52 protein-coding genes, 1 pseudogene and 1 riboswitch (1 of these 54 only partly in view) are annotated in these 55,227 nt (G+C 64.0%); of the genes and pseudogenes, 15 read left to right on the top strand and 38 right to left on the bottom strand.

The genetic code is table 11. The features are described from left to right. On the bottom strand, positions 1-681 hold the 5' portion of the coding sequence (gene tkt / locus ACIQ3Q_RS01830; protein WP_396267256.1) for a transketolase. The gene continues 1,365 nt to the left of window position 1, outside the view; 681 of the gene's 2,046 nt are visible here — the first part of the coding sequence; its start codon is at positions 679-681; the stop codon falls past the left edge of the window. Between the two features lie 109 nt (positions 682-790). Here tkt and speD point away from each other — a divergent pair, with 109 nt between their 5' ends. Beyond that, complete coding sequence (gene speD, locus ACIQ3Q_RS01825) at positions 791-1,189, top strand: adenosylmethionine decarboxylase (protein ID WP_396267255.1); 399 nt, start codon at positions 791-793, stop codon at positions 1,187-1,189. A gap of 60 nt (positions 1,190-1,249) precedes the next feature. Continuing rightward, complete coding sequence (locus ACIQ3Q_RS01820) at positions 1,250-1,834, top strand: hemerythrin domain-containing protein (RefSeq protein ID WP_396267254.1); 585 nt, start codon at positions 1,250-1,252, stop codon at positions 1,832-1,834. Position 1,835: 1 nt separating this feature from the next. Here ACIQ3Q_RS01820 and ACIQ3Q_RS01815 read toward each other — a convergent pair whose 3' ends face one another. Together ACIQ3Q_RS01815 and ACIQ3Q_RS01810 are read right to left on the bottom strand one after the other, a co-directional pair. Next, positions 1,836-2,501: a response regulator gene (locus ACIQ3Q_RS01815; protein ID WP_396267253.1), complete on the bottom strand. Its 666-nt coding sequence runs from the start codon at positions 2,499-2,501 to the stop codon at positions 1,836-1,838. Continuing rightward, positions 2,476-5,523 (bottom strand): histidine kinase, encoded by a 3,048-nt coding sequence (locus ACIQ3Q_RS01810; RefSeq protein ID WP_396267252.1) that lies wholly within the window; start codon positions 5,521-5,523, stop codon positions 2,476-2,478. Before ACIQ3Q_RS01810 ends, ACIQ3Q_RS01815 begins: the two co-directional genes overlap by 26 nt. 261 nt (positions 5,524-5,784) lie before the next feature. Here ACIQ3Q_RS01810 and ACIQ3Q_RS01805 point away from each other — a divergent pair, with 261 nt between their 5' ends. Further along, positions 5,785-6,489 (top strand): PEP-CTERM sorting domain-containing protein, encoded by a 705-nt coding sequence (locus tag ACIQ3Q_RS01805; RefSeq protein ID WP_396267251.1) that lies wholly within the window; start codon positions 5,785-5,787, stop codon positions 6,487-6,489. 261 nt (positions 6,490-6,750) lie between these two features. Here ACIQ3Q_RS01805 and ACIQ3Q_RS01800 read toward each other — a convergent pair whose 3' ends face one another. The 12 genes from ACIQ3Q_RS01800 to ACIQ3Q_RS01745 all read right to left on the bottom strand — a co-directional run bounded on the left by ACIQ3Q_RS01800 (position 6,751) and on the right by ACIQ3Q_RS01745 (position 20,310). After that, entirely contained in the window at positions 6,751-8,094 is a 1,344-nt protein-coding gene (locus tag ACIQ3Q_RS01800) for a trypsin-like serine peptidase (RefSeq protein WP_396267250.1), read from the bottom strand. Between the two features lie 140 nt (positions 8,095-8,234). Continuing rightward, positions 8,235-8,654 carry a VOC family protein gene (locus ACIQ3Q_RS01795; protein WP_396267249.1) on the bottom strand — a complete coding sequence of 140 codons (420 nt, stop codon included), beginning with the start codon at positions 8,652-8,654 and terminating at the stop codon, positions 8,235-8,237. 121 nt (positions 8,655-8,775) lie between these two features. Continuing rightward, positions 8,776-9,201 carry a hypothetical protein gene (locus ACIQ3Q_RS01790; protein ID WP_396267248.1) on the bottom strand — a complete coding sequence of 142 codons (426 nt, stop codon included), beginning with the start codon at positions 9,199-9,201 and terminating at the stop codon, positions 8,776-8,778. Positions 9,202-9,218: 17 nt separating this feature from the next. Beyond that, positions 9,219-9,872, bottom strand: coding sequence for a DJ-1/PfpI family protein (locus ACIQ3Q_RS01785; protein WP_396267247.1), 654 nt, complete (start codon positions 9,870-9,872; stop codon positions 9,219-9,221). Positions 9,873-10,040: 168 nt separating this feature from the next. Beyond that, complete coding sequence (locus ACIQ3Q_RS01780) at positions 10,041-13,199, bottom strand: SUMF1/EgtB/PvdO family nonheme iron enzyme (protein WP_396267246.1); 3,159 nt, start codon at positions 13,197-13,199, stop codon at positions 10,041-10,043. Positions 13,200-13,252: 53 nt separating this feature from the next. Then, entirely contained in the window at positions 13,253-13,579 is a 327-nt protein-coding gene (locus ACIQ3Q_RS01775) for a hypothetical protein (RefSeq protein ID WP_396267245.1), read from the bottom strand. Between the two features lie 76 nt (positions 13,580-13,655). Beyond that, positions 13,656-13,991, bottom strand: a complete 336-nt coding sequence (locus ACIQ3Q_RS01770) for an SMR family transporter (RefSeq protein ID WP_396267244.1) — start codon at positions 13,989-13,991, stop codon at positions 13,656-13,658. 10 nt (positions 13,992-14,001) lie between these two features. Further along, positions 14,002-15,645, bottom strand: a complete 1,644-nt coding sequence (locus tag ACIQ3Q_RS01765; RefSeq protein ID WP_396267243.1) for an NAD(P)-binding protein — start codon at positions 15,643-15,645, stop codon at positions 14,002-14,004. Then, complete coding sequence (locus ACIQ3Q_RS01760) at positions 15,645-17,219, bottom strand: polyamine aminopropyltransferase (RefSeq protein ID WP_396267242.1); 1,575 nt, start codon at positions 17,217-17,219, stop codon at positions 15,645-15,647. The genes ACIQ3Q_RS01765 and ACIQ3Q_RS01760 overlap by 1 nt, the downstream gene beginning before the upstream one ends. An 86-nt stretch (positions 17,220-17,305) precedes the next feature. Further along, positions 17,306-17,527: a DUF350 domain-containing protein gene (locus ACIQ3Q_RS01755; protein ID WP_396267241.1), complete on the bottom strand. Its 222-nt coding sequence runs from the start codon at positions 17,525-17,527 to the stop codon at positions 17,306-17,308. A gap of 31 nt (positions 17,528-17,558) precedes the next feature. Continuing rightward, positions 17,559-19,238, bottom strand: a complete 1,680-nt coding sequence (locus ACIQ3Q_RS01750; RefSeq protein WP_396267240.1) for a DUF4178 domain-containing protein — start codon at positions 19,236-19,238, stop codon at positions 17,559-17,561. A 16-nt stretch (positions 19,239-19,254) separates the two neighbouring features. Next, complete coding sequence (locus ACIQ3Q_RS01745; RefSeq protein WP_396267239.1) at positions 19,255-20,310, bottom strand: SPFH domain-containing protein; 1,056 nt, start codon at positions 20,308-20,310, stop codon at positions 19,255-19,257. A gap of 172 nt (positions 20,311-20,482) precedes the next feature. Between ACIQ3Q_RS01745 and murU the strand changes: the two genes are divergently transcribed. Both murU and ACIQ3Q_RS01735 read left to right on the top strand, forming a co-directional pair. Beyond that, on the top strand, positions 20,483-21,235 hold the full coding sequence (gene murU, locus ACIQ3Q_RS01740) for an N-acetylmuramate alpha-1-phosphate uridylyltransferase MurU (RefSeq protein WP_396267237.1): 753 nt from the start codon (positions 20,483-20,485) through the stop codon (positions 21,233-21,235). Then, entirely contained in the window at positions 21,228-22,478 is a 1,251-nt protein-coding gene (locus ACIQ3Q_RS01735; protein ID WP_396267236.1) for an FAD-dependent monooxygenase, read from the top strand. Before murU ends, ACIQ3Q_RS01735 begins: the two co-directional genes overlap by 8 nt. A gap of 8 nt (positions 22,479-22,486) precedes the next feature. Here ACIQ3Q_RS01735 and ACIQ3Q_RS01730 read toward each other — a convergent pair whose 3' ends face one another. The 7 genes from ACIQ3Q_RS01730 to ACIQ3Q_RS01700 form a co-directional block, all read right to left on the bottom strand. Beyond that, a complete protein-coding gene (locus ACIQ3Q_RS01730) occupies positions 22,487-24,265 on the bottom strand; it encodes a DUF4105 domain-containing protein (RefSeq protein WP_396267235.1) in 1,779 nt (592 codons plus the stop codon). A gap of 245 nt (positions 24,266-24,510) precedes the next feature. Next, entirely contained in the window at positions 24,511-25,014 is a 504-nt protein-coding gene (locus tag ACIQ3Q_RS01725) for a DUF3015 family protein (protein WP_396267234.1), read from the bottom strand. A 119-nt stretch (positions 25,015-25,133) separates the two neighbouring features. Continuing rightward, positions 25,134-26,339 carry an ROK family transcriptional regulator gene (locus ACIQ3Q_RS01720; protein ID WP_396267341.1) on the bottom strand — a complete coding sequence of 402 codons (1,206 nt, stop codon included), beginning with the start codon at positions 26,337-26,339 and terminating at the stop codon, positions 25,134-25,136. 37 nt (positions 26,340-26,376) lie between these two features. Continuing rightward, positions 26,377-26,838, bottom strand: coding sequence for an RbsD/FucU family protein (locus ACIQ3Q_RS01715; RefSeq protein ID WP_396267233.1), 462 nt, complete (start codon positions 26,836-26,838; stop codon positions 26,377-26,379). 18 nt (positions 26,839-26,856) lie between these two features. Beyond that, positions 26,857-27,642, bottom strand: coding sequence for an ATP-binding cassette domain-containing protein (locus ACIQ3Q_RS01710; protein WP_396267232.1), 786 nt, complete (start codon positions 27,640-27,642; stop codon positions 26,857-26,859). Between the two features lie 163 nt (positions 27,643-27,805). Next, positions 27,806-28,762, bottom strand: coding sequence for an ABC transporter permease (locus ACIQ3Q_RS01705; RefSeq protein ID WP_396267231.1), 957 nt, complete (start codon positions 28,760-28,762; stop codon positions 27,806-27,808). Positions 28,763-28,888: 126 nt separating this feature from the next. After that, positions 28,889-29,878 (bottom strand): sugar ABC transporter substrate-binding protein, encoded by a 990-nt coding sequence (locus ACIQ3Q_RS01700; RefSeq protein WP_396267230.1) that lies wholly within the window; start codon positions 29,876-29,878, stop codon positions 28,889-28,891. Between the two features lie 277 nt (positions 29,879-30,155). On the opposite strand from ACIQ3Q_RS01700, the gene ACIQ3Q_RS01695 reads away from it, so the two are divergent. Further along, complete coding sequence (locus tag ACIQ3Q_RS01695; protein WP_396267229.1) at positions 30,156-31,082, top strand: carbohydrate kinase; 927 nt, start codon at positions 30,156-30,158, stop codon at positions 31,080-31,082. Positions 31,083-31,119: 37 nt separating this feature from the next. On the opposite strand, the gene ACIQ3Q_RS01690 is transcribed toward ACIQ3Q_RS01695, so the two are convergent. Next, the gene (locus tag ACIQ3Q_RS01690) at positions 31,120-32,313 is read right to left on the bottom strand and encodes an aromatic amino acid transaminase (protein WP_396267228.1); all 1,194 of its coding nucleotides are present in this window, start codon (positions 32,311-32,313) and stop codon (positions 31,120-31,122) included. A 49-nt stretch (positions 32,314-32,362) separates the two neighbouring features. Then, positions 32,363-33,517 (bottom strand): DUF2332 family protein, encoded by a 1,155-nt coding sequence (locus ACIQ3Q_RS01685; protein ID WP_396267227.1) that lies wholly within the window; start codon positions 33,515-33,517, stop codon positions 32,363-32,365. A gap of 26 nt (positions 33,518-33,543) precedes the next feature. On the opposite strand from ACIQ3Q_RS01685, the gene ACIQ3Q_RS01680 reads away from it, so the two are divergent. Next, positions 33,544-34,263: a Crp/Fnr family transcriptional regulator gene (locus ACIQ3Q_RS01680; protein ID WP_396267226.1), complete on the top strand. Its 720-nt coding sequence runs from the start codon at positions 33,544-33,546 to the stop codon at positions 34,261-34,263. Between the two features lie 72 nt (positions 34,264-34,335). Here ACIQ3Q_RS01680 and ACIQ3Q_RS01675 read toward each other — a convergent pair whose 3' ends face one another. The 3 genes from ACIQ3Q_RS01675 to ACIQ3Q_RS01665 form a co-directional block, all read right to left on the bottom strand. Then, entirely contained in the window at positions 34,336-34,665 is a 330-nt protein-coding gene (locus tag ACIQ3Q_RS01675) for a hypothetical protein (protein ID WP_396267225.1), read from the bottom strand. 99 nt (positions 34,666-34,764) lie between these two features. Further along, positions 34,765-36,186, bottom strand: a complete 1,422-nt coding sequence (locus ACIQ3Q_RS01670; RefSeq protein ID WP_396267223.1) for an FAD-binding oxidoreductase — start codon at positions 36,184-36,186, stop codon at positions 34,765-34,767. Positions 36,187-36,276: 90 nt separating this feature from the next. Continuing rightward, positions 36,277-36,681, bottom strand: a complete 405-nt coding sequence (locus ACIQ3Q_RS01665; protein WP_396267222.1) for a hypothetical protein — start codon at positions 36,679-36,681, stop codon at positions 36,277-36,279. Between the two features lie 264 nt (positions 36,682-36,945). On the opposite strand from ACIQ3Q_RS01665, the gene ACIQ3Q_RS01660 reads away from it, so the two are divergent. Continuing rightward, entirely contained in the window at positions 36,946-37,134 is a 189-nt protein-coding gene (locus ACIQ3Q_RS01660; protein ID WP_396267221.1) for a helix-turn-helix domain-containing protein, read from the top strand. Here ACIQ3Q_RS01660 and ACIQ3Q_RS01655 read toward each other — a convergent pair. Then, complete coding sequence (locus ACIQ3Q_RS01655; protein ID WP_396267220.1) at positions 37,117-37,797, bottom strand: hypothetical protein; 681 nt, start codon at positions 37,795-37,797, stop codon at positions 37,117-37,119. The two genes, ACIQ3Q_RS01660 and ACIQ3Q_RS01655, sit on opposite strands and share 18 nt — an antisense overlap. A gap of 55 nt (positions 37,798-37,852) precedes the next feature. Between ACIQ3Q_RS01655 and ACIQ3Q_RS01650 the strand changes: the two genes are divergently transcribed. Then, complete coding sequence (locus ACIQ3Q_RS01650) at positions 37,853-38,230, top strand: VOC family protein (RefSeq protein WP_396267219.1); 378 nt, start codon at positions 37,853-37,855, stop codon at positions 38,228-38,230. 55 nt (positions 38,231-38,285) lie between these two features. Here the strand turns inward: ACIQ3Q_RS01650 and ACIQ3Q_RS01645 are convergent, their stop codons facing one another. From ACIQ3Q_RS01645 to ACIQ3Q_RS01620, 6 genes are all read right to left on the bottom strand, one after another. Next, complete coding sequence (locus ACIQ3Q_RS01645) at positions 38,286-38,495, bottom strand: BrnA antitoxin family protein (RefSeq protein ID WP_396267218.1); 210 nt, start codon at positions 38,493-38,495, stop codon at positions 38,286-38,288. Between the two features lie 9 nt (positions 38,496-38,504). Then, positions 38,505-38,780 carry a BrnT family toxin gene (locus tag ACIQ3Q_RS01640; protein ID WP_396267217.1) on the bottom strand — a complete coding sequence of 92 codons (276 nt, stop codon included), beginning with the start codon at positions 38,778-38,780 and terminating at the stop codon, positions 38,505-38,507. Between the two features lie 102 nt (positions 38,781-38,882). Then, complete coding sequence (locus ACIQ3Q_RS01635; RefSeq protein WP_396267216.1) at positions 38,883-39,323, bottom strand: acyl-CoA thioesterase; 441 nt, start codon at positions 39,321-39,323, stop codon at positions 38,883-38,885. Between the two features lie 57 nt (positions 39,324-39,380). Further along, complete coding sequence (locus tag ACIQ3Q_RS01630) at positions 39,381-39,866, bottom strand: glutathione peroxidase (protein WP_396267215.1); 486 nt, start codon at positions 39,864-39,866, stop codon at positions 39,381-39,383. A 124-nt stretch (positions 39,867-39,990) separates the two neighbouring features. Beyond that, positions 39,991-40,857, bottom strand: a complete 867-nt coding sequence (locus tag ACIQ3Q_RS01625) for a DMT family transporter (RefSeq protein ID WP_396267214.1) — start codon at positions 40,855-40,857, stop codon at positions 39,991-39,993. Between the two features lie 28 nt (positions 40,858-40,885). Then, the gene (locus tag ACIQ3Q_RS01620; RefSeq protein WP_396267213.1) at positions 40,886-41,503 is read right to left on the bottom strand and encodes a DedA family protein; all 618 of its coding nucleotides are present in this window, start codon (positions 41,501-41,503) and stop codon (positions 40,886-40,888) included. A gap of 180 nt (positions 41,504-41,683) precedes the next feature. Here ACIQ3Q_RS01620 and alr point away from each other — a divergent pair, with 180 nt between their 5' ends. The 3 genes from alr (at position 41,684) to ACIQ3Q_RS01605 (ending at position 45,911) form a co-directional block, all read left to right on the top strand. After that, on the top strand, positions 41,684-42,802 hold the full coding sequence (gene alr, locus ACIQ3Q_RS01615) for an alanine racemase (RefSeq protein ID WP_396267212.1): 1,119 nt from the start codon (positions 41,684-41,686) through the stop codon (positions 42,800-42,802). Positions 42,803-44,558: 1,756 nt separating this feature from the next. After that, positions 44,559-44,813 (top strand): GlsB/YeaQ/YmgE family stress response membrane protein, encoded by a 255-nt coding sequence (locus tag ACIQ3Q_RS01610; RefSeq protein ID WP_396267211.1) that lies wholly within the window; start codon positions 44,559-44,561, stop codon positions 44,811-44,813. 45 nt (positions 44,814-44,858) lie between these two features. Beyond that, positions 44,859-45,911, top strand: a complete 1,053-nt coding sequence (locus ACIQ3Q_RS01605) for a homocysteine S-methyltransferase family protein (RefSeq protein WP_396267210.1) — start codon at positions 44,859-44,861, stop codon at positions 45,909-45,911. Positions 45,912-45,941: 30 nt separating this feature from the next. Here the strand turns inward: ACIQ3Q_RS01605 and ACIQ3Q_RS01600 are convergent, their stop codons facing one another. Beyond that, a complete protein-coding gene (locus ACIQ3Q_RS01600; RefSeq protein WP_396267209.1) occupies positions 45,942-46,646 on the bottom strand; it encodes a Crp/Fnr family transcriptional regulator in 705 nt (234 codons plus the stop codon). A gap of 50 nt (positions 46,647-46,696) precedes the next feature. Beyond that, a riboswitch (S-adenosyl-L-homocysteine riboswitch) is annotated at positions 46,697-46,785 on the top strand. A gap of 64 nt (positions 46,786-46,849) precedes the next feature. Between ACIQ3Q_RS01600 and metH the strand changes: the two genes are divergently transcribed. Then, positions 46,850-49,594 (top strand): methionine synthase, encoded by a 2,745-nt coding sequence (metH, locus tag ACIQ3Q_RS01595; protein WP_396267208.1) that lies wholly within the window; start codon positions 46,850-46,852, stop codon positions 49,592-49,594. Here the strand turns inward: metH and ACIQ3Q_RS01590 are convergent. The 3 genes from ACIQ3Q_RS01590 to cysQ form a co-directional block, all read right to left on the bottom strand. After that, complete coding sequence (locus ACIQ3Q_RS01590) at positions 49,501-50,766, bottom strand: capsule biosynthesis protein (protein ID WP_396267207.1); 1,266 nt, start codon at positions 50,764-50,766, stop codon at positions 49,501-49,503. The genes metH and ACIQ3Q_RS01590 overlap by 94 nt on opposite strands. A 172-nt stretch (positions 50,767-50,938) precedes the next feature. Beyond that, entirely contained in the window at positions 50,939-53,020 is a 2,082-nt protein-coding gene (locus tag ACIQ3Q_RS01585) for a capsular polysaccharide biosynthesis protein (RefSeq protein ID WP_396267206.1), read from the bottom strand. A gap of 25 nt (positions 53,021-53,045) precedes the next feature. Then, positions 53,046-53,822: a 3'(2'),5'-bisphosphate nucleotidase CysQ gene (cysQ, locus tag ACIQ3Q_RS01580; protein ID WP_396267205.1), complete on the bottom strand. Its 777-nt coding sequence runs from the start codon at positions 53,820-53,822 to the stop codon at positions 53,046-53,048. A gap of 36 nt (positions 53,823-53,858) precedes the next feature. On the opposite strand from cysQ, the pseudogene ACIQ3Q_RS01575 reads away from it, so the two are divergent. Both ACIQ3Q_RS01575 and ACIQ3Q_RS01570 read left to right on the top strand, forming a co-directional pair. Beyond that, positions 53,859-54,311, top strand: a pseudogene (locus ACIQ3Q_RS01575) (winged helix-turn-helix domain-containing protein); the annotation flags it as partial. Positions 54,312-54,863: 552 nt separating this feature from the next. Further along, positions 54,864-55,227 (top strand): phosphoadenosine phosphosulfate reductase family protein (locus tag ACIQ3Q_RS01570; protein ID WP_396267340.1); only part of this gene is annotated, 364 nt, incomplete at its 3' end.

Here is a 55,227-nt window from a genome sequence, read left to right as displayed (position 1 = left end):
GTCGGCATTGTGGCCGTCGACCGGGCCGATCACGTTCCAGCCATAGGCTTCAAAACGCTGGGGCGTGTTGTCGATGAACCAAGGGGCGACTTGGCCGTCGATGGAGATGCCGTTGTCGTCGTACAGGGCCACCAGCTTGTTCAGCTTCCAGGCACCGGCCAAGGCGCAGGCTTCGTGGCTGATGCCTTCCATCAGGCAGCCGTCGCCCATAAACACATAGGTGTGGTGGTCGACGAGGTGAAAGCCGTCGCGGTTGAACTCCGCCGCCATGAGCTTCTCAGCCAAGGCCATGCCCACGGCATTGGTGATGCCCTGGCCCAGCGGGCCGGTCGTGGTCTCCACGCCCGGGGTCACGTCCACTTCGGGGTGGCCGGGGGTCAGGCTGTGCAGTTGGCGGAAGTTCTTCAGCTCGTCCAGCGACAGGGCATAACCCGTCAGGTTCAGCAGCGCATAGATCAGCATGGAGCCGTGGCCGTTGGACAGCACAAAGCGGTCGCGGTCGGCCCACTGCGGTTGCTGGGGGTTGTGACGCAGGTGGCGCGTCCACAGCGCCTGGGCCATTTCGGCCATGCCCATGGGCGCGCCGGGGTGGCCAGAGTTGGCTTGTTGCACCCCGTCCATGGCCAGGGCGCGAATGGCGTTGGCCATCAAGGGGGGTTGGTTCTGGGCAGAAGTGGACATGCTGCGTCTCTCAGGCGGGCTGATGGGAGGGAAGGGGAAGAGGAGAAGAAAGACGGGATTTTAGGCGAGGAGCGTCAGGGATGACCCGCACCGATATGATCCGCCCCCTATGCAAGGCCTGCACCTCACCGCTGACCTGCGTGGTTGCCCTCTCGGGCTGCCCGCCATGACCGACCCTGCCGCTCTGCGCGCTCTGTGCGTGGCGGCAGTGGCCGAGGCTGATTTACAAGCCGTGGGGGAGCTGTTTCACCGCTTCAACCCCGCCCCCGGCCAGCCTGACAACAACACGGGCGTGACCGGCGTGGTGCTGTTGGCCGAATCCCACCTGGCCATTCACACCTGGCCCGAACTGGCGGCCGTGACCCTGGATGTGTACGTCTGCAACCTCGGCCAAGACAACAGCGCACGCGCTGAAGCCTTGATGGCGCGCTTGCAGCAAGCCTTTGGCGCCAGTGAGGCGGAATGCCACCGCCTGCAGCGCGGCGCCACCCTTTTGCAAACCGTTTGACGCGCATCAAGCCCGATTGTCTCTAGGGCGGGCAGTCTCCGCCTCTCGTTGGAGACATTTATGCGCCCGCTGACCCTGACCATCATTCAAGAAGAACACGCCGCCTTGGCGGCCATGCTGCGCTCGCTGAGCATGCTGCTGCAGCAATCACGGCGCAACGGCACGCCGCCCGATTTCGAGGTGCTGCGCGCCATGCTCTTCTACATTGATGAGTTCCCCGAGCGGCTGCACCACACCAAAGAGACCACCTTGCTCTTTCCCAAGCTGCGCGCCAAGGTCCCCGGCTTGAGCGAGACCCTGAAGCGGCTGGACCAAGAGCACACCAATGGCGAGCGGGCCATTCGCCACCTGGAACACCTGATGATTGCCTATGAGGTGATGGGCGAATCGCGCCGCGAGGCCTTTGAGAATGCTGTCGGCCGCTATGTGGAGTTTTACCTCTCGCACATGGGCCTGGAAGAGCAAACCATCTTGCCCGCCGCCAAGGCCCACCTGAGCCCCGAAGACTGGGCCGAGTTGGACCAGGCCTTTGCCGAGAACCGCGACCCACTGGCTGGGCATGGGTCTCTGGAGATTTACCAGCCTGTGGTGCAGAAGATCTTGCACAAGGCGCCGGCACCCATAGGTTTAGGTGCTTCGACCTGAGTCATGGCGCCACGTCATGCAAGCTGATCCAGCCGCGGCTCAAGGCCATCGTGACAGCATGCGTACGGTCCTGAGCGTCCAGTTTGTTCATGATGTGGCGCATATGGGCTTTGACCGTGTCTTCGGCAATGCCCAGTACATGGCCAATTTCGCGGTTGGAGCCCCCCTTGGCGACCATGCTCAAGACCTTGATCTCTCGGGGGGTCAAAGCCTCCCGGCTCAAGACACTGCAGAGCTGATCTGAAATGCCGGGTGGAAAGAAAGTTTGCCCTGCGCGCACCACGCGCAATGCCTCGTGGAGTTGATGCCGCAACATGCTTTTGAGCAGGTAGCCCGCTGCCCCAACGCGCATGGCCTCGTGCACCAAGCCAGGGCTTTGAAAGGTCGTCAGCATCAACACCAGCATGGTTGGATGCTGCAGCCGCAGATGCCGCAAGACTTCCAAGCCGTTCATGTCGCTGTCCTGCCCAAGTTGGATGTCTACCAAGGCCAGATCAGGCGCTAAAGATTGCGCCAACGCGAGGGCTTGTGGGCCGGTGCTGGCATATCCCACCAAACGCAAATCTGGTTCGAGTTGCAGCAGGCTTTGAATGCCTTCGGCAATGATGGGGTGGTCGTCCACCAAGAGGACGCTGGCGCACTCACTGCCGAGCGCTTCGAATGTCATGCCACACCTCCTGAATGCGAGACCACCAGGGCCTTGACCGTGACTGATCATGCGTCTTGGTAAACACCGGCAGGCTCATCGTGATGCGGGTGCCCTGCCCCGGAAAACTGTCAATTTGCAACTGGGCGCCACACAGCCTAGCGCGCTCGCGGATGCTTCGAAGCCCAAGGCGCCGCCCTATTTCTGGGGCGTCGATTTGGGCGAAAGCAATGCTGATGCCGTTGTCTGAGAGGGTCACACACAACTCGTCTGAGCGAATGACGACATCCAGTCGAATCTCTTCAGCGCAAGCATGGCGAAACGCATTCATCATGGCCTCGCGTGTCATCATCCGCAGATGGTCTAGGCTGCCCTGAGACACCGTCACGGCGTCCAGATCGCCCTTAGAGCTGACTCGAAACTCACCTCCCATTTGCGTGGAAAGGGAGTGCCCTAAAGCCGTGAGATCGGCCAGCATCAAGCCCAGGCTGGGCTCCTGGCGTAAGCCCAAGACGCGGTCACGCCCTTCCTCTAGCAAGGTCTCGGCACGCTCAACGGTTTGCTGCAAACGCGGCCGCTGGGGGTCGTCTGGTGCCAAGCGTTGCACGGCGCTATGAAACACCAGAATGAGCCCTTGCAGGCTCTGCAACAAGGTGTCATGCAAGTCACGGGCGATGCGTTCTCGCTCTTGCATACCTGCACGCAGCCGCAGCAACTCCTGATCGCGTCGACGATGCAACCAGACCCGCTGCAGCCCTAACAGCAGAGCGACCACCGTCCCTATCGAGAGCCCGCGCACCCAACCCAGTTCATGCCAATGCGCAGGCACCTCCACGCTGAGGCTGGACACGTCCGAAGAAGGAACGCCTTCCCCATTGACCAAACGAAGCTTCAACTCATGAAGCCCTGGCCCCAATGGCCCCAGGTTGTGTTCACGGGCCGAGCCCAAGTCGCGCCAACGCCCGTCATCTTCATTGCGGCTCATTTCATAGCGCAACGACGCGGCCTCTCTCAAGGTTTCGGGCCTCAGGCTGATGCGGATGTCTCGGTGCCCGATCGGCAGCACCACATGGCCCTCCTGCGGCACCACACGCGACTCCCCCCAGGCCACTGACGTCACCCACACCTTGATGTCCCGCCGCAGAGGCGCAAGCTGTCTTGGGGCTATGACGTGGACGGCGTCGGAACTGCTCAACCAAAGGTGACCGTCCTTGGCCCGGACGAGCGTTGGCAGCGGCCTGAGTTGAATGGGCTGCCCAGAAAGCCCGTCTTCTGACCCGAACCAGCGCACCTGTAGCGGCCGACCCAGCGGATTGTCAAAGGCGCGTTGCTGCAAGGTGGTGATGCGCACCACACCCGTCGCCGCATGAATCCATAGGGCACCGTCATCGTCCGTCACCACGCCAGAAACACCCGACAGGTCACCCCCCTGTACGGACAGCGGGCGAACTCGACCGCCCTCAAAAGCCGCGACCCCGCGCTCTCCTCCGACCCAGAGTCGGTCGCCTTGCCGCCACAAACTCAGCACCGCGCCGACATTCAATTGGTCCGGCCCAAGAACCCTGGTGAGCCGCTGATCTTCTAAACGCCAGAGCGCCCCCTGCCCATCGCCCAGCCATGCCGTATTGTTCTCTGCCTGGGCCATCACCATGGGATACCAGGGCAGGCCGGCCGCCGTGCGCTTATCGGACAAAGAGGACCACTGGCCCTGGCGAAGCGACCACAGCCCTGACAAGCGAACAGAGGCCAACACGCTGCCATCTTCCAGACACATCAAGGCCTGCACCACAGCATCGCTGGGCCAGGGCGACCTGACGCGCGTCTCGCTGAGCCCCGAACCGTTCCAAGCGACCAAGTGGGATTGCGACCCTGACCACACGCTGTCGGTGCACTTCGAGGAGAGGGCGGTGATGTGGCCGCCATGATTCACCGGTGGTGCCTGCGGCCGCGTGCTGTGACGCAACTGCCCGCTTGCATCTCCTACCCAAACACCCCCTTGGGGATCCTGTGCCAAGGAGGGCCACTTCCAGCCTTCGGCTATGGGCCAAGCCTTGAAATCGGGCTCTCGAAACCGATCCAGCCCACGGTTGCTGCCCACCCACACACTGCCCTCTTGGTCCAGCAGCATCGCGCCAACGTAGCGCCCTCTCAAGGGGCGCACCGACACTTGCGGATGACGGAGCAGGGCAGGCAAATCCAACGCCTTCAATTCCGTCAAGAGTCGCTTTGGTATGTGGGCCACGCCATCGTTGATAGCCAGCCAGAGACCGCCCGATGCGTCGAATGCCATCTCGGCCGGGTCCAAGGGGGCCGGTGGTGGTGGCTTTGCCGTGACGCTTGGCCCCTGCGGAGCGGGCCACACCCCACTTGCACCATTGTTCAGCCACAGCTGTCCGTCGGGTGTCTGGGCAAAGTAGCCGAGCCCAGAGCGCTTAGCCATCGGCTTGAAGGCGACTTCATCTATCGCTCGACGCCAAAGCGCTGTCTCGGTGATGATCCAAAAGGCTCCGTCACGCCCTAATGCCAAGCCAGACGCGGGCTCTTGAGGTAGGTTCCAAGCGGGCGGCGGTGGCCGCCATCGATCGCCATCCAACCAGAAAAGGCCTGCATAGGTGCTCACCCACATGCGGCCCGACTGATCGCGGCCAAACGCCACCACCGTGGCCATGGCGGGCAAACCATGCGGCTCCTCATAGACCAGCACCTGCTGATCTCGGATGTGAACCACTCGACCAAATCGATGACCAACCCAAATGCCGCCATCAGGATCGGCCCAAAGTGCCGAGGCGTTACCAATCAGCCCAGGGGCTGCTGTCGAAGAAGCCCATCTCTTGAACTGAATGCCGTCGTAAACATAAAGTCCCGAGGATGAGCTGATCCAAAGCTGACCGTCTGGGGTTTGTGCCAGGCCACTGATCTCGCCGGGAGCCCCTTCCACAGCGGTCCACATGCGGTGAGATGTCATGGCTGGCCCACTGGGTTGGGCCATCGCGGCCTCCCACCCCGCCAAAGCCAGCCACAGCAGGCCATACAAGTACCGCATCACCTGCCCACCCGCCTGAAAAACAACAACCTCATCGGCACAGCATGACACGTTCTGACCAATGCGGCATCACCCGAAAGTGGATGGCAACGCTGCGCTGTCGACACCCCTCGCAAGACCTGGGGGGCAGCAGCACCCCCCAGAAAACCTCAGTGTTGCCCTCAGGTTAAGTGCACTTTCGGGTGATGCGGCCAATTCCGCCGCTTCCTAGCATCTGGCCTCCACCACCTTCGGCTCGACCGAGACCCTTGGAGACCCAATATGTCACGCACGCTTCTCTTGGCCGCATGTTTGGCCTTGACCGCTCAAGCGCCCGTACAGGCGCAAGTTCCGAATGCCGAAGTTCGGCTCAAATCCACTTTCTCAGACGGCCGAGATGATGGTTGGCTGGATGGGCGCGGCCAGGACCAATACTTTTGGGTGGACCCGAGCTTGGGAAACACCGCGCCAGCGCTACATCTCCTCCAGAACACCGACGAGACTTTTGCTTGGGGCATCGAGATTGAGAACCGCAAGCCCGAGTGGCTGCTGGCGCTGAAGCAAGGTCGACCCGTTCGCATCAGCCTTGACGCCAAAGCTATGGAAGTGTCCTCTTGGCCGGCTCGGTTGCCATTGCCACGAGAGCTGTATGTCGAGTTTCGTGACTACAAGGCCCCGCCACCGGGCGTCCCCTACGTATCGGTTTGGAAGCGCATGGGCGTGCTGGACCAGCGCACACCAGAGTGGAGCCGCATGGCTGCGACGATAGACAACCCTTTGCTGACGAACTTGCCCCCAGGTTGGGGAGGCTATGGTGCAGAGGACAGTCGCGGGCGCCCCTTGCTGCCAGAAGGCCGCACGTTTGCAAACGTACTTGCCAACGCAGATACGGTGGTGTTCACCACCTACAAGCCGGGCGTCGCTTACGGCTGGACCTATTGGGATGTCTTGTTCGACAACATCAGCATCCGCACCCTCCAGCGCTGACCCCTCAGGCCGAGTGCAGCGCGCCGGTCAGCCGGAATGAGGCCACCGCGCGCTGCAGCTCCAACGCTTGGCCCCGCAAGCTCTCGGCGGCGGCGGCACTTTGTTCGACCAGGGCTGCGGCTTGGTGCGTGGCCTGGTACTCGGTGCGACTGGAGGGGTCGTGATCGCCTTGCTATGACCAGCGAACGCAATAACGCATTCTTCAGCTTGATCGAAGCAAATGGACTGTCCGCAACAGCCATTTGCTTCGCCAAGCTCAACTCACGGGCAAACCACCGTCTTAGGCGCCACGCAGCCTTCGGGGTCGATCAGCTCATAGGTGTGGCTGCCTGAAGCCTGACGCGTCAGGCTGGCGCGGGCCACATCACCGTTGATGGGGGCGTCTTGGCTGGCGCCGTCGATGGCCACCACCACCGACTGCCCATCGTGGCTGGTGTCCGTCAGGCGCACACTCACCGTGATCTTGCCCTTGGCGCTGCAACTGGCCTTGACCGAGCGGATGCTGCTGCAGGTGGGCGGCGTTGGTGTGGCGCCGCAGACTTGGGTGAAGGCCGCTTGCAGGTCCGGGTTGGTGTAGAGCGTGCCCTGGTTGCCGCCCGTGTTGGAGGTGGTGCAACCGCCATGGGTGTGGATGGCCACCACATTGCCGCCACTCAGCACCACCGAGCCACTGTTGCCACCCTCGGTATCCGACTTGTACTGCAGAGAATTGGCGGTCGTGTTGACATTCACGATGGGGCCGTTGGACACCTGCTGGGTCTGGTTGGCCGCGCCGCTGTCCACGCCATAGCCAGTGATCACCACGTTCGCACCGACAGCCGGCACGGCGGTGGCGAAGTTCAAGCTAGAGCCTTGCGCCTGCAGGGCGGTCAGGCCGGTGGTCGCATTCGGGCTGGTGGTGAAGACACCCCAGTCCTTGCCCACACCGCTGTTCTTGAACTGCCGGTTGGTGGTGGGAACATATTGGTCTTTAGGCGCGGGGTGAACGATGCTGCCATTGCTGTTGGACGGCGGCACATTGAACTCCACCACATTCACCGAGCCAGCGCTGGACAGGCAGTGACCGGCGGTCACGAAGCAGCCGTTGCTCATCAGGTTGACGGTACAGCCCACGTTCACCAAACGAGCGCGATCCGGCGCGGTGGAGGGCACGCGGTCGTCCGTTGAGCCGCACTGGCTCTCGGTCTGCACAGGCACCTGGCCCACCATCACATGCGACACCGCAAAGCGATTGCCCTTGGTGCCCTTGCCCGCCAGCAGTTCCACCCGCACAGCCTCGCCATTGAAGTAAGCCGAGGTGTTGCGCCACTGGTGCAGGCCACGTGCATCCAGCTCTTGCACCGCGCCATCTTGCAGCGAGGTGATACGCAGCTTGGAGCCGGGCAGCAAGCGTACGTCTTTGAACTGCAAGCGCACCCAGGGCGCACCTGCGGCCTCGACCGTGTGGCTGGCGATCACATCGCCACGGCCCTGAGCCACTTGCTCGGGGCTGGCAAAGGTGTAGGCCCGCATTTCATGGGGCAGCGCAGCCGGGGCCGCCCAAACTGCACCGGTCATCACCAAGGCCGCAGCCGCTGTGGCCAACAAACGAGGAAGAGATCGCATAGGCACTCCAAGAGGTTGTCAGAAAAGAGGCCGCCATTGCACGCCAAGTGCGCTGTAAGGCCTATCCCGCAAACCCTGAAGTTGGCGTTGTGGCCCCTAGCTTGAGGGTCACGCCAGCCGCATCAAATCAAGAGCAGATCTCACCAGCTCCCGACATTGGGCATGCTCACCCAGGGCTCGGCAGGCGCCAGCGCAGGCCCGGCTTGCAGCAGCTCGATGGAGATGTGGTCAGGCGAGCGCACAAAGGCCATGCGGCCGTCGCGCGGCGGGCGCACCACCTGCACGCCGTGGTCCATCAGGCGCTGGCAAGTGGCGTAGATATCGTCCACCGCAAAGGCAATGTGGCCAAAGTTGCGGCCTCCCGTGTATTGCTCCGGGTCCCAGTTGTGGGTCAGCTCTACTTGAGCTTCGGGCTGACCGGGCGCGGCCAAGTACACCAGCGTGAAGCGGCCGGCCTCATGCTCGGTGCGGCGCAGCACCTCCAGGCCCAGGGCATCGCGGTAAAAGCGCAAAGAGGCGTCAAGGTCGCTCACGCGGACCATGGTGTGCAGGTATTTCATGGCAGAGGAGTGATGGAAAAGAGTGAAGGGAAGGGGGACGGAAGACAAGGAGGATTCTGACGCTGCGCACAGCCCTGCGCCCTAAGGCTGGCGATGACCCCTGACAGCGTGGGTCAGCCCCTCAGGCGGGGGCCTTGTTGCGCAGCCGTGCCACCCCTGCCTGGCCGCACCAAGCCATGGGCAAGTAGGCCAGCCCCAGGTCCAGGACGGTGAACCACCATGGCCCGCCCAGCATCCACACATTGGCCAAGCCACCCGCCAAGAAAAAGCCCCCTACGCCCCACGCCGGCCAAGCCTTGCCCGCCGCCACCCAGGCCGCCACGCCCGCGCCCACCAGCGTGCCCAGCGCATGGGCCAAGAAGGGGAAGACAAAGTGCTGCGGCCCAAACAAGGGTAGCGCCGCCGCCAGCCCTTCCATGGTCTGGGTCTGCGTGCCCGGCGGCGGCGCAATGAGCTGACCGCCCAGCAAGATCAAGCTCATGTTGACGGCGCTGCCGGCCATCAGGCCAGCGACCAGGGCGAGCAGGTGGCGAACGAATGGGGGCATGCGGTCTTCCTTCAAGGTCAGATGTTTGTTGACGCGCCGGCGCGCGCATAGGCAGGCATGCCAGAGTGTTGTTCAAACTGTCCGTAACGCCGCGCCTCAGGGTAGTACTCGGCGGCAAACTGCACGCGGCCCGCGACCTCTTCGCCCGCTAGATCGGCGATCACGGCCAACATCACGTCTATGCCTGCAGAGACACCCGCTGAGGTCCACACCGCGCCATCTCGCACCCAGCGCTCTTCAACCACTGAGACATCGCCCAGCGCCCGCAAGCGCTCCAGGGAACCCCAATGCGTGGTGGCGCGTTTGCCAACCAAACAGCCCGCCGCGTGCAGCACGAAGGTGCCTGTGCACACCGACACCACGGCCTGGGCTTGTGCAGCCTGCCGCGCGACGAAATCGACCAAGCTTGGGTTATTGACCTCTTTGCGCGTGCCCTGCCCGCCAGGCAACACCAGCAAGTCCAAAGCGGGGCAATGGTCAAAGTCAGTGTGCGGCAGCACTTGCATGCCCTTGGCGCAAACGATAGGGGCGCTGCTCTGTGCGATCAACAAGCAACGGCTGGGCACCCGCTCACCCGGCTTGGCCACCGCCTTCCACATCGTGGCCATCTCCCAGGGGCCGACGAAGTCCAGTTCTTCAACGTCGGGAAAGAGCAAGATGCCGATGTTCATGGGCGGTGCGCAAAAGGCTAAGCAGCAGAGGGCTTGAAGTATGCCGCCGCCACAACGCGCCCGCGCTGCGCGCGGGGCCTAGAGAAAACACCGGGGTCGGGGCCTGCGCCGACCCCGCCTGCCTCCGGCAGGCCTGAACAGCCGAAGAAAACAACCTTAAACCCCAGGCTACGCCGTCCCGGTGGGCTCCGCCCCTGGGCTGGAAGACCTAAGGGCAAAGCGGAAGCCCTGGATGACACTGCGGGTGCCTTGGTGCCTAGTGCGGCGGAATGTCGCCCGTGCGTACTTGGGATCCTCGCCTCGCGATCCTCCGCGAACCACGCGGGGAGTACCTTCCCTATCGCTCACCGGGTCACGCTCTGCTCGACCCGAGTACTTCCTGGGGGCGTCTGCACACCACTCCCACACATTGCCATGCATGTCGTACAGACCCCAAGGATTGGCCGCGTACTTAGTGACGGGCGTGGTGCCCTTCTGCTGTTGATTCCAATTGGCTTGGGTGTCGTCGGGCTCATCACCCCACCAGTAGGCGGTGGTGGTGCCCGCGCGGCAGGCGTATTCCCACTGGGCTTCGGTCGGCAGACCCGCCAGCCAGCCTGTGGGCAGCGCCTCGCCAAGCTTGACACTAAAGGCCTGAACATCGTCGAAGGAGACATTCCCGACGGGGTGTTTATCGGCATCCTCAGCGGACTTGAACGCGCTGGGGTTCTCTCCCATCAGCGCTTGCCACAGCGCCTGGGTGCAGGGCGTATCGGCGAGCCAAAAACCTTGGCTGAGGGTTACGGGGTGTTGAGGGTGTTGGGGGAGTTCCCCTTTGGATTCATCAAACTTACCCTCCTGTGAGCCCATCAGAAAGGTGCCGGGCTCCATCCAGCGCATGCGTTGGGTGATGCCCCGGATGGTCAAGTCAAGGTAGAGGCCAAACTCACCGTCAGCACCTAGAGCCCAAGTACCACCGGGCAAGTCACCGCGCTCCTGCGCCGCCCACCATGCTCGTCGTCCTAGGAGGGTGCCTACTGGGGGTGGTGGAAGACTTTGCAACCTCACTGCCCCACCTGTGTCACTCGGCCAGTTCAACTCTGTCCACCAGGGGCCGTCCTTCCAAGTTCGGCGAGACCAGCTTGGGCGGCCAAACAAGCCAGGTAAGCCCAGCCGTAACACGTCGTCTTGAGTCAACAGAGGATTCAGCACATCGACCAGCGGATGAGTACGCCCGCCCTCTACCCTAAGCCAATGACCGGGCTGACTTCGAACTTCTGCCACCAAACGCTGCACCAAGCGCTCTGGCAGGTAACGACCCGCCAACGCAGCGCCCTCGCGAGAGACCGCATTGGCAAACGCGGCAGCGTCGCCTGCAGCCAAGGGCTCCCACAAGGCAAATTCATTGTCCAGTCGAGCCCGTTCGGCGAAAGAGGACGGTGACGACACTGGAGCCATGGAGAAAGACGGCGACGCAGGCTCGGTGCCGGCCTGGCCCGCAGGGGGGGAGGTATCGCTGAGAGGCTCTTCTTCGTCCTGCTCCTGTTCGGCCTCTACCGGCGAGGCTGGCACGGGGGCCACCGAGGCGGGAGGTGCGCTCGGCAGTACCACACGCTGCGGCTCCGCCACCGCCAGGGCCAGCAGTCTTTGCAGTGTTTTGGGGTCGGCCTCGGCACGGCTGGATTGGTCTTGCACCTGCTCTAGCCAGGTCAACAGACTGAAGCCGGAGCGGCTGCTGAGCGAGCCCTGCAACAGCTCGGGTAGGCGCTCTCGGGCATAGGCATTGCGCAGCTCATAGGGCTGTTTGACAGCCTGGGTTTCTTGCCGCAGGTCCTCGCTCAACTTCTTCAAGTCGCCCAGCCGCAGGGTCTGCCGCCACTGCACCAGCTCTTGCAGCAGCCACGCGCCTTGCACCCGCAGGTAGCGAAACAGCGCCGGGGCAAAGAGCTGCAAGGCACACATCAAGGCCAGCCAACGGCGCTGCTCCAGCGCAGGCATGGCCACTCCGCCATGAGCCTCCAACTGCCCTGCTAGGCTTTGGTTGAGCTGCATCAGGCTGGTGATGCGCTGGAGCTTGCGTGGCACCGGCGGGGTGAGCGTGGCCACCAACTCGGCCAGCTCATTGGGTTGCGACCGTGGGTCTTCGGCAGGGGCAGCGCTGGCGGCTTGGGCATACAGCTCAGGCCAATGCGCAGCCAGATAAAACTGCGCGTCCTCGCCACCGGGCCTGGGCAACCTGATGGGCAAATGGATCAGCTTTTCCAAATACTCCGCCCCCGTGATGGGCGTCTGCCCCTGGGCGGCGCTGGTGTAGGCCTGGTAGCGGTGGGCAATGCCGCGCTCCACTACTTCTTCGTCCAGCGCCATCACAAAGGCGCAGCCTTCCACGTCGAGGAAGAGTTTGACCGCTTCGAGCACCTCGATGGCTTTTTCGGGCAGGCAGCGGTCGAGATCGTCCACCAAGAAGACGAGGTTGACATGCAAGCGAGCGGGCTCGCGCATCTGGCCGGTGGTGAGCCAGCGGCCCGCCTGCTCCAAGCGGTGCAGCGCCTCTATGCCGGGGCCCAGGCCGCCTTGCGTCAAGCGTTGCTGCACGTTCTTCAAGAAGCTGGGGTTGCGGCCGGTGATGCCGCGCAGGTACTCGAAGAAGTTGAAGTACAGGCTTTCCAGCGCCGGGATGGGCGTGCTGACTTTGCGCGGTGCCGCTAAAGCCTTCTTCTTCAGGCCCAGGCGCTCCAGGATCGAGGGCTTAGGCGGCTTGTCGTCTTTGGCGGGCTCAGGCAACTTGAGGGCGGCGCCTTGGGCATCCAGCCACATCTGCAAGGCTTGGCGGCCGCCGTTGGCATAGATGCCTTCGATGAGGGCGCCCAACAGCGCCACATGGTCGACCAGCCACTCTCGGCGCTTGGTGCCCTGGGGCACGGCCCGCTCGACCTCGTCGCGCATGGCCTGCTCGGCCACTTTGAGCATGGGGATCAGCAAGTGCGGCTCGCGCTCAAACCGCCACGCATTGAACTCGACCAAGACGGTGATCTCGGTGGGTGGCTCGCCCGCTTCGGTGTCTGGCGGGTGTTGCTGCGCCAGCGCCTTGGTGCGCTGCTCGCGCAGTTGCTTGATCTCGTCGCCCACCTCGCTGAGCAAATAGCTTTTGCCCGCGCCCCATTCGCCAAACACGCCCACCACTAAGGCGGGGCCTAAGCGGCCTGTGGTTTTGGGGTGCAGCTCGCTGCGCCGCTCTCCAGCGGGCAGTAGGCTGTCGAACACCTCGTGGGCCAAGCGCTGGGCCAGCGGCCCATGGCCAAAGTGACGCGGTGGCGGGGTGCCCTTGGGCGCAGTCGGCTCGGCCATCAGATCCTCAGCTTTGTCGTTTGCTGCGGATCATCACACAAGTCAAGTCTTCCTCACTGGCGGTCGGCGGGCGGCGCGGTCCCGCCCAGCTTGCCCGACATACCCTCCAAGAAGTCGACCCCTGCATACCCCGCCGCCGCCAAGCCCAGCAGGGCCGTGGTGTCGAACTTGGTGGTGGGCCCTGCGGCAATCGTCAGCATGGCCAACACCCCAGACACCGCACCGATCAACAGCCCCACCACCAGTTGTTGGGCATAGATGGGTTCGTTCTTATGCTCTCGCCGGGCTTTGGCAAAGCCCGCCACCACCCGGGTCAATTGGCCGCAGGCTCCCATCAGCGCACCTAAGCCCAGCAAAGGCATCCACTCCATCGCTTGCATCGCAGTCCCCTTGATTTAGAGCCTGGATGCTGGAAGCCGCTAAGGATGCCGTCATCCCCTGCTCTGATGAGGCCCTTCAATGCGGCGCGGACTTAGAGAACAAGTTGATCACCATCACGCCCGCCGCGATCAAGCCCATGCCGAGCAGTGCGGGCATGTCCAGCTTTTGGCCAAAGGCCAGCCAGCCAACGATGGAAATGAGCACGATGCCCACGCCCGACCAGATGGCATAGGCCACGCCGGTGGGGATGGTGTGCAGGGCTTGCGCCAAGCAATAGAAGCTGGCGGCATAGCCCACCACGGTGATGAGGCTGGGCACAGGGCGGGTGAAGCCGACCGAGGCTTTGAGAAAGCTGGTGGCGATGACTTCAGTGACGATGGCGACGGCCAAGTAGGTATAGGCGGCATTCATGTTGTGAATGCTACGCCGCTGCCTTACCCCTAGCGCCTGCGGCCAACCCCAGGGTAAAGGCCTCTTCAAACACCGAGTAGCCCGCCAGCTCACTGTGGGCAAAGCGGATGCGGCCGCGCTGCTGGCGCAGGGCGGCCAGGGCTGGGTGGCTGCGGGTGCCGGGGGTGGGGATGCGCATGGCATGGCCGTGGCGGCACAGGGCCATGGCGCTGACTTTGTCGTCAATGTCGGCATGCAGGATGCGCAGGTCGGCCAGCACGCGCTGGGCCCAGGTGGCGGCGGGCTGGCTGTAGAGCGCGGCGCGCTCTGACTCGGGCAGGGCGTGATAGGCGCTGATCACACCGGGGCCGGTGTGCAGGCCGCGGTCGGGGCGCAGGCTTTGGTGTTGGTTGTCCACATAGCCCAGCGCACTGGTGCTGCCTGCGGGGGCATAGGCCACGCTGTCCCAGGCGGGGGGCATGCCGGGGCGGTCGATCAGGGGCTCGCTGAGCTGCAAGTGGGTTACCAGCCAGGGCGCGTAGTGGGCACCCTGCACGGCTTTTGTCAGTGCATCTAATGGGTTAGCCATCACACGCGCGCTGACGAACAGCGGCAGCGCCATCACCACTTGCGGGGTTTGCCAATGTTCTAGCTCCGCCTTGGCTTCGTTCCAAGCCCACACGTCCACACCGTGTTTGCCTTCGTCCACCCGCAGCACGGTGCGTGCGGGGTGCAGGTGGGCGCGCAGCGGTGCGGCCAGGCGCTCCACCAGCCAGGCATTGCCTTCGGGCCAGGTGAACACGCCTTCGCTGCGGGCCTCGGCCTCACTGAGCGGTGCGCCCGGCGCATTGAAGCCATGGCGGCTGGCAAAGTAGTGCAGGCCCGCCCAGGCCGAGACGGTGTGCAGGCCCGCGCCATAGTCGTCGCGGCAGGCGTAGTCCAGATAGGCCAGCAAGTGCGGGTCGTTCAGGCCTTGGGCGTGCAGCCAGTGGGCAAAGGTTTGGGCATCTAGGGCCGCATGGGCGGCGCCAAAGGGCGCCCGCTGGGTGGGCATGGCAAAGCCCAGACGGCTGGCCTCGCTGACAGCCTGGGCAAAGCGCTGGGCCTGGGCGGCCAAGGCGGGGCGGCCTTCGGTGCTGGCCAGCAAGCCTTCTTGCCAGTGGCCGTCTATCCACAGCCGCTCTTGCGGGGCATGGGCCAGGTGGCGGTCGTCGGGCAGGCTTTTGCCGCGCAGCGCATCAAAGCGCATCAGGCCGATCTCGTGCAGCCACTCGCTGACCTCGCGCGCCGCAGGGCCGGGCACGGGCAGATAGTGGGCCCCCACCGGGCAGGCCTGGCCCGCCAGCACATGAGCACGGCTGTTGCCGCCCACGCTGTCTTCCAGTTCCAGCAGGGCGGCGTCTTGCACCCCCGCCGCATGCAAGGCCCGCAGAGCCGCCAGCCCCGCCACGCCGCCGCCCAAGACCAAGGCGCCAGCGCGGCGCGGCGGCCGCGCACTGGACAGCGGCGGCAGCGGGCCGCGCAGGCGGTGGCCTCGCTCGGGCGAGCTGCCTGCCCAGGTGGCAGGGGGCGGCTGAGGTTGGCTGCGGCAGGCGCTCAAGGGCCAGACCGCGCTGGCCAGGCTGACCCCTATGAGCGCGCGACGGTGCGGGGAAGGCAAGCCGTCTGGCGGCATCACCGCACCTGCCCCCACTCGGCCTCAAAGGTATGCACCAAGCCTTGGGTGGAGAGCCGGTTGGGCTCGGCCGGCACGCGGGCCATGTCGGCGGGGAACTCGAACAGGGTGGGCAAGGTGCCCAGGGTCAAGAAGCGCAGGCCCTCGGGCAGCCGCTCGGGCATGCGCCAAGGCCTGCGGCTGGCCAAGATGAAGCCCCACTCGCCAAAGCTGGGCACATGGGCGTGATAGGGCGTGGTGGAGAGGCCCACGGCCTCGATGGTGGTGGCCACCGTCCAATAGCTTTTGCGTGCCATCAGCGGCGAGGTGGTTTGCACCACGGCATAGCCGCTGGCCGCTAGGTGCTGGTCCAGCAGTGCATAGAAGGCAGTGGTGTAGAGCTTGCCCAGCGCAAAGTTAGTGGGGTCGGGGAAGTCAACCACGATGACATCAAAGGTCTCGCTGCCGGTTTCCAGCCAAGAGAAGGCATCTTGGTTGATGATGCGCAGCTTGGGTGAGCGCAAGGCTTGGCCGTTGAGCGCCGTGAGCATGGGCTCGCTGCCAAACAACTGGGTCATTTGGGGGTCTAGCTCTACCAGCGTGACCTGCTCAACCGACGGATAACGCAGGATCTCGCGCACGGCCATGCCGTCGCCTCCGCCCAGCACCAGCACGCGCTTGGGCGCACCATGCGCCGCCATGGCGGGGTGGACCAAGGCTTCGTGATAGCGGTGTTCGTCGCGCGAATGGAACTGCAGATTGCCGTTCAAGAAAAGGCGCACGCCCGAGTGCCCTTGGGTCAGCACGATCTTTTGATAGGGGCTGGTGGCGCGCATCACGATGCGCTCGCCATAGAAGTGGTCTTCGGCCCAAGTGGAGAGCGCATCGGCCCCCAGCCAAGCCGCACACAAGGTGCCGACCACCCCAGCGCAAGCCAGCGCATGAGCACCCCAGTGGCGCAACTCGCCCCGGAACATCCACAAGGCCCACACCGCCACGGCGCTGTTCAACAGGCCGAAGAACAAGCCGGTGCGTACCAAGCCCAGGTGAGGCACAAACAACAGCGGGAAAGCGATGGCGACAACCAAGGCCCCCAAGGAGTCGAAGGTCAGCACTTGGGATACCAAGTCCTTGAGCGCATAGGCGCGCGAGAAGCGCTGTTTCAGGATCCGCATCACCAGCGGAATCTCCAGGCCGACCAGCACGCCCACCAACCACACCAAGCCGTACAGCAGCACTCGGAACGACAGGCCCGAGCCCACCATATGCCCGGCCACCGACAGGCTGGAATGGGCCACAAACAGGGCTGCGGGCATGAGGCCACCAATCAAGCCAACCAGCAGTTCGATGCGCAGAAAGTGCGCCACCAGTTGCCGATCCAAAAACCGCGACAGCCAAGCCCCCACCCCCATGGCAAACAAATAGATGCCGATGATGGTGCTGAACTGCATCACCGAGTCGCCCAGCAGGTAACTGGCCAGCGCACCTGCAGCCAACTCATAGATCAGACCGCAGGCGGCGATCAGGAAGACCGAGCCCAGCAGCAAAATCTCAGCGGGGGATACGCGGCTGGCCTCTGGCTCCTCTGGGTGCATCTCTCTCAAGCTTCGGCCTCGCCCATGCCGCCATGCCAACGATGACCAGGGCGTCGCGTTTCAGCGGCACTCTTCACACGCCCACCTCAGCCTTGAATGGCTGCCGCCACGATCTGCCCGATGGCGATGAACATGCCGGCCACCATGATGCCCAGCGCCACGTTCTTGTGTTCGACGATCTCTTCCCAGAGCTTGTAGGGCGTGAGCTTGTCGATGATGACAAAGCTGACCCACAGCACCACCACACCAATCACTGCATACAGCACCGAGCCGAGTATCACGGTCGGCTTCAACCAATCGAGGGACATCTTGTTCTCCTTGTTGATCTTGAGCCGCAGGCTATTTGTGCCCACCGCCCCCACTTGAAAACCCGCCAAACGAGCCGCCGCCGCTGCGGAAGCCGCCGGAGCTTTGGTTGCGCTTGCACTGCTGATACTCGGCACTGGCCTCGCCATAGGCTTTGCGGGTGCTGTCGCAATCGTCGCTGCTGCATCGAGTCAGCCCGAATATGAGTACCACCATACAAACCAATCCGACCACAACGCCAATCCCGCCTCCAACGTGATCGGCAGTGGAAAAGCCAGAGGAACTCTCCCCCAAGTTAGAGAGCGGTGATGCATCTCGCCGCAAGGCTCGGCGCGCATTTGCATCTAGCCGGAAGGCATCCGCGACATCACGCATTGGGAGGGGCTTGCCATAGGACCACACCACTTCACTGGCGTCCTTCCCCTTGGTCTGTTCACGCGAGAGCAGCTCGCCCTTGGGGCCGACATAGTCGGTGACCCAGGCTATTTCTTCGCGTTGAACGCGCCAGTAAAACTCGCCTTGCACCCAGGTGACCTTGGCTTGGTAGCGCTCACGCTGGCGGAACTGGACGCTGGCCCAACTGGCCTTTTCGCCCCGCACCGTGGGCGCACCCGTCAGCGGGCGCACCACGCTCCAGCCTTCGTTGGTATCGACCAAGAAGGCAAAGCCGGCGTTGCGGTTGTAGAGCAGGTATTCGCGCCAGAAGACTTGCTCGTCGTCTTCATCGGTGGGCAGCGGCACATTGCAGCGCTCTTGATAGCCCACCACCTGCCAAGATTGCGTGCCTTCGGCCCCGATGTTGAAGCTACCGACCTTGCCCAGGGGGATCTGCGGCTCCATCCCGCCCCCCGCGCCAGAGTTGTTCTGCGCGTAGTGGGCCAGGTCCGCCCCCACGCCTTGGGAGATGTCCACCACGGCCTTGCACTGGCCGCAAGCGAGGCTTTGGGAGGTGGCCAGCGTGGGCGCCAGCGCCGCACCGCAACTGGGGCATTCAAAGGCTTTGCCCTTCAGTGACGCCGCAGCCTCGCCCTCTTTGAGCCCGCGCATCTCCAGGCTTTTGAGCGTGATGGCCCGGCCGGTGGACCACTGCGGCTTGGCAGGGTCGAGGTATTGCAGCGAGCCGACCTCGCCGCGCTCATTGCGCAGCTCGGCCACGGTGAAGGGCTTGTCCTGCAGTGGGGGCTGGGGCAGCTCGCCCTGCGCAGCGCTGAGGCGAGCCTGCACCACCGAGGCCACGTTCCAGATTTGCTGGTCCACCAAGCGGCGCTCACCCGCGACGATTTCATCCGGTTTTGGGGCGTCACTGGCCGAGGGTAAATCAAAGGCCAGCACATATGCGCCGTTGTCTTCACTCAGCCAGGCGGACTTGAGCCTGGCCACCTCTCCGGCGGTGGCATCAAACAGCAAATGCCATTCGTTCCAGACGCTGTCCGTGGTGCGGAACTGCAAGCGCCCCACCACGCTGAAACCCACGCCCTGGTGGCGGCCGGTGGCGCCCAATTGCAGAGGCGAGTGGTCGTCAAAGACTTCGGCGCTTTCACCGATGCGGCGAAGGGCATCGCCCTCGCGCAGCAAGGTACTGCGGCAAAAGCTGCACACCGCGCTGGCCGACGCGGCCGAGGCAAACTCCACCGGCGCGCCGCAATGCGGGCAGGTGGAGTGCCAAGTGCGTTGGGCGCGCGGTGTGGGCGCGTCAGGCGTGGGTGCTGCCAAGACTTAGAACCAGGCCTCAGAGCTTGGCGAGCAGGTCTGCCTTTTTGGCGGCGAACTCAGCCTCAGTCAAGATGCCCTTGGCCTTCAAGTCACCCAGCTTTTCCAGGGTGGCCATCACTTGGTCGGCCGTCATGGCCGGGGCTGCGGGCGCGGGCACTGCAGCAGCCGCCGAGGCCGCATTGGCCTGCGCCATGGCCGAGCCCATTTGCTGGGCCAAGACCTGGCCCATGGCCATGCCCGCGCCCAGGCCCATGGCGTCGCCCGCCAAGCCGCCGCCGCCGCCGCCCTGGCCCACGCCTTGGGCCATCACCGGGATGGCCTGGCCTGTTTGGTACTGCATGAACTTGGCCATGTCGTTGCCGACCATGCCCATGCCGATCTTCTGGTCGAGGATTTTTTGCAGCTCTTCGGGCAGCGAGACGTTTTGCACCGTCACGCTTTCCAGCTTCAGGCCAATGGCCTCAAATGACGGCGCCGTGGCCGCCTTGAGCTGCTGCGCAAACTCGATTTGGTTGGACGCCAGGTCCAAGAAAGGCACGCCGCTGGTGGCGACAGCGTCGCTGATGTGCTGCAGCATCATGCCGCGCAACTGGCCGTCCAGGTCTTCGGTGGTGTAGCGGTCCCGGGTGCCGGTGATCTCGGTGTGGAAGAGCTTGGGGTCGCTGATGCGATAGGCAAAGTTGCCAAAGGCGCGCAAGCGCACTGCGCCAAAGTCTTTGTCGCGGATGGTGACGGGCTGGCTGGTGCCCCAGCGCTGGTCGATCTGCTGGCGGGTGCTGAAGAAGTAAACATCGCTCTTGAACGGGCTGGCAAACAGCTTGTCCCAGTTCTTGAGGTAGGTCAGCACCGGCAGGGTTTGGGTGGTGAGCTTGTACATGCCCGGCCCAAACACATCGGCCACCTTGCCTTCGTTGACGAAGACGGCCATTTGGCTCTCGCGCACGGTCAGCGAGCCGCCGTACTGGATTTCGTTGTCGGCCATGGGGTAGCGCCAAGCCAAGACCCCGTCGCCGGACTCGGTCCACTCCAGAATGTCAATGAACTGTTTCTTGATGAAATCCATCAGGCCCATGGCTGCTCCTTCGCGCAATCGTCTGACCACCTTTGGTCAGCGCGGGGATGATACGTGGGATCAAGGGTTTTGACGGGGGACGCGTTCGGCAATCAAGGGGGGATTGCACAGCGCGTAGACTTCTGACTGCCTGCGCCACCGCCGAGCGCTCCTTTGCCCCAGGTTTCAGAACATGGTCCTTGCCTCGACTCTTCTGCGCACTCACTCGCCGCGCGCCATTGTGCTGGCCGCAGGCCGGGGCGAGCGCATGCGCCCTCTGACCGACGCCACCCCCAAGCCCCTGCTTGAGGTGCAAGGCCGCCCGATGATCGAGTGGCACCTGCTGGCCCTGGCCCGTGCGGGCGTGCAAGAGGTGGTCATCAACACCGCCTGGCTGGAAGAACAATTCCCCGCCACCTTGGGCGACGGTAGCCGCTTTGGCCTGCACCTGCACTACAGCCACGAGGGCCGCGACCATGGCGGCGCGTTGGAAACGGCTGGCGGCATTGCCAAGGCGCTGCCTTGGTTGGCGCCCCAAGGCGATGAGGTGTTTTGGGTGGTGTCTGGCGATGTGCTGCTGCCCGGCTTTGCCTTTGCCGCGCAAGACGCTGAGACCTTGGCTGCCAGCGACCGCGTGGGCGAACTGTGGTTGGCCCCCAATGCACCGCACCACCCCCAGGGGGACTTCGCCATTACCGCGCAGGGCTTAGCTTCGAGCCAAGGCGAGCCCAAGCTCACCTGGGCGAGTGTGGGCCTGTTCAAGCCCCAGCCCTTTGCCCACATCACCCCCGGCACCCGCCTAGCCTTGCGGCCGATTCTGGAACAAGCCATTGCCCAAGGTCGCCTTGGTGCCCGCCGTTGGCAAGGCCGCTGGACGGATGTTGGCCGCCCAGAGACCCTGGCCGCCGTGAATGCCGAGCCTTCGCTTTACGCCGCATATGACTGACGCCACCCACGCTCTACCGCCTTCGCCCCGTCCGCAGCCGATCCGCTTGGCCGTGATCGGCGCAGGCCCCGTGGGCCTCGCCTTAGCCCTGCTGGCTGCGCGCCGCTGGCCCCAAGCCCTGGTCACGGTGTTTGATGCCCGCCCGGCCGACAAAGACGTGTCGGGCGACCCGCGCACCCTCGCGCTGTCGCTGGGCTCCATCCAATTGCTGCAGCAACTGCAGGTGTGGCCCGCTGAGCACGCTCAGGCCATCACCGAGGTACATGTGTCACAAGCGCCCCCCACCATGGACCTGGGTGGTGTGCAGCCCGAGGTGCTGATCCGCGCCGCCGACGAAGGTGTGCCACAACTGGGCGCAGTGCTGCGCTATGGCCAAGTGGTGGCGCCGCTGCAGGCCGCTTGGGCGGCCACCTGTGCGGCTCACCCTGAGCGTTATCACCTGCGCTTTGGCACCCCGGTGAAGGGCCTGAAAGACGTGCTGGGAGGCGTTGAGGTGGACGCCGATGTGGCCGAAACCTTCGACTTGGCCGTGGTGGCCGAAGGTGGTGTGTTTGCCGAGCAAGCCCGCAAGGCCGTGACGCACGATTACCAGCAAACTGCCTGGGTCGGCACCGTCACCCTGCAGCCGCCGCAGCAAGGCGTGGGCGCCAGCCCAGGCAGCGCGTTTGAACGCTTCACGCGCCAAGGCCCGGTCGCCCTGTTGCCGCTGCCTCCCGGCCCCCACACCTTGCCCGGCCAGCGCCAGGCCTCGCTGGTGTGGTGCGTGCCCACAGGCGACGACCCGGTGGCCGAGTTGAACGACAACCAGCGCATTGCAGTGCTGCAAAGCCTCATTCCGCCGCAAGCCGGCACCTTGAAGGCCATCACGCCGCTGAAGCAATTTGCGCTGGGCCTGAACGCCGAACGCAGCTTGGTAAGCGGCCGCACCGTGCGCATTGGCAATGCGGCCCAGACCCTGCACCCGGTGGCCGGCCAAGGCCTGAACCTGGGCCTGCGCGATGCCTATGCCCTGGTGCAAGCCCTGCGCCAAAGCAGCGACCTGGACAGCGCCTTGCGCCGCGTGGCCTGGAGCCGCAACCCCGACCGCTGGAGCATGATCGCCGCCACCGATTTTCTGGCCCGCAGCTTCACCTGGCGCTGGCCTGGCCTCGCAGCCGCACGCGGCTTGGGGCTGGCAGCGCTGCAGGCCCTGCCGCCGGTGAAGTCGGCGTTGGCGCGGCAGATGATGTTTGGGCGGCGGTGAGCAGACGCTCACTGGTACCAGTCTAGGCCCAGATATGCACGGGGGCCTTGTCCGCCGCCCGCAGTTACGCCCCAGCGCAGCACCTGCTGGTCTGCGCTGCGCCACAGCACTTCCAGCTTGCTACAGCCACCTTGCGCAGTGGCAATGCGGCAGGCAGGCCGCCAGTCGGCCGTCAGGTGCCATTTCGGTGTAAGGTTCAGCATCAGCCCTAAGCGCGGTAGCACCTGAACCTGTTGACCGGATGCCTCCAGCTGAGCCAGACCATAGGCGGTGGCATGCGAGCCCCAGCGCAAGCCTTTGCCCCAACCGAGTTCGACGGCGGAGCGCAAAGACGGCTCATGAGCCTCTCCCTCGCTCGCTGCGCCAACGCGCCGATGGGCGCCAAGGCGAATCGCCCACACCCACTCTTGCTCACCCGGCAGCGATCGCGCACTGAGGGGGATTCGCAACACGCTGATCGCGGTGAGATGCTCCTGCCTGGGCCGCTGCGCATCGGCCCAGCTCAGCGCAAGTTCGGCCATCTTGAACTCACCCCCTTCAAGTGCATTGAATCCTCCGGCCTCCATGTGCACGGGCGCCCAGGTCAGGCTGGCTCTCGACACTTCACGCCCGCCTGTCGCCACGCCAAGCCCCCAGCGCATCGGTGCTGTCCCAGCTGCCGGCGAGGGCACCGCCGTGGGGATCACTTTTGGCGACCCCACAGACATCCCCAACCGAGCAAGAAGGGCCTGATTCTTGAGCGCCTTCCCCTCAGCCTGAGCGTGCTGGCTGCCCGCAGGGTCCTTCCAAGCGGCCCAGGCCAACACCGCCTCAAGCAGGCGCTTCTTGGCAGGCTCCGCAGACAGGCGTTGCAGGGCTGAATTCAATTCCGTTTGCTGGTCAATCACCCGCTCGAACTCAGCGCGCTCGTCATCGCTCAACGCAGCGATCTGCGCGTGAAGCAGGCGTGCCGCCGAGGGCTCAAACTGCACTGGGCCTAGCCGTTCCAGCAGATCGGGGTGGGTCGAGAACCGCTGCACCAACTCAACAGGGATGTACCAAGGATCTCCCCCCTTTCGCCGCAAAGATTGTGGCAGCGCCAACTCCAGCAACTCAGCCATCCGCCAAGCGCAGTTTTGGCTGAAAAAATAGTAGGTGAATCGGCGCCCAACCAGCTCCCACATATGGGACACCACCAACCATTGCTGTGCTTGCGTGAGCTTCAGGTCGTAGGTCCAGAAGTCGCGATTTTCCGTGCGCGAATAGACACGGTCGTGCTCCAAAAACTCGCGCTCGGTAAAGCCTGCAACATAGCGGCCGGTGATGCCGCGATAGATGTAGAGAAGCGGGTTTTCATTGGGCGGCACCAATGCACCAAAGTTGATGCCCAGGTCTGTCAAGCCGCCACTGGAGGCATTCGTGTGTGTGGCCACCCGAATCAGTGAGTGTCCAAAGGCCGACGCGGGGTTGCCGAAGTAGCCACTGACCAGAATGACCTGCAGGCTCTTGATGTCATCTAAGTCCACCCAACGCTGAAGGGCTCGGCAGCGTGCATCTGGCCGATGTGTGCTGGGCAACTCTAGCGCAGACAGCAGCCACAGATGGCGGGCGGGAAATCGGCAGCGCGCGTGACTGTCAGGGTCAAGCTCAGACACGGGCTTGCTAAGGGCCAGCAAGGTGGCTTGCAGCTCCGCAGAAGGGTCGCGACGCCCCACTGGGCTGAGGAAGAAGTCGTCATCGACAATGTGGCTGCCGCCCCCCTCAAGTGGCCGATTCAGCAGCAACTGCCACTGGCGTTGTTGCGCCAATCCTAGTGTCTGCGCTCTGGCTTGGAGCTTAGCCACAGCGTCTGGGGTGATGGGATCAGCACCTGCCGCTTGACTCCATACGGGGGCATGCCCCAAAGCCAGTAACAGGCACAAACCAAGGGCTCGCATCCACACCGTACCTACAGCCATCATTACACTTTGGTTCGCACAAAAATGAATCGGCCTCGTCGATCAGACGAGGCCGAGAGTCTAGGGCTCATCGCTGCATAAGTGCAGCGTCAGCTTCAGACTGTGCAGGATGCCTTGGCGCTGGTGTTCACCACATCAAACAGGTTGCCTGCCTTGACGTTCAGAGGCTGAGCGGTGTAGCCAGGCTTTGCAGCCAGGGACGAAAAGTCCTTACGCACTGCAGCGTTGAATGCTTCTGCTTGGACGCCTTGGCAACCTGCTGCAGCTTGCAGAGCCGTCAGGTACTGGCCTTCGCCGCGTGCCAGGTCGTTTTCAACTTGGGCATAGGAATTGATCAGCAGGCTGGCCACTTTCTTCTTGCCGCCAGCGCAGGACTCTTCAGACGACAGACCCGAAGAAACAGCGGTCGTGCCCCAGTCCCAGGTGATGTTGGTCACCACGGCCACCGTCGTGCGGGTGCCTTCAGATTCAATGCCTTGAGCAATCAAGGCGCCCAAGCCGCAATCCACGTACGAGGAAGCGAAGTCCTTCGCAGCAACACCCGTGGACAGGCCGCAGGCCAAAGCGGCGAAAGCCGACACAACAACAAGCTTCTTCATAACTAATTTCCTTTGAATCAATCCAATCCGACCTCGCGGACTTCTCCCCCAATGAGAGGCAATCAGTATATTTAAAGGTGCTCGACTTTGGTGCTACCTGTTGCGGGCACCCCTCAATACTAGGATAAGTCCGACTTGAGAAACAAGTCCCGATCCGGCGCAAAGTTGGCATACAGCGGTAGCATCGCGCCGCCCAGGGCTCGGGCGTCGGAGCCGATGACTCCGGGTTGCACCAAGGGGGGCACGACGCCCTCCCAGTTGGTGCGGGCGGAGGCCGCATGGACCTCTGCCAAGAGGGCGGCGAGCATTTCGCGGCTGAAGCTGCCGTCGATGATGGCGCCTTCCAGGTCGAGCAGGCAGGCTGCACTGTTGATGGCATGCGCAATGGCCGCCGCTGCTTGGCGCAGCCAGATCTCGGTGTGCTCCAGCCAAGGGGCTTGGAGGGCGCGTTCGTCTTGCGCGGCTTCCGGGTCCAAGCCGGCTTGGGTGTAAAGCGTCTCCAGCGTCAGCAAGGAGGCCACGGCCAAGAGTTGGGCCGGGCTTTTGCGCGTGCCGGGTGCGGTCATGCCCAAAGGCAGCGAGCCCACGGCGCCGGCATTGCCGTGCAAGCCGGCGTGCAAGTGGCTGTCGATGACCAAGCCACCGCCGATGAATGTGTCGACAAACAGATAAAGGTAGCTGCGTACGCTGCGGCCGCGCCCAGCGACCAGCTCGGCCACGCAGGCGGCGGCCGTGTCTTTCATGAAAGTGGCGGGCAGGCCGGTGCGGCGCTCGACCTCGGCGGCCAAGTCCACCAAAGTCCACGCCTGGGCGACCTCGGCAGGCAGGCCCAGCAGTTGGCGCCAGCCGCCCAGAGAGAGCGGGGCGGCCACACCAATGCCTTGCAGGCGCTCGCGCCCTTGCAGGCCTAAGCTGCGGGTGAACAGCCGCGTGCTGTGGGCGATGGCCTCCAGCACCGCAGCGGGCTCGGGGTAGAGATAGCTTTGGGTCTGGCGTTCACGCACCTGCCCGGTGAAGTCCACCAGCAGCACATCGAGGCTGCGGCGCCCGACTTTGACGCCAATCGAGAACGCGCCTTCGGGGTTGAGCATCAGCGGCACCGAAGGCTGGCCCACCTTGCCCCGCACCGGCGCGCCCTTGATCAACAGGCCTTCGTCGATCAAGCGCTTGGTGATGAGCGACACCGTTTGTGCGGTGAGGTGGGTCAGGCGCGCGATCTCGGCCCCAGGCACCGGCCCATGCAGGCGCACAGCTTGCAGCACCACGCGCTCGTTGTACTGGGCCAGGCCGCCTTGGCTGGAGCCCCGTGGCCGCAGGTGCCGCATGTCGGCTGCGGCAGCGAGGTCTGCGAGGGGCTCGGCATCAAGGGACAAGGGCTTCTCCGATCACACCCTTCTTGAGGATGAAATTGCCATAGGGCTGCAGCTCGCCGGTCAGCACGATGGCAAAGGCGCGGCGGGTGCGCTCATAAAACGCAAAGCGTTCTGTGGCCGCACATTGTGCCGCGCTCGCGTGGCCTTCTTGAGCCAGCATGGCGATGACAGCGCGCTGTTGTGCGCTTTGTTGGCCCTGGGGCCAAGCACAGACCTGCATATAGGCCACGGGCTGCTCGACCGCCGCATCCAGGGGCATCAGCGCCAGCACCGCCCTGGCTAGTTGCTCAACGGTGGCACCGGGCACTTGCAAGACGGCGCAACCGGCTTCACGCGCCAAAGCGGCGGCAGTGAAGTTGGCATCGGCCAGAACGATCTCATCGCCGTGCCCCATCTCTGCCAGCACTTTGAGGAGATGTGGCGTCAGCAGAGGCGAGATGCCTTTGAGCATGTCGATAGGCCCTTTTGATCAGGCCAGGCACTCGGCCGGGAGGTTGGCGGGATCAACAGCCCCGGTCATCACCGCCACGGTGTCGCTCATGGAGATCTTCTTGGGGTTGAGCACGGCGGCCCGCTTGCCCAAGCGCGCGACATGGATGCGGTCGGCAATCTCGAACACATGCGGCATGTTGTGGCTGATGAGGATCACGGGCAGGCCTTTGTCGCGCACGCGGCGGATCAGCTCCAGCACCATATTGCCCTCCTTCACACCGAGGGCTGCCGTGGGCTCATCCAAGATCACCACATGGCGCGCAAAGGCCGCTGCGCGGGCCACGGCCACGCACTGTCGCTGGCCACCCGAAAGCGTCTCCACCGCCTGCGTCATAGAGCGAATGCCGACCTTCAGATCCGCCATGCGCTCAATGGCCGTCTCCAGCATCTTCTTTTTGTCGAGCTGGCGCAGCACCGTGCCGGCAAAGCCAGGGCGACGCAGCTCACGACCCAGAAAAAGGTTCTCGGCAATGGTCATGGCAGGCGCCACGGCCAGGTCTTGGTAGCAGCACTCAATGCCTTCACGGCGCGCGTCCATGGGGTTGCGGAATTGCACGCGCTTGCCGTCGAGCAGGATCTCGCCTTCATCGGGTACGGTGGCGCCAGAGAGCGCTTTGATGAGCGAGGATTTGCCTGCGCCGTTGTCGCCAATCACGGCCAGGATCTCACCGGCACGCAGCTCAAAATCTACGCCGTCCAGCGCAGTGACCTGGCCGTAGCGCTTGACCAAGCCTTTGGCTTGCATCACAAGCTTCTGATTCATGATCGGTCTCCTGCCGGGCCGCCCCAAGGGAGACCGCGGCCCCCTCGGGGGGTAGCGAACGAAGTGAGCTTGGGGGTCAACGTCAGGTCTCCCGCCGGGCCGCCCCAAAGGAGACTGCGGCCCCCCCGGGGGGTAGCGAACGAAGTGAGCTTGGGGGTCAACATTAGCGTGCCCCCTTGCGCGAGAGTTGATCCACGGCCACCGCCAAGATCACCAAGATGCCGGTGATCAGCACTTGGTAGACAGAGGACACGCCCATCAAAGTCAGGCCGTTGCGCAGCACGCCCACCACGATGGCGCCGGCCAAGGTGCCCAGGATGACACCGCGCCCGCCAAACAAGCTGGTGCCGCCCAGCACCACGGCGGTGATGGCGTCCAGGTTTTCAGTTTGGCCACCGTTCGGGTCGCCCACGCCGGTGCGGGCCACGGTCAGCAGCGAGGCAATGCCATAGAACAAGCCCGCCAACACATACACACTCAGCAGCACGCGGTCGGTCGGGATGCCCACCAAACGCGTCGCTTCGGGGTTGTTGCCCACGGCATAGACATGGCGGCCCGAGGCCGTGTCGCGCAGCCAGTACCAAGTGACGAGGTAGAGCGCCACCATCAGCACCACGCCGTAGGCGATTTGGCTCTCTCCCACGCTGAAAGTATTGCCCAGCCACAGCATGCTGTCGGGCACGTTGGTGACCGTCTGAGCCGACGAGTAGAGCTGGGTGATGGCGAAGGCAATGTTGAAGGTGCCCAACGTGACGATGAAGGGCGGCAGCTTGATGCGGGTGACCAAGAGGCCGTTGATGAGGCCAAACAAGGTGGTCACGGCGATGCCGCACATGATGGCCAACGAGGGCGGCAAGCCAAAGTCAGCCGCGAACTTGGTCATGATGATGCTGCCCAGCGCCATCACCATGCCGCAAGACAAATCAATGCCAGCGGTAAGGATGATCAGGGTCTGGCCGATGGCGATGACGCCCACCACCATGACCTGTTGCAGGATCAGCGCGAAGTTGGCCGCAGTGAAGAAATTGTCGGTGGTCACACCGAAGACCACGCAAGCCACGGCCAGGGCGATGAAGGGCCCGAGCTGGCTCAAGGGGGGCAGCTTTTCTTTGAGTGACATGGAAGTTCCTTGGACGGACTCGGGCTGCAAACTGCGCTGCAGTGAGCCCGCAAGCGGGGCCGCGCCACACGGCGCAAGCCCTCTTGCACGCCGGGGCGTGGCCCCGGCGAATTCAGGCCTCAGGCCTTACTTGGTTCCCCAGCACAGCTCGGTGCCGGTCTTCACGTCTTTGCTGTCCACGCCGGGCACAGCCTTGCCAGCGATCAGGGTCACACCCGTGTCCACATAGCCGCTGGCCTTCTTGCCGCCCTTGGCATATTCCACACCGGCGGCCACGCCCATGGCCGCCATCTTCAGAGGGTACTGCTGCGAGGTGGCGGCGATCACGCCCTTGCCCACATCCGCCACGCCAGCGCAGCCGCCGTCCACCGAGACGATGATCACGCCCTTTTCCTTACCGGCCTTCTTCAGCGCGTTGTAGGCGCCTGCTGCGGCCGGCTCATTGATGGTGTAGACGACGTTGATGGCGGGGTCCTTCTGCAGGCAGTTCTCCATCGCGGTTTGGCCCTTGGCTTGGTTGCCGTCGGTATCAGCCGCGCACACGGTTTCGGGGGTGGAGGACAGCACGTTGGACTTGGCGTCATTGGCCTTCAAGCCAAAGCCCGTCATGAAGCCGTTGTGACGCTGGGCGCCCACCGGGTGGCCGGGGAAGAGGTCGAGCATGGCGATCTTGGCGGGCTTGTTGCCCAAAGCAGCCTTGGCGTACTGGCCGATCAGCACGCCGGCCTTGTAGTTGTCGGTGGCAAACAGGGCGTCTGCGCCTTCAAACGGGCTGTCCAGCGCGATCACTTGCACACCCTTGGCTTGGGCCTTCTTGACGGCCGGGATGATGGCGTCGCCGCTGGAGGTGATCAGGATGGTCTTGGCCCCTGCGGTGACCATGTTCTCAATGGCGGTGATCTGTGCGGCGGTGTCGCCGTCCTTCTTGCCCGACGCCGTCATCAGCTTGGCGCCCAGCTTCTTGGCTTCAGCTTGCGCGCCTTCCTTCATCTTCACGAAGAAGGGGTTGGTCTCGGTCTTGGTGATCAGGCCGATGACGGGCTCGCCCGCTGCAAAAGCGGGTGCAGCCAGAGCGGCCGCAGCGGCCAGGGCAAAAGCGGACAGAGTGCGGTTCATGTGTGTCTCCTGAAGGGTCATCAAGCCGCTGTGGCGCGGCGCGAGCTGGGGGTTGTGAGAAGGTCACGCCGCCCGTGGTGGTGAGGGGCTCACCCGCTGACGTCAGCGCTGGCTGGATTGTGAAACCGGATGGTTAAATAAATCAAGTGGATTGATTAATGGAAAACCCCAGTGGGCCAACAGAGGGCTCTTGGGCAGGATGCGAGCCTTCCATCCGCACGTGCTTGGGCCTTGTTGCGCCTGCGCACTGCACCCTGAACAACGAAAGTGAAGCACCATGTTTGTCGTCTGTGGCGAGGCCTTGTTTGATGTGTTCGCAGCCGGGGACACCCCCACCGGCATGATGCTGGACGCCCGCATTGGTGGCTCGCCCTTCAATGTGGCGGTGGGCCTGTCTCGGCTGGCTCAACCCGTGGCCTTTTTGGGTGGTGTCTCCAGGGGCTTTCTGGGCGACCGCCTGGGCGCAGCCTTGAAGGCCGAGGGCATTGCCCCGGACTGCGTGCAATGGCTGGACGCGCCCACCACGCTGAGCCTGATTGGCGTGGATGCAAGCGGCGTGCCCTCTTACAGTTTTTACGGTGCGGGCTGCGCTGACCGCTTGTTGCCCATGAGCGCGCTGGACACCCTGCCGGCCGCTACGCAAGCCATTCACTTTGGCTCTTACGCCATGGTGGTGGAGCCGGTGGCCAGCGTGCAGCGCGCGCTGGTGGAGCGCGAGCATCAGCGTCGCGTCATTGCCTATGACCCGAATGTGCGCCTGAATGTGGAACCCGCGCTGGAGCGCTGGCGCGAGACGCTGGACTGGATGGCCGCCCGCACCCACCTGCTGAAGGTGAGCGACGAAGACTTGGGCCTGCTTTACCCCGGCATGCCCTTTGCCGACTTGGCCGCCCGCTGGCGGGCCGCAGGCGTGCGCGCCGTGGTGGTGACGCGCGGTGGCGAAGGCGCCTTGGCTTGGACGGCAGCCGGTGCTTTTGAAGTGGCCCCGGTGCGCACCACCGTCATCGACACGGTGGGTGCAGGCGACACCTTCCAAGCCGCCATGCTGACCCGTTTGGCCGAGCTGGGCGCCCTGAGCCCCGAGGGCTTGAGCACCCTGTCTCTGCAAGCCTGGCAGGGCGTGCTGGCCTTTGCCGCCCAAGCCGCCGCCATCACCTGCGGGCGGCGGGGGGCGGACTTACCACGGCGGGCCGAGTTGCCTTGAAGGCGCCTTGCGCCGCCCACGCCGCGCTGTTCAGTCTTTACTTCAGCACTTCAGCCATGGCCTGCGCGGTGCGCTCTACGTTGCGGCTGTTCAAGCCGGCCACGCAAATCCGGCCCGAACGCACCAGATAGACGCCGAACTCCTCGCGCAGGCGGTCCACCTGAGCGGGCGACAAGCCGGTGTAGCTGAACATGCCGCGCTGCGTCAGGAAGTAGCTGAAATCGCGGCCGGGCACCTTGGCGCTGACGATGGCATGCAACTGCTCGCGCATCTGGCGGATGCGCACGCGCATCGCATCCAACTCCTCGCCCCACTGCTTGAACAAGGCCGGGTCGTTCAGGATGGTGGCCACCAGTTGGCCGCCATGCAGCGGCGGGTTCGAATAGTTGCGGCGAACGGTGAACTTGAGCTGGCCCAGCACCAACTCAGCCTGAGCCTTGTCGGGGCACACCACCGACAGCGCGCCACAGCGCTCGCCATAGACCGACAAGCTCTTAGAGAACGAGTTGGCGACGAAGAAAGACAAGCCCGCATCGGCCAGCGCGCGGATGGCATAGGCGTCTTCCACCATGCCGTCGCCAAAGCCTTGATAGGCAATGTCCAAGAAGGCGATCAGGCCGCGCTCGCGCAGCACCGGGATCAGCGCGTCCCATTGGGCAGCAGTCAGGTCCACGCCAGTCGGGTTGTGGCAGCAGGCGTGCAAGAGCACCACACTCTTGGCGGGCAAGCCTTGCAAGGTCTGCAGCAGCGCGTCAAAGCGCAGGCCGCCGGTGGCCGGGTCGTAATACGGATAAGTGTTGACCGTCAGGCCCGAGCCTTCAAACACCGCGCGGTGGTTGTCCCAGGTCGGGTCACTCACCCAAACGGCGCTGCCGGGGAACCAACGGGCAATGAAATCGGCCCCCACCTTCAAGCCGCCCGAAGAGCCCACGGTTTGAATGGTGGTCACGCGGCCTGCCTTCAGGGCCGCATGCTCGGCGCCGAACAGCAGGTTTTGCACACCGCTGCGAAAGGCCGCCAAGCCTTCCATCGGCAGATAAGGCTTAGGGCCGACATTGGCCGCCATGCGCCGCTCGGCCTCTTGCACCACGCCCATCACCGGGATGCGCCCAGCATCGTCAAAGTAAATGCCAATCGACAGATTGATCTTGCCCTCGCGCGGGTCCTTCTGGAAGTTCTCGTTCAGGGTCAGGATGGGGTCGCCGCCATAGGGCTCGATGTGGGCAAACATGGGGTGTCTCTGTGTGTTTGGGGAAGCCCGCATTATCAGGTCCCTGGCATCAGGCGTCCCACCTCACCCACTGCCCATGCGGGTGGCTGCGCGCCACATAGCGGGCTTGCAGCTCACCTTCAGGCGCCTGCGCGGTGACCCAAAAGGTTTGGGCATGGTCCTGATCTCGGCCTACACCGTGCACCGGGGGCAGCGTCGGTGGTGAGCCAAACAGGGTGGTGGAGGTGTGCAGGTCTTCGGCGCTGACCCAGGTGGCGCGGTGGCGGCGGAGCAGGTGTTGCAGGGTGCTGCGGTGCTCGGCCAGCGCAGGGCCGCTGGCGTAGTACAGCACCCAGGTGTTGAGGATGATGGGCCAGGTGTCCTTGGGCAGGCGCTCCAGCCAGGCTTCCAGCACCTGCAAGCAGCCCTGACCTGCGGGCGCTTGATGTAAGGCGGCGGGGTGCGCGCGGGCCAGGGCGATGGCGGCATCCAAGCGCTGGCGTCGGACGGTGTCGCTGGGCCAAAGACAAGCTCGCAGCCAGCGCACCGCCTCTGGCTGATGGAGGTCGATCAAGGCAGGGTCCACCCCGGCGCGGTGGGTCAGCTCAAAGGCGGTGGGTGCGTCGGCGTGAGGCGGCCAAGGGCCGATGAGTTCGCAACTGAGCTGCGGCGCATCGGGCCCTGTCGCTGGGTGGCTGGTTTGGCGGCCGGGCAAACGCGGCGAGCGCAGCGTCATACCCATCCAGGGCAGGCCCAGGTTCAGGCCGGCGCTGCAGCCGAAGTCGAACAAGGCCATGCGCACCGGCTCGGTGCTGCCCAGGGGCCGTCGGGCGCGCGTCAAGTCTTGCAGTAGCAGCCACAGCACGGCGCAGCGCCCCACCTCATTGGTTTGGGTGCTGCGGGTTCGCACCGAGTGGGCGAGGGTGGCGGCATGGGCTTGCAGGAAGTCTTCCAAGGCTGTGTCCAAGCCGGCGTCATCAGGGGCGCGCGTGCCGCCTGCGCTGGCAAACCATGCGCCCAATGCGGACGGTTCTGCCAAGACCTGGTCATGCATGGCGGCCAGCAGCAGGTTGGCCTTGCGCTGGGTCGGCTCGGCTGCGGCCAGCCAGCCGCAGGCTTGGCTGCTTTGCGCCAGCCGCTCGCACAAGCGCTGGTATAGCGGCTCTTCAGGGCAATGGTGTTGGCCAAAGTCGCGCAACAGGGAAGCGATGTCGTGGTCACTCATGGCGATGTAGCCTAAACCCAAGGCGCATGCTCAAATGTCAAGTCTTTGACATTCATCCCCAACGCGAGACCGTGCCAGCCGCTGCCCTCCTTCACCCTGCCGACTGGCTGATTGATTTGGCCTGCCCGGTGCGCTGGACGCCTGCACAACGCCAGCAATTGCAGCGCTTGGTGCCGCTCAAGCGGGTGGCCACGGGGCGCTTGGCCTTTGTGCAAGGGGCCGCGGTGTCGGCGCTCTATGGCGTGCAGAGTGGCTTGCTGGCGGCGCGCTTTCAAGGGGTGGACGGCCAAACCTCTGTGCTGGCGCAATTGCCCGCTGGCGAGCTGTTCGGCTTGGCGGCCTTTGCCACGGCCCGCCCTTCCAGCTACGAAGCCCAAGCCCTGCAGTCCAGCCAGCTTTGGGTGTTTGGACCCGAGGCTTATGTCTGGCTGATGGACGAAGTACCCGGCTTTGCGCGCTGGCTGATGGCAGAGTTCGCCCGGCGCTTTGATGGCAACTTGCAGCTCTTGCAAGCGGCTCGCCACCGCAGCGCATTGGAGCGCGTGGGCACGGTGCTGCAGGCGGCTGTTCATGCGCAAGGGGATGCGGCGAAGGCACCAGATGGCGCGCTGCGATTGGCCATCACTCAGACGCAGATCGCCGAGCAAGCGGGGCTGAGCCGCCAAACCGTCAGTGCGGTGCTGGCTCAATTGGAGCGGGCTGGCAAGGTGCGGCGGGGCTATGGGGCCTTGCGGTGGTGGCCGTGAGACGCAAGAGCTGCCCGCATGGCGTCAGCCTGGCTAGCGCAGGCTGCCCGAAATCTCCGCCGTCACCCTCGATCAGGACGCGCGCTTGAGCGTCAGTGTGAGCTTTTGGGTAATGACATGACACGCATCTCTATTGACGGTGACCGTTCCAGATGCAGGTAGGTATCCGCTCTTCGACGCCGAGACAGCAAACACGCCACTGATTTCATTCGCAATGTTGCAGGCCCCGCTTGCACCGCATACCAAGGTTTGGGCCGCCCCGCCATCGACGCGGTAGCTCACATCTGCAGCAGCAACGGGGGCGTTCAGGTCGTCCACGATGGAGAGCACCACAGAGACCCGAGCCTCAGCGGTGCAAGCGCCTTCGTCGTCGCCACCGCCGCATGCGCTGAGTGCCAACAACACAGGAAGGCAGAGCGACTTGATGAGCGTGCTTATTGATGACGTGGTGTTCGCTGTGGTTTGAAGATTTTTCATGATGGAGATGAGGTTGGAAAGATCCTACAAATAGCGATTCCAAAGCATGTTGCGGAGCCTGTTGCCGGGGTCTAGCTTCTTCTTGAGTGCGACAAACTGAGCGGCTTCAGGATATGCGCGGGTGAATTGATCCTTGGTGGCGTGCAGGCGATACGGCAGATAGTAGCGGCCCCCATGACGCAGCGTGGCTTCCACCAGTTCACGCGTCCATGCTTCAGTCGCCTGGCTGGCAGAGTCCGTCACGCGCTGTTTGTAATACAGAACGAAGCAGAAGACTTCGGTCGGTGCCCAGGTCAGCAAGCTGGTTTTGTCGGCTGGCGCGTGCCGAATCGAGACGTTCAGTGCGCCGGTTTCTTGGCGTCTGAGGATGTCCGACATCTGCCTAACGAAGGCATGAAAATTCGCGACGGGAACGAAATACTCTTGCAGCACATAGGTTGAGATGGCTCGGCTTCTGGGCTCTAGTGAGGCGGTGTCCAAGCTGGCTTCAAAATTGCGCCAGACCACGGCAGGTTTGTCCAGCAGGGAAGACTCGACCGCGCTGCGGAGAGTGCCGCCACCCGGCAGTTCAGACACCGCCCAGATGACGTTCTGCTCTTTGGCATAGCGCAGGCCTCGCGGAACCAAACGACGCGGGTCGGTGACGGGCTTGTCGGTGCGAAGCCAACTGATGGCTGTCGGGGCATTGAAGTTTGGCGGTGACAGATCCGCGTTGTGCAAGACGACGGCACTGTTGCCGAGTACCTCTTGTCGAAACCAGGTGGGGTAGTATTCCAGCGATATCGCCTTCACCACGCGCTCAATTCGAGCGTTGTCCTCCAGGTCCAATTCGACTTCCGTGATGATGCCCAGACCACCGTAGCCCCCTACCGCAGCGCGGAAGATCTCTGCGTTCTGCTGCCGCGATGCTTCGACGACCTCGCCATTAGGCAGAACCAATTGCAGCGCCCGCACCGAGTTCACTAAAGCCCCGCGCCCCACATACCGTCCATGGCAGTTTACTGAGACCGAGCCGCCCACGGTGAAGTTGGAGTAGCTCTGCATGATCTTCACGGATTGCTCGTGCGGGTCGATATGGTCTTGGATGCTGCGCCATGTCGTACCTGCCCGAACTCTAATCGTGCGGCTTGCTGGGTTGTAGGCGACGACGCCACTCAAGCCGCGCATGTCGATGTGTAGAGAGTCGGGGGCGGCGATCTGGCCACCCATTGAATAGCGACCGCCGCCAATCGACAGCGCCCCCGGCCATGCCTTAACGGCCTTCTGCAGTTCATCAGTTGCTACGGGCTTCAGTTCACGCGCGACGGCGACTGGATTGAGGCCCGTGACATCGTTGATCAGGACGCGATGGGTATTCTGCGCAGTGGCATTCAGGCTGGTGGTCGCCAGCCCTGTGATTGCAAGTGCTTCCAGAAAATCTCTGCGGTTGGAGTTTGGATGTGTCATGGGCCTTACTTCGGTGATGCGCTGTCTGGTGCAGCGGGCCTCCACAGAAACATTTCAGCGCTGAGGAGCGCAGCCGTCACTTCGAGCAGCTCATCGATCAGGTGGCGGTGACGCAGGCGTGCAATGGCACTTGAACTCCCGCACGACTGGTGTAGCGCCTGTGCCCTCGCACTCTACAGAGCAATTGGAGTGGGTGCGCTGCTCGATGGCGTAGAACACGATGAAGAGGAGACCTACGATACCTCCGATCTTCGAGACGAGGACGGCGCGCTTCTTGACCTCTTGTCGTGTCCAGGGCCGTGTCGTTTGGAGAGTGTCTGTGAGCTGACCTCCAAAGTAGAAACGCTCACACCCGTCACACTGCAGGTAGCTGTAGTAGCGCCAGTTCAACCATGCCACCGCAGCAATGATCGCCAGCATGGCCAGCGCAGGGTGAATGAGGACCAGGCCCAGCCCCGACAGCACAATGGCAATGAGTATGGGCAGCAGTGGCATCCGAAACTTCGGCGACTCTGCCTTGAGGCTCAGCCACTCAGGATGTGAGATGGTTCTGGAGAGTCCAGCGCCACAGGCCGGACACTTATAGCGACGCAAGGGCATTGTCTTGAAGGGCCTGTGCTTGGTGGAGGCTATGGCTTTCACTGCTGTACGCTTGCACCCAAGGTCGGGTTCCCGGGACTTCAGTTCGCGTGGCCTGGCGCGCCGAGGGTGAGAGCCCGTTCATTGTCGCGGGAGTTTGGTGAGGCGCACAGTTTGTGCTTGGCAACTGGCAACTGGCTGCGATGGACCATCACCCAGACCCAGATCGCCGAACAAGCCGGGCTGAGCCGCCAACCGGTCAGTGCGCTGTTGGCGCAACTGGAGCAGGCGGGTAAGGTGCGGCGGGGCTATCGGGCTTTGCTGTGGTGGGGGAGGTTTGACGCTACGCGCTTAAGGAGCGCGCCTTGAATCACACGCCGCTATGCAATCTGAAATGACTCTGAAGGTCGCCTTGCTCGTCGCGATGAATGGGTGGCTGCTCGCCTGCGCCAAGGCGGTGTTGAAGAGGCTGGGGTTTACTTCTTGGACCGACACCATGCCATCACTCGGGCGCGACCCGGCCAGATCGATGATGCCCAAAAGGGGGCGGGTGCCAAAAACGCAGGTCGTTACCACCGTGGGGCGCGCGATGGTTGCCATGTCCGTTTCTGAGGCAGTCAGCGCGCCGCACTCGCCCGTGAGCCATCGAAATGCGCGCCAACCCGCCACCCTGCGACTCAGCGCCATTGAGTGCATGGGCGAGGCCACCAGAATGAGGTGGCAAGGCTGGCCGGCCCTTGCAATTTGGGGGACTGCCATCCTGGCCAACACACCGCCAAAGGAGTACCCCACCAGCACATAAGGGCCCCGGGCTGCGAGTGAGTGGAGCTGGGCTTCGAGCCGCCCTTGAATCTGGGCGAGCGTCTCGCGTGAGGGGTGATAGCCAAAGTAAAGGGCTTCGACACCCAGTTTGGCGACTTGCCTCAGCAGTGCGGCTCTGAAAATACTTCGGCCGCCGATGCCATCGATGAAAAGAAGTTGGAGCATTCGCTTGTCTGCATGCGGGTCAATATTCAGTGCCGCCGCAAGCATTCTGTTCCATCATGGCGATCAGCAAGATACCCGCGCCTTTCTAGAATCATCTCCTATGCTCCATCACCTCTCCCTCGGTGTTCGAAACCTCGCCCATGCGGCAGCGTTCTACGATGCCTTGCTCGCCCCGCTGGGTTTTCGGCGAGTGTTTGAAGACGAAACCGCCGTGGGCTACGGCTGGGAAGACGGCAAGGACAAGCTGTGCCTGAAGCTGCGTGACAAGGCCTCAGCGCCAGGCGCAGGTTTTCATGTGGCCTTCAGCGCGCCCAACCGTGTGGCGGTTGCACAGGCCCATGCTGCTGCATTGCAAGTGGGCGGCCGTGACAACGGTGCGCCGGGCTTAAGGCCGCACTATGGCGCGCATTACTTCGCCGCTTTCTTGATCGACCCCGACGGTCATGCCATCGAAGTCGTGATCAACACCCCGTCCTAGTGCATGAAGGCAAGTGGTACCTATCCACTGCAGGATGCACCCCGAAGAAAGAGCCTCACGCCCAAGCCAGATTGATCTTCTTTTTTGTGGCCGCGCAGTCCCGCAGATAAAGATTGATCAGGCTTTGATAGGGAATGCCGGTCTCTTCTGAGAGCGACTTGAAGTAGGCCACGGCGTCTTGATCCAATCGAATCGTCACCGGCTTCTTGAGTTGCGCTGCATAGGGATTTTTTCTGGCTGCGGTGAAGTCATATTCTTTACGCATGGGGCACTTTCATGGATAGGCTTGGCGCTCGCGGCCTTCGGCCTTGCGGGCAGAAATGATGCGGATGACATGGCCTTCGGATCGGTAGCAATGGCAGACAACAAGGAGCCTGAGGCTGCTGCTCAGCCCGAGCAGCACAAAACGTTCTTCGTTGTCGGAGTGGTCCGGGTCATCGATGAGCTTGGCGTTCTCATCGGCGAAAACGGTCTGGGCGTCTTCAAAGCGCACACCGTGCTTGCGCAAATTCGCAGCCGCCTTCTGGGGATCCCACTCAAATCGAAGCATGGCTTAAGTGTATGCACTGTGTACGTACACCGCAAGCCTCGAGCGGATCACGTCCGGATGCCGTCCGCGATGGGTCTTCAGGCCACGCGATTGAGGTGGTGATCAACACCCCACCGTGACGCACGCCGGCCCATAGGCCTGCACAAACTCTGGCGGCATGCGTTTGGGGGCGCCGTTGCTGATGGCGATGCACACCAACTGCCAGCTGCCGCGCAGCACCGTGCTGCTGTCGCTGCTGCGCTGGAGTTGAAAGCAGCGCTCCATGCGCAGCTTGCCGTCGCCGGGCATGAGCCAGGTGGCGAGGGTCAGGGCTTCGCCCTCAAAAGTGGGCAGTAGGTAGTCGTACTCGCCACGCTGGATGGCCATGGCGCGGTCCAGGCGGTGGTAGTCGGTTAGGCTCAGCCCCAGGGCTTCAGAGTGGGCCCAGCCAATGCGCTCGCACCACTGCACATAGACGGCGTTGTTGGTGTGGCCCAGGCCGTCGATGTCGGCAGGGCCGGGGCGCACAGTCAGCGTGAAGGGGTGAGGGTGGTCCCATGTCATGCGCGCAGCATAGCGGCTGGCGCGCGGGTGCGCGGGCGCCCACGGCCGCCTGGTCACTCAGCCCTTGAGCGCCGCCTCAATGTCGGCCGCCATCTTCTCGGGCGCGTCCTGTGGCGCATAGCGTTTCAGCACGCGGCCGTCTTTGCCAATCAAAAACTTGGTGAAGTTCCACTTGATGGCTTCAATGCCCAGCAGCCCGGGCTTCTCGGCCTTGAGCCATTGGTAGAGCGGGTGGGCGGCTTGGCCGTTGACCTCGATCTTGGCCATCATGGGGAAGCTCACACCGTAGTTCATCTCGCAAAACGAGGCGATCTCTTCGTTGGCGCCAGGGTCCTGCCCACCAAACTCGTTGCTGGGGAAGCCCAGCACGGTCAGGCCTTTGCCGCCGTATTGTTCGTGCAGGGCTTGAAGGCCCTTGAACTGGGGTGTGAAGCCGCATTGGCTGGCGGTGTTGACGATGAGCAGCACCTGACCCTGATAGTCGGCCAGCTTCACCGGCTGGCCGGTGATGGATTCAGCGTCGAAGTCGTAGATCGTGGGCATGGTGGGCGGGGCCTCGTGGGCCTCTTTGGTTTGGGGTTGCCATGCTAGACCCGCCCCGCGTGCCGCGCTGGGCTGCAGCCATTAAACCCGAGACGGGCTCAGGGGCGGGCGTCGGGGCGCGCCCTCAGGGCCGCAGGGCGGCCAGCGCCGCACTGGCGATGATCAGCGCGCCGCCCAGTGCGAGTTGCGCGTCCATGTGGCCGGCACCCAGGGCCAGGGCCGAGCCGGTGGCCCAGAGAATCTCGGTCAGCATGATGATGGAGGTGGCTTGCGCGGGCAGACGTGAGGCCCCGTATTGCAGCGCCAGGTTGCCTGCCAGCATCACGCCCACCAAGCCCAGCACCCAGGCCACCCACGTGGGCGAGGGCGGCGGCAGGTGGGCATGCTGCAGGCCCAGTGCCAGCACGCCCGAGACGATGGCTCCGCCCGCAAACATGGCCAAGCCCCGCGCGGCTTCGCTGCGGGCGGATTCACGGCGCAGCATGATGTTGTTCAGTGCAAAGCTGATGCCGCCCAGCAGACCCAGCAGGTCGGTGGGGTGCAGGGTCAAAGAGAGGCCGCCTTGGCGGGGCCACAGCACCATCAGCGCGCCGCCCAGGGCGAGTACCACGCGGGCCATGGCCATGGGGGTGATGCGCTCGTGCAGCAGCAGCCGGGCCAGCAGCACGGCCCACAGCGGCATCAGGTAAAACAACAGCACCACGCGCACCACGTCGCCCTGGGTCACGCCCCAGTTGAACGACGCATTGGTGGTGCCCGCGGCCAGCAAGATCACCCACAGAGAGGGGTGGGTCAGCACCTCACGCCAAGCGGTGGGGCGCCACAGCGTCAGCACGCCCACGGCCAGGGTGAAGATGGCGGCGGTGGCCATCAGCGGGTGCAGGCCGGCGGCTTCCAACTGCCGCATGGGCCACCAGGCCAGGCCCCAGACCATGGCATTCACCAAAAGGGCGCCCACGGCGGGCAGGGGCAGGCGCGCAGGGCTGCTCACAAGCAATCAGACCAGGGCAGGCAGCGGCTTAGGCTTGGCTGCGGGCGGCGCGGCGCTTGCGCCACCACATCACGCCCAGCACAACGGCCCCAATGCCCAGCAGCGCAAAAATGCCGTACTGGAAACGATGCAGGATCGCGAACATCCAGTCGAAATTGCGGGCGCCAAAGTAGCCCAGATAGACCCAGATGGGCACGCTGATGAGGGCGGCCACGCCGTCCATCAAGAACCAGGTCCCAAAGCTGACGCGGCGCGTCATGCCTGCGGTAAAGAACACGGGGGTGCGCAGCCCCGGCAGGAAGCGGGCCACGAACATGACCCAGCGGCCATACTTTTCAAAGGCGCCTTGGGCGGCTTCAAAACGCTCGGGGGTGATGAGGCGGCGCACCCAGCCCCAGCGCATCACGCGCTCGCCCTGGTAGCGGCCCACCAAGAACACCAAGCCATCGCCGATCATGACCCCGGCCATGCCCACGGCAAACATGGTGTGCACATCGGCATAGCCCAGGCCGGCAATCACACCGCCCGTCACTAGGGTCACATCTTCAGGCACCGGGACGCCAAAGCCGCACACCAGCAGCATGGTGAACACTGCCAAGTAGCCGTACTCGGTGAAGATCGGGAGCAGGACGTTGAATACTTCCATGAATCTCTGTGTACAGGGCCTGCTGGGGGCCGCGTCGGTTGGCATTGGGGTGCCACGATCCATCGCGGCCCGCCTTTATAGCAGCATCGGCCAAAGCGATCTTGCGCCAGGCTTAGTGAATTGTTCGGCAGGGCCTCTGGCAAACTGGCCTGATTCCCTGTCTTGAACGCCTTCGCCCCCATGCCTCGCCCTATAGAAGCCCTGATCCATCCCGACGCCTTGGCCCACAACCTCGGCCGCGCCCGCGCGCTGGCGCCCGACGCCAAAGTCTGGGCCGTGGTCAAGGCCAATGCTTACGGGCACGGCATCGAAAGAGCCTTTGAGGGCCTGCGCGGTGCCGACGGCTTTGCCCTGCTGGACTTGGCCGAAGCCCAGCGCCTGCGCGACCTGGACTGGCGCGGCCCCATCCTGCTGCTGGAAGGCGTGTTTGAGCCGCGCGACCTGGAGTTGTGCTCGCGCCTTGGCCTGTGGCACGCCGTGCATTGCACCGAGCAGATCGACTGGCTGGCGGCCCACAAAACCCATGTGCCGCACCGCGTGTTCTTGAAGATGAACACCGGCATGAACCGCCTGGGCTTCGCGCCTCAGGCCTTCAGAGTGGCTTGGGCGCGGCTGAACGTGCTGCCCCAGGTGGACGAGATCTCCTTGATGACCCACTTCTCGGATGCCGATGCCGACCGCTTTGGCCGCAGCGGCATTGCGCACCAGGTGGCAGCGTTTCACGAGGCCACCCACGACCTGCCGGGCGAACGCAGCCTGGCCAACAGTGCCGCCACGCTGCGCCACTGTGCGGATGCCGGTGTGCGGGCCGACTGGGTCCGCGCCGGGATCATGAGCTATGGCGGCGTGCCGGATTACCCCGAACACGACGCCGCGCACTGGGATTTGAAGCCCGCCATGACCCTGCGTTCGCGCCTCATCGCTGTGCAGCAGGTGCAACCCGGCGACAGCGTGGGCTATGGCTCCAGCTTTGTGGCCGAGGCGCCGCTGCGCATTGGCGTGGTGGCCTGCGGCTATGCCGACGGCTACCCGCGCCACTGCCCCACCGGCACGCCGGTGCTGGTGGATGGCCAACGCACCCGCACCGTGGGCCGGGTGTCCATGGACATGCTCACCGTGGACATCACCCACCTGCCTGCCGCCGGTCTGGGCAGCGAGGTGACGCTGTGGGGCCAAGGCCCCCAAGGCCAGACCCTGGCCATTGATGAAGTCGCCCGCGCCGGCGGCACGATTGGCTACGAGTTGATGTGTGCGCTCGCGCAGCGGGTGCCGGTACAGGCCGAGCGCAGCCTGCGATGAGTTCGGCTTTGGCAGGCGTAACCGGCCACCTTACATACCATGGCTTCAGTGCTGGCTGCGGACTGGTACCGAGCATGTCATGGTGGCGACGCGAGCGCGCGGAACGTACTGATCGTACTGAGTAGGGGTGCCCTGACTCTTTGCGTCTACCAGCACCTGATGCGAGCGTCCGTTCGTCGCTAAGCCCCGAAGTCCCATGTCCTCATGCCACTCAACGACGGCCTTGCTTCGCGGCCCGTCCAATGATTGAGTAGATGTCTCGGTGACTGGCTGGTACGGGGCGGTCGGATATGTGCCAACGCGAGCCAGCATCACTACGCCTTCTGGCGATAGGCGGACAAATGGATAGCCTGGGTCGCGCAGCGGTAATGGGCCCTTCGTGACAGGTGCCTCGGGGCTCCAGCCCATGGCGCCATCGAAGGAGCTGAATCGTGACGGCCGGGTGGCGGGATTGTGGACTCTCCCACGAAATGCGTTCCAGACGACGACCGCACGCCCATTCGCGGCATCTACGGTCGGCTCCGTGGCCTCAAAGCCGGCCTGACTACGACTTAGCTCCACAGCAGGCAGCCAGCCCGCCAGCGGGTCAAAACGGGCCACTACGACTTTGGGCGCGACTGTGGGCTCCTTGTGTGACCAAGTCACGAAGGCATTGCCAGCAGCGTCGATGGCGGCTTGCGGTCCGCGGCGGTAATCTGTCCATCCGGTTGACGCCAGGGGCGTTGGGGTCGTCCAGCCCGACAGTGGGTTGAACATTGAGGCCACCACCCGGGTCTTTGACGATATCCCAGACCATGTCAGTACAGCTTGACCGGAGTCGTTCAGGTCCAAAGAGGCAGCGAACTCTGCGCTCGATTGTGGAAAGTTGTGTGCTTGCCCCCAGCCACCCTGAGGGTGGTAGTGGACGGCAGATCGGTCACCGGCAAGGGTTTGCAAGATCACAATGCCCACACCGTGCTCATTGACGGCTGTGGTGACATCAAGGCCACTCACCTGCGATGTGCCCAGATTTGTCCAGGCACCCCAGCCAGATGCTGGGTCGAACGCTATCGCGCGAGGTGGTGCCCAAGTGCTGCGGTTTTCCCGGAGCAAGACCAGCAACGCATGTCCACGTGGGCCGACTGACAGTTTGAGATCAGTCGAAAATATAGTCGGGTCCAAACGCCTGCTGTGCTCGAACAAGACCTCAGGCTGCTGCCACTGGCCCCCGGCAGGGCGCCTTTGTGCGTACACCACTAAGCGCTCGCCAGCGTCACGCAGCATGGAGTAGGCAGCAAGAATGTTGCCGGCGCGATCAATGCCAACGCCCACGCTTTCGACATAGCCTGGCTCAGGGTGCAAAACTTCAATGTCACCCCATTTGGGAGGGCACACGGTCTCTGCTTGCGCGAAGGGGGATGTCCCCAAGCAGGCCAGCAGCAAGATAGCGAGCCGACGCCGGACGATCAAGGAGAGAGTGATCACGAGCGAGTCCTTTAATTTAGAGCGTGCCGCTGAACAGGCATGCTAGCCAGTATGTGGGAGGCGCAGTCACCAGGTAAAGGTTGCAGCTAGGGGGACACTCGATTACCGCAGGAGGCTCCACTCGGCCGGGACATTCCGGCGTCGCGGGTGGATTTGGTGACGCATTTCACTGCGCCCGTCTGTTGTGGCCGACGACGCTGACGAAGGCCACACAGTTGGCGACAGAAGCTTGTGCGCTTGTTCACCATTGGGGGTACCGTGCATGGGTTGTTTCATCACAAGAGGGTGTCGTATGGGTAGCGCATTGGCCACATTGTTCGTGGGCTTGATCGTCGGGGCGGTGGCTCGGCTGCTGATGCCGGGGGATCAGAAGATCGGTTGGATCCTCACCTGCGTGTTGGGCGTGGCGGGTTCTTTTTTGGCCAGCACGGCTGGGCAAGCCATGGGCTGGTACGGCCCAGGCCAGGCGGCAGGCTGGATCGCCTCGGTGCTGGGGGCGCTGGCGCTGCTGTTCATCGTGGGCCGTTTGATGCGCGGCCAGAGTTAAGGAGCCTGGCCGCTGGGGGCTTGACGAGTTTTCTACAATCTCGTCATGAACACCTCGACCCTGCCCTATACCCGCGCGGCGGATCTGCCCGCCATCCTCGCGTCTCGCATCGCCATCATTGATGGTGCCATGGGCACCATGATCCAGCGCTACAAGCTGGGCGAGGCGGACTTCCGCAACGCGGCGCTGGCGGGGCATGGCAAGGACCTGAAGGGCAATAACGATCTGCTGGTCTTGACCCGCCCGGACGTGATTCGCGAGATTCACGAACAGTACTTGGCGGCCGGAGCCGACCTGATTGAGACCAACACCTTCGGGGCGACATCGATTGCCCAGGAGGATTACGACCTGGCCCCGCTGGCGCGCGAGATGAACTTGGCCGCTGCCCGCATTGCCCGCGCCGCAGCCGATGCCTACAGCACGCCCGACAAGCCCCGCTATGTCGCGGGTGCCTTAGGCCCCACGCCGCGCACCGCCAGCATCAGCCCTGAGGTCAACGACCCGGGCGCACGCAATGTCAGCTTTGACCAATTGAAGGACGCCTACAAAGAGCAAGCTCAGGCCTTGTTGGACGGCGGCGTGGATGTCTTCTTGGTCGAAACCATTTTTGACACGCTCAATGCCAAGGCCGCGATCTTTGCGTTGGATGAGCTGATGGAAGAAACGGGCGAGCGCCTGCCGGTCATCATCTCCGGCACCGTCACCGACGCCTCAGGTCGCATTCTCTCGGGCCAAACCGTGGCCGCGTTCTGGCACTCCGTGCGCCATGCCCGGCCGCTGGCTGTGGGCCTGAACTGCGCCCTGGGCGCCACAGTGATGCGGCCCTATATTGAAGAGCTGAGCCGTGTCGCTGGGGACACTTTCATCAGCTGCTACCCCAATGCCGGCCTGCCCAACCCCATGAGCGACACCGGCTTTGACGAGACGCCTGATGTGACCGGCCGCCTCATGGGCGAGTTTGCCAAGTCGGGCTTCTTGAACATTGTGGGCGGCTGCTGTGGCACCACCCCCGAGCACATTGCCGCCATCGCGGCCAGTGTCAAGACCTACCGGCCGCGCAGCCGCCACGACCCGCTGTTCAGCGCCCTGGCGGCCTGAGTGAGCGTGGGCGCCCCCCTGTTGGGGGCGTCAAAAAGGCCCGAAATCGTCCCCGACCATGGGTCGGGTCATGGCCGAGTCTTCGTCCGGGGCTTGGCGCGGCTGTTGCGTGGCCAAGGACTGGGCTTGCCCCCTTGCGGCCGAGCCGTGGATGACATGCAGCAGCTTGCGCTCCAGGGCGTCGATCTCGTCCTGCATGGCGCGTACCAACTGGCAATAAACGCGCTGCTGGCGGCCGCTCTCCCGCAGGCGCTCGGCCAGGCGCTGGGAGACGGCAATCAGGAGTTTGGTCGCGGTTTCCGGTGAGTCGTCCATCAGGCGGCGCAAAGACCGACGCGACAGCGCCGCACCCGTGACGGGCGAACTCGCCACACAGGAAGCGGCGCGCGGCGCGCCATCCAGCAGGCCCATCTCGCCAATCAGGTTGCCGGGGCCGAGCACCGACATCACGATGGGTTCGGTGCGGCTGATGACAGTGGACTCCACCGTCACATCGCCATGCAAGATCAGCAGCATGTAGCCGGTTTGCTCTTGATCGCCTTCGCGAAACAAGAGCGCGCCGTCGTCATAAGACACCAGGCGCATATAGCTGACCACGCAACGGGCCTCAGCCGCAGTCAGCTCTGAGAGCGCGGTGGGCGTGCGCAGCAGGGCCTCGGCCTTGGCGGCCAAGGTCGGTTCTTCGAGGATGGAGCGGGGCGAGAGTACGCCGTGCTCAGAGGCGGTGGAATCCATGGCCGAACGATAACCCCTTCAGCAGGCTTTGCGGCTTAGGTAAAATTAGGGGCTCCAAGGAGCGTTGCAGCAGTGCGGAATGCGTCACTGTCAGGCTTGGGCCATCCGGTCATGCGGACGATAACCACGCTCACCCCCGGGTGAGGTGCGTCTTGTGCAGCCGCAGCTTCCTGGGGCATTTTGAGCTTTCCCGCCGATTTGCCATGCCCAATTTCTCTGCCGCTCCCTCTCCCATGCGCCTTTCTGGCCTGGAGCCTGTCGTCCTCGACCAGAACTCCTTGTTCCTGAACATCGGCGAGCGCACCAATGTCACGGGCTCTAAAGTCTTTGCCCGCATGATCCTGGAGGGGCGCTTTGAAGACGCGCTCTCGGTGGCCCGCCAGCAGGTCGAAAACGGCGCCCAGGTCATCGACGTCAACATGGACGAGGCCATGCTGGACAGCCAGGCGGCCATGGTGCGCTTCCTGAACCTGATCGCCTCTGAGCCCGACATCGCCCGCGTGCCGGTGATGATCGACTCCTCCAAGTGGAGCGTCATCGAGGCGGGCCTGAAGTGCATCCAAGGCAAGGGCATCGTCAACAGCATTTCACTCAAAGAGGGCGAGGCGGAGTTCATCCGCCAGGCCACCTTGGTGCGCCGCTACGGCGCCGCCGCCGTGGTGATGGCCTTTGACGAACAAGGCCAGGCCGACACCTTTGCGCGCAAAACCGAGATCTGCGAGCGCGCCTACCGCGTGCTGGTGGACCAGGTCGGCTTCCCGGCCGAAGACATCATCTTCGACCCGAACATCTTCGCCATCGCCACCGGCATTGAAGAGCACAACAACTACGCGGTGGACTTCATCGAGGCCACGCGCTGGATCAAACAGCACCTGCCCGGCGCCAAGGTCTCGGGCGGCGTGTCTAACGTCAGCTTCAGCTTCCGCGGCAACGAGCCGGTGCGCGAGGCCATCCACACGGTGTTCCTCTACCACGCCATTCAGGCGGGCATGGACATGGGCATCGTCAACGCCGGCATGGTGGGCGTGTATGACGAGCTGAACGCCGACTTGCGCGAGCGGGTCGAAGACGTGGTGCTGAACCGCCGTGCCGACGCCACCGAGCGCTTGCTGGAAGTGGCCGAGCATGTGAAGGGCGTGGCCAAGGACGACACCGCCCGCCTGGCCTGGCGCGCCGCCCCGGTCAAAGAACGGCTCTCGCACGCCCTGGTGCATGGCATCACCGAGTTCATTGAGGTGGACACCGAAGAGGTCTGGCAGCAGATCCAAGCCGAGGGCGGCCGCCCCTTGCATGTGATCGAAGGCCCGCTGATGGCCGGCATGAATGTGGTGGGCGACTTGTTTGGGGCGGGCAAGATGTTCTTGCCCCAGGTGGTCAAGAGTGCCCGCGTGATGAAGCAGGCTGTGGCCCATTTGCTGCCCTACATCGAGGCTGAAAAGGCAGCGCTGATTGACGCGGGCGGAGAAGCCAAGGCCAAAGGCAAGATCGTCATTGCCACCGTCAAGGGCGATGTGCATGACATCGGCAAGAACATCGTCTCGGTGGTCTTGCAGTGCAATAACTTTGACGTGGTAAACATGGGCGTGATGGTCCCGGCCCAGGCCATTTTGGCCAAGGCCAAGGAGGAGGGCGCCGACATCATCGGCCTCTCCGGGCTCATCACCCCCAGCCTCGAAGAGATGCAGCATGTGGCCGCCGAGATGGAGCGCGACCCCTACTTCCGCGAACGTGGCATGCCGCTGCTGATCGGCGGCGCCACCACCAGCCGCGTGCACACGGCCGTCAAGATCTCGCCGCATTACAGCGCGCCGGTGGTCTATGTGCCGGACGCATCGCGTGCGGTGGGCGTGTGCTCGGACTTACTCTCTCCCGAGCGCTCAAGCGAATACGTCACCGAACTCAACGCAGATTATGAGCGGGTTCGCCAACTGCATGCCAACCGCAAAGCCACGCCCTTGGTGACCCTGTCCCAAGCGCGGGCTAACAAGGCGCAGATGGACTGGGCCGTTGCGCCCGTCAAGCCGCGCTTTCTGGGCCGCCGGGTGTTCAAGCAGTACGACCTGGCCCAGCTGGCCGCCTGCATCGACTGGGGTCCTTTCTTCCAGACTTGGGATTTGGCGGGACCCTACCCGGCTGTTCTGCAAGACGCGGTGGTGGGCGATGCGGCCTGCAAGGTGCTGGCCGATGGCCAAGCCTTGCTCAAGAAGATCATCGACGGCCGCTGGCTGCAGGCCCATGGCGTGATGGGCTTCTACCCGGCCAACACGGTGGGCGACGATGTGATCGAGGTCTATGCCGACGAGACCCGCCAGCAGGTGCTGCTGCGCTGGGCGCCGCTGCGCATGCAGACCGAGCGGCCGGTGGTGGACGGCGTGAAGCGGCCCAATCGCTCGCTCGCTGACTTCATCGCCCCCAAGGGTAGCCACCCCGACTACATTGGCCTGTTTGCCGTGACGGCCGGTATGGGCGCTGAGGCGCGCGCTGCGGCGTTTGAAGCCGCGCATGACGACTACTCGGCCATCATGCTCAAGGCCTTGGCCGACCGCTTGGCTGAAGCCTTTGCCGAGCGCCTGCACCAGCGCGTGCGCACCGAGCTGTGGGGCTATGCGGCGGATGAGCAACTCACGAACGAGCAGCTCATTGCCGAGCAATACCAAGGCATTCGGCCGGCGCCGGGCTACCCAGCCTGCCCGGACCACGGCGTTAAGGCGGAGATGTTCAGCGTGTTGGCCTGCGAGGAGATTGGCATGGGCCTGACCGAAAGCTTGGCCATGACCCCAGCGGCCAGCGTCAGCGGCTTCTACCTGGCCCACCCGCAGGCGGCTTACTTCAATGTGGGCCGGATTGGCGGCGATCAGGCCGAAGCCTGGGCGGCCTCGCTGGGGGTCGATGCGGCAGAGGCGTCGCGCCGCTTGATCACCGTGCTGGACGACAAGCCGGGCGCCTGAGCATAAAAGCTGGCATTGAGCTGGGTCTCGCGGATCACGTAGGCCCGGTAGCGCTGGAAGAGGTCGGCATCGACCTCGCCAGCGTGGGTCCAGAAACGGTCGAGGTCGCCCACCTGGACCATGCCGGGGACGTTGTAGAAGGCATCGCCCAAGGTGACCACCGGGGTGCCGTGAAACAGCGACTGAAGCGCCGTGGTGCTGTTGACGGTGACCACGCCCTTGGCGGCCTTGAGAATGGTCGGCAGGTGCAGATCGTGCACATAACGCACCCGATCGCTCAGCTCAAACTTGGCCGCCGCAGAGGCAATCTGCCGGGTGAAGTCGTTGTAGGGGCGGTCCATCGGGTGGTGCTTGAAGACCAGCCAATCCCCTTGGTCTGCGCGCGCCGCAAAAGACTCCAGCACATCGTCAATGAACGGCAGCATGGAGTCATAGCGCGAGTGGTGCAGGATCTGGCTGTCGTTCTGCACTTGCAGCGGCACCAAGAAAAAGCGTTTGTGCCGCTCGGCAGCGGTCAGCGCGGCCCAATCGCCGCGATCCAGCCAGCGGTACTTCCATTTGCGCCAATCCCCCCGCAGCCAGCGAAGAAACTCGGGAATGGGCGCCAAGCTGCGATGGTGGGCGTAGTGCGGGTACTGCGACTTGGCACGATGCGCGGCCAAGCCGTAGTGAAAGGCGCAGTGGGCCATGGCCGCAAAGCTCTGGCCAGTGGGCTGCACCGTGGGGGTGGGTTCGATCTCCAGTTGCCGATAAAACTCGGCGTCGATGGGGAGCGCAGACTCAGCGTTCACGCCACCACGCTCCAGCGTCACGTAGTCGGGGCGGATATAGCCCTCTTCAAACACATAGACAGCGACGCCCGCCTCTTCGGCGGCGGCCATGGCTTGGGCATGAAGATGCCGTGACTGACCGAACAGCACCAGGGCATCAATATTCAAGTCGGCCAGCAACTCGCGGATGCGATGCGGCCACGCTGCCATGGGGGCCTGAAAGCGGATGACGCCTGGGTCGGTAAAGAACTTGTCGTCACCGCCGTTGAAATTGACCTTCCACACCGCTTGCCCCTGGGCGCGCAGGAACCCCGCCAGCCGTTCAAAAAACGGCCCCATCGGGCCTTGCAGCAGCAAAGTGCGCTGATGGCCCAAAAGGAGGTGCAAAGACCGGGGTGTCATGTGTGTGATCTGTGGAGATCACAGGAAGGCCGCCACCGAGCGCAGTGGCTCCTGTGCGGCCTGAGCCGACTTGGACAAACTGCGCCCAGGCCAACGATCCCCCTGTGCTTTGCGCCAGTCTAGCGGCAATGCCCCAAGAAACAGACCCCCAACTTAGGTGTCCGCTGAGGTCTCAATTGGAGGTGTTGGTGCCTGCTCTCAGGCGCTTGCCCCAGCGCAAAGCCATGCGCCAAGCCTGCCGTGGCAGTGTGGTGGCGGTGGGGCCTTCGGTGTCGCGCCAGTGTTGCAGTTCCTCAACAGCCCGCTCGGGTGTGCAGAAGTAGCCGCTGTGGCGGCTGACATAGCTGGGATAGAGCACCAAGGTGGCGGCCGTCAGGCTGTCCAAGTCCAGGGGGCGACGGGGGCGCGTCAGGGGCTGGCGGTCGTCCGTCAAGCCCCAGCCCGCGTAAAAGGGGCAACCCCATACCACCACGGGTGTGCCGCGCAGCAGGGCTTCAAATCCGGCCAGCGATGTGAGCACATGCACCTGATCCACCTGCCGCAGCAGCTTATCCATAGGGGTATCGGTGATGATCTCGTCGCAGAAGTGGACGGCACGGGCTTCTTTGGCGCCGGGCTCACGCAGTTGGGCCACCACGTCGGGGTGGGGCTTGTAGATCAGGTGGGCGTCTGGGCGCTCGGCACGCACGGCTTTGAGCAGGCCCAAATTGGTGTTGATGCCGGGCGCGCCCCAGCGCAAGGCCGCGTCATCTTCCACCTGCCCCACCACCAGTACCACCGGTCGCTGGGTTTCGGGGCGGCGCCACGGCGTTTGGCCGACGTTGTATTTGGTCACCCCCAGTGCCAAGATGCGCTCTCGCAGTTGCGCGGCCCGGGCTTTCAGGGCGGGGCTGAAGTCGGTGTGCAGCAGCAGGTGCTCCAGGTCAGACGGCTGGCTGGCGTTGTAATACAAGCCGCTGCGGTCCATCACCCAAGACAGCGGCCGCACCAGGTCGGCACCCAGGCCCACCGAGCGCAGAAATCCGTCTTCCAGCCGAACGACCTGTACCGGGGGGCTCAAGTCCTGGGCCGTGGGGGGCAACTCGCGCTGGCCCCACACCACCAGGGTGCTGCCGGGGGCAATGGGCTTGCGCGGGCCTTGGAAACGCACCTCGCTGCCTGCGAAGAAGTCTTCGACGATGGGCCTTTTCCAGGCCGAAAACCCCACGGCCACCACACTGGGCGCAAAGCGCTCGCGGCAACGACGCTGCAGGCCGACCCAACTCAGCAGGTCTTCCACGGCACAAGCTTGGCCCGTTTCTGGGCTGATATAGCGCGGGTAGCGCGCCAGTGCGGCATGGGTCAGCGCGGCCAGCGTGCTGTTTTGACGGCGGGGGGGCGCAGAAAGCTCGTCCTGCGTCAGGCCCCAGCCGGCATAAAACGGCATGCCGAAGCAGCGCACCGGTTTGCCCCACAGCAGGGCTTCAAAGCCCATTTGCGAGGTGACGGTGTAGACGGCGGCGACCCGCTCCAGCACGCCGGGAGGGTGGGCGTCGGCGGCCAGCCATTGCAGGCGCTGGCGGGCGGCCGGACTCAGGGTTTCAGTGACGTGGCTGAAGTGACCGCGCTTGCGACCCGCCAGCACATCGGGGTGTACCTTCAACAAAATCCGCGCCTGAGGGTGTTCGTCCAGGGCGGCCTGCAGCATGCGCATAAAGCTGGCGGTGCTGGCTTGGCCGTAGGCGATGGAGGCATCGCCAAAGGTTTGGTCCACCACCAGCACATCGCCCTCGCGGGCCCATTCAGGGTGCTCGCGAGCGTGGTTGTACTTGGAGGCGCGCGCTTCGCGCCAGGCACTGATGAGGGCTTGGCCGCGGGCGGTTTGTTCATCCGTCAGTGGCTGGCGGACCAAGGTCTCCAGGCGCGAAGGATTGCTGGCATCGTAATAAATGCCTTCATCGTCCACCACCATGGACAGCGCCGGGCTGTCAGGCCCCAGCGCCATTGAGCGCAAAAAGCCGTCTTCCAGGCGCAAGATGGGCAGGCCTTGCTCCAGCGCCCAGGCCTCGGCGCGCTCGGCGCTGGGCTTGCGGCCCCAAGCCAGCACGGCCTGGGCGTCGCCCACAAAGCGAACGCGTGCGGGGATGATGCGTACCGGGGCCAGCAAGTCCGCCAAGGTTTCATTGCTCGCCAACAGGCGCCCGTGCGCCAGCACGGCGCTCAGGCCGTGCAGCGGGTCTGCGGCATCCAACTCAGGCATCAAGGCGTCAAACAAGCGGGGCTAGCACCCGCTCACGGTATCAGAGCCCCGAGGCGGCGAAGTGCGGGTTGTCCCAGCCTGCTTTGCCATAGCCCAGCAAGGCGCCGTCCAGGGTGCAGACCTTGCCGCCTGCAGCGCGCAAGACCGCATCGCCTGCGGCAATGTCCCATTCCATGGTGCGGCCCAAGCGGGGGTAGAGGTCGGCTTCACCGGCCGCCACCAAGCACAGCTTGAGCGACGAGCCCGCATTGGTGCGCGAGGCCACGGTGCGGCCATTCAAGAAGGCGTCGAGGGCGGTTTCGTCGCCATGCGAGCGGCTGGCCACCACGGTCAGGCCCTCTGCGGGCACGCTACGGCAGGCAATGGAGCGACGGCCCTGGGCATCTTCCAGCCAAGCGCCTTGGCCTGCGGCGCCGCCAAACAGGCGGCCAATGGCGGGTGCATAGACCAAGCCCAGCACCGGGCGACCATGTTGGATCAGTGCGATATTGACTGTGAACTCACCATTGCGGCTGATGAACTCCTTGGTGCCATCCAGGGGGTCCACCAGGAAGAAGCAGTCGCTCACTTCTGGGATATGCCCTGCTGCCACAGCCTCTTCGGCCACCACGGGGATGCCTGGGGCGAGCTTGTCCAGCCCGGCCAGGATGACGGCTTCTGCCTTTTGGTCTGCCACGGTGACGGGGGAGTCATCGCCCTTGCGCGTCACATCAAAGTCGGTGGCATAGATGTCCATGATGACCTGACCCGCGTCTCGGATCAGAGGTGTCAGGCGCTCCAACAGGCCGGGCAAGTCGAGGGTGGCAGGGGTGCTCATCGTGTGGGCTTTCAAACAAGGGATGGGGCATTGTGCATGGCCCATGTCAGAATCAAACCCCTAAAACATTTACTGACCGGGTTTCTCTTGGTGAACGCAGATACTTCCGCGCTCGATGTCAACGCACTCAATGCCCGCCGCAAGCGGGCGGTGCAGTTGCGCGTGGACGGGCTGAGTCTGACGCGTATCCAGGCCGAAACCGGCTTGTCGGTGCCCACCATCATCAAGGCCTACAAAGCCTTTGCCGATGGTGGTTGGTCGGCCATTGAGGTGGCGGCCCGGGGCCGCCCCAAAGGCGAAGGCCGTGTGCTGCCGCCCGAGGCAGAGGCCACATTGCGCGAGGCTGTCTTGCAAGGCCCCCCCGAAGCCGTGGGCCTGCCCGCCGGTTTGTGGGATGCGGCGGCTGTGCAAGCGCTGAGCCTGCAGCGCTGGCAGGTGGCGCTGGAGGCGCGTGCGGTGTCGCGCTTGTTGGCGCGCTGGGGCCTGAGTGTTCAGCCCCTGCGCGAGACCGTGCAGCAAGACCCGGCCGCCCAGCGCTGGTGGCAAGAGGTTTGGCTGCCTGCCCAGGGCGCAGCCACGCGCCCCAAGACCGCCGAGCGCCTGCTGTGGATGGGGGCTTTGGCTCACCCGCAGCTTGCCGCGCCCGCTGGCTTGTTGGTGGCGGTGTGCCCGCGCGGCACGCTGCGCTGGCTGCCCGTGCGGCAGATGGCCCGCACCATCGCATATCAAGACTTTTTGGCGCGCCTGCCGGCGCTGCGTGCCGGCACCTGGCACGTGTTCTTGGCCGGCCCCGACCTCCGTCGTGCGCCTGAACTGACGGCCTGGATGTCTGCCCAAGCGCAACTGCAGGTTGAAGCTTGCCCCGTACAGCCCCAGGCCCGCGCCGTGCCCGAGGCGCAGCCCAGCTCCAGCAGCAAGGCCCCTGCGGCCTTGCCGCCTGCCCCGCACCCGGTGAGGGCGACGGCCCAGGCCGCGCCGCAACGTTTCTCTTCGTTTTTCACCCCCCAGCCTGTTCATCCGCCCGAAGAAAGGGACCATCCCATGAGCTTGACCCATTTGCAGCGACTGGAAGCCGAGAGCATCCACATCATGCGCGAGGTTGTTGCCGAGGCCGAAAACCCGGTGATGCTGTATTCCATCGGCAAAGATTCGGCCGTGATGCTGCACCTGGCCAAGAAGGCCTTTTTCCCATCGCCGCCGCCCTTCCCGCTGCTGCACGTGGACACCACCTGGAAGTTCCGGGCGATGTACGAAATGCGTGCGCGCATGGCCAAAGAGTTGGGGATGGAGTTGCTGGTCCACCAGAACCCCGAAGCCAAAGAACTGGGCATCAACCCCTTTACCCACGGCTCGCAAATCCACACTGATATGTGGAAGACCCAAGGCTTGAAGCAAGCGCTTGACA

The sequence above is a fragment of the Ideonella sp. genome, assembly GCF_044358605.1.
GTDB lineage: Bacteria > Pseudomonadota > Gammaproteobacteria > Burkholderiales > Burkholderiaceae_C > Ideonella.
The sequence above is the reverse complement of the archived record's forward strand: the minus strand, read 5'-3'. Positions and strand labels throughout refer to the sequence as shown.

Excerpts from the sequence above, each read along its gene's own strand:
- ACIQ3Q_RS01590 (WP_396267207.1), bottom strand. The coding sequence starts at position 50,766 with ATGACACCCCGGTCTTTGCACCTCCTTTTGGGCCATCAGCGCACTTTG.
- ACIQ3Q_RS01610 (WP_396267211.1), top strand. The coding sequence starts at position 44,559 with ATGGGTAGCGCATTGGCCACATTGTTCGTGGGCTTGATCGTCGGGGCG.
- ACIQ3Q_RS01685 (WP_396267227.1), bottom strand. The coding sequence starts at position 33,517 with ATGAGTGACCACGACATCGCTTCCCTGTTGCGCGACTTTGGCCAACAC.
- ACIQ3Q_RS01760 (WP_396267242.1), bottom strand. The coding sequence starts at position 17,219 with ATGCACCCAGAGGAGCCAGAGGCCAGCCGCGTATCCCCCGCTGAGATT.
- ACIQ3Q_RS01720 (WP_396267341.1), bottom strand. The coding sequence starts at position 26,339 with ATGCGGCACCTGCGGCCACGGGGCTCCAGCCAAGGCGGCCTGGCCCAG.
- ACIQ3Q_RS01665 (WP_396267222.1), bottom strand. The coding sequence starts at position 36,681 with ATGCCACTGCTGCCCATACTCATTGCCATTGTGCTGTCGGGGCTGGGC.
- ACIQ3Q_RS01805 (WP_396267251.1), top strand. The coding sequence starts at position 5,785 with ATGTCACGCACGCTTCTCTTGGCCGCATGTTTGGCCTTGACCGCTCAA.
- ACIQ3Q_RS01680 (WP_396267226.1), top strand. The coding sequence starts at position 33,544 with ATGCTCAAATGTCAAGTCTTTGACATTCATCCCCAACGCGAGACCGTG.
- ACIQ3Q_RS01785 (WP_396267247.1), bottom strand. The coding sequence starts at position 9,872 with ATGAACATCGGCATCTTGCTCTTTCCCGACGTTGAAGAACTGGACTTC.
- ACIQ3Q_RS01790 (WP_396267248.1), bottom strand. The coding sequence starts at position 9,201 with ATGCCCCCATTCGTTCGCCACCTGCTCGCCCTGGTCGCTGGCCTGATG.
- ACIQ3Q_RS01780 (WP_396267246.1), bottom strand. The coding sequence starts at position 13,199 with ATGGCCGAGCCGACTGCGCCCAAGGGCACCCCGCCACCGCGTCACTTT.
- ACIQ3Q_RS01725 (WP_396267234.1), bottom strand. The coding sequence starts at position 25,014 with ATGAAGAAGCTTGTTGTTGTGTCGGCTTTCGCCGCTTTGGCCTGCGGC.
- ACIQ3Q_RS01745 (WP_396267239.1), bottom strand. The coding sequence starts at position 20,310 with ATGGGCCTGATGGATTTCATCAAGAAACAGTTCATTGACATTCTGGAG.
- ACIQ3Q_RS01770 (WP_396267244.1), bottom strand. The coding sequence starts at position 13,991 with ATGAATGCCGCCTATACCTACTTGGCCGTCGCCATCGTCACTGAAGTC.
- ACIQ3Q_RS01715 (WP_396267233.1), bottom strand. The coding sequence starts at position 26,838 with ATGCTCAAAGGCATCTCGCCTCTGCTGACGCCACATCTCCTCAAAGTG.
- ACIQ3Q_RS01630 (WP_396267215.1), bottom strand. The coding sequence starts at position 39,866 with ATGCCCACGATCTACGACTTCGACGCTGAATCCATCACCGGCCAGCCG.
- cysQ (WP_396267205.1), bottom strand. The coding sequence starts at position 53,822 with ATGAGCACCCCTGCCACCCTCGACTTGCCCGGCCTGTTGGAGCGCCTG.
- ACIQ3Q_RS01695 (WP_396267229.1), top strand. The coding sequence starts at position 30,156 with ATGTTTGTCGTCTGTGGCGAGGCCTTGTTTGATGTGTTCGCAGCCGGG.
- ACIQ3Q_RS01620 (WP_396267213.1), bottom strand. The coding sequence starts at position 41,503 with ATGGAAGTATTCAACGTCCTGCTCCCGATCTTCACCGAGTACGGCTAC.
- ACIQ3Q_RS01670 (WP_396267223.1), bottom strand. The coding sequence starts at position 36,186 with ATGACACATCCAAACTCCAACCGCAGAGATTTTCTGGAAGCACTTGCA.
- ACIQ3Q_RS01810 (WP_396267252.1), bottom strand. The coding sequence starts at position 5,523 with ATGCGGTACTTGTATGGCCTGCTGTGGCTGGCTTTGGCGGGGTGGGAG.
- ACIQ3Q_RS01765 (WP_396267243.1), bottom strand. The coding sequence starts at position 15,645 with ATGCCGCCAGACGGCTTGCCTTCCCCGCACCGTCGCGCGCTCATAGGG.
- ACIQ3Q_RS01735 (WP_396267236.1), top strand. The coding sequence starts at position 21,228 with ATGACTGACGCCACCCACGCTCTACCGCCTTCGCCCCGTCCGCAGCCG.
- ACIQ3Q_RS01700 (WP_396267230.1), bottom strand. The coding sequence starts at position 29,878 with ATGAACCGCACTCTGTCCGCTTTTGCCCTGGCCGCTGCGGCCGCTCTG.
- ACIQ3Q_RS01640 (WP_396267217.1), bottom strand. The coding sequence starts at position 38,780 with ATGCTTCGATTTGAGTGGGATCCCCAGAAGGCGGCTGCGAATTTGCGC.
- ACIQ3Q_RS01655 (WP_396267220.1), bottom strand. The coding sequence starts at position 37,797 with ATGCTTGCGGCGGCACTGAATATTGACCCGCATGCAGACAAGCGAATG.
- ACIQ3Q_RS01795 (WP_396267249.1), bottom strand. The coding sequence starts at position 8,654 with ATGAAATACCTGCACACCATGGTCCGCGTGAGCGACCTTGACGCCTCT.
- ACIQ3Q_RS01705 (WP_396267231.1), bottom strand. The coding sequence starts at position 28,762 with ATGTCACTCAAAGAAAAGCTGCCCCCCTTGAGCCAGCTCGGGCCCTTC.
- speD (WP_396267255.1), top strand. The coding sequence starts at position 791 with ATGCAAGGCCTGCACCTCACCGCTGACCTGCGTGGTTGCCCTCTCGGG.
- ACIQ3Q_RS01800 (WP_396267250.1), bottom strand. The coding sequence starts at position 8,094 with ATGCGATCTCTTCCTCGTTTGTTGGCCACAGCGGCTGCGGCCTTGGTG.
- ACIQ3Q_RS01820 (WP_396267254.1), top strand. The coding sequence starts at position 1,250 with ATGCGCCCGCTGACCCTGACCATCATTCAAGAAGAACACGCCGCCTTG.
- ACIQ3Q_RS01650 (WP_396267219.1), top strand. The coding sequence starts at position 37,853 with ATGCTCCATCACCTCTCCCTCGGTGTTCGAAACCTCGCCCATGCGGCA.
- murU (WP_396267237.1), top strand. The coding sequence starts at position 20,483 with ATGGTCCTTGCCTCGACTCTTCTGCGCACTCACTCGCCGCGCGCCATT.
- ACIQ3Q_RS01690 (WP_396267228.1), bottom strand. The coding sequence starts at position 32,313 with ATGTTTGCCCACATCGAGCCCTATGGCGGCGACCCCATCCTGACCCTG.
- ACIQ3Q_RS01635 (WP_396267216.1), bottom strand. The coding sequence starts at position 39,323 with ATGACATGGGACCACCCTCACCCCTTCACGCTGACTGTGCGCCCCGGC.
- ACIQ3Q_RS01600 (WP_396267209.1), bottom strand. The coding sequence starts at position 46,646 with ATGGATTCCACCGCCTCTGAGCACGGCGTACTCTCGCCCCGCTCCATC.
- ACIQ3Q_RS01775 (WP_396267245.1), bottom strand. The coding sequence starts at position 13,579 with ATGCAAGCGATGGAGTGGATGCCTTTGCTGGGCTTAGGTGCGCTGATG.
- ACIQ3Q_RS01710 (WP_396267232.1), bottom strand. The coding sequence starts at position 27,642 with ATGAATCAGAAGCTTGTGATGCAAGCCAAAGGCTTGGTCAAGCGCTAC.
- metH (WP_396267208.1), top strand. The coding sequence starts at position 46,850 with ATGCCCAATTTCTCTGCCGCTCCCTCTCCCATGCGCCTTTCTGGCCTG.
- ACIQ3Q_RS01605 (WP_396267210.1), top strand. The coding sequence starts at position 44,859 with ATGAACACCTCGACCCTGCCCTATACCCGCGCGGCGGATCTGCCCGCC.
- alr (WP_396267212.1), top strand. The coding sequence starts at position 41,684 with ATGCCTCGCCCTATAGAAGCCCTGATCCATCCCGACGCCTTGGCCCAC.
- ACIQ3Q_RS01815 (WP_396267253.1), bottom strand. The coding sequence starts at position 2,501 with ATGACATTCGAAGCGCTCGGCAGTGAGTGCGCCAGCGTCCTCTTGGTG.
- ACIQ3Q_RS01645 (WP_396267218.1), bottom strand. The coding sequence starts at position 38,495 with ATGCGTAAAGAATATGACTTCACCGCAGCCAGAAAAAATCCCTATGCA.
- ACIQ3Q_RS01755 (WP_396267241.1), bottom strand. The coding sequence starts at position 17,527 with ATGTCCCTCGATTGGTTGAAGCCGACCGTGATACTCGGCTCGGTGCTG.